Source organism: Streptomyces sp. NPDC051940 (genome assembly GCF_040680895.1).
GTDB lineage: Bacteria > Actinomycetota > Actinomycetes > Streptomycetales > Streptomycetaceae > Streptomyces.
The window spans coordinates 1-57,671 of sequence record NZ_JBFAXR010000023.1; the positions used below are offsets into that span (position 1 = coordinate 1).

Below are 57,671 nucleotides of genomic sequence, written 5' to 3' on the forward strand. Positions count from 1 at the left end.
GCCACGGGCAGCCGGCGCCCCTCGGCGTACCGGCACCCCTCGGCGTAACCGAGGAGTGGAGCGAGGAGGCACGGGGGACCGTCGGCGGGCGGCGGGCTCCCGCACTGCTACCGTTCTGCAAGGCCAGGCCGCGGATACCCGCGGCGCAGAACGAACACGACGAGGCGGCTGATGACCAGCTTGCAGGAGCTCTTGCTGAGCCGGATCAAGGACGTCCCGGACTATCCGAAGCCGGGCGTGATGTTCAAGGACATCACCCCGCTGCTGGCCGACGCCACCGCCTTCACGGCCCTCACGGACGCCCTCACCGAGATCACCCTGCGGCACGGGGCCACCAAGGTCGTCGGCCTCGAGGCCCGCGGCTTCATCCTCGCCGCCCCGGTGGCGGTACGGGCCGGCGTGGGCTTCGTGCCCGTCCGCAAGGCCGGCAAGCTGCCCGGGGCGACGCTCGGGCAGAGTTACGCACTGGAGTACGGCACCGCGGAGATCGAGATCCACGCGGACGCCCTGGAGAGCGACGACCGCGTCCTGGTCATCGACGACGTGCTGGCCACCGGCGGCACCGCCGAGGCCTCCCTGGAGCTGATCCGGCGGGCAGGAGCGCAGGTCACAGGCATCGCCGTGCTGATGGAGCTGGGCTTCCTGGGCGGCCGGGCGCGGCTGGAGCCGGCGTTGGCGGGGGCTCCGCTGGAGGCGCTCGTCACCATCTGACGCGGCGGGTGCGCGGAGCCTCGGGCGGGACCGACGGGTAGGGGGTCCCTCCGGCCGGATACCATGGCTGTCCGGCCCCTTTCTGCAGTGCTTGCCGAAGAACGGGCCGGGTGACTGGCAAGGGAGTGCACTTGCAGGACGAGCCCAAGGACCGCGCCGCCGCGCAGCAGGACGAGACCAAGAAGCAGGCCGGTCTCGCGGCGGCCCCCGGCACGCCCGAAACCGGGTCGGCCACCCCCACCGGGACGAACGGCTCCCGCCCGGAGCCGGCCACGGCCCCCGTGCGCCCCGGCCCCGCGCCCCGCCCCAATCCGGGCCCCGCGGCGCGCTCCGGCTCGCCCAACCGCGTACGCGCCCGTCTGGCCCGCCTCGGCGTCCAGCGCCAGAGCCCGTACAACCCGGTCCTGGAGCCCCTGCTGCGCATCGTCCGCAGCAACGACCCCAAGGCCGAGACGTCCACCCTGCGCCAGATCGAGCGCGCCTACCAGGTCGCCGAGCGCTGGCACCGCGGCCAGAAGCGCAAGAGCGGCGACCCGTACATCACGCACCCGCTCGCCGTCACGACGATCCTCGCCGAGCTGGGCATGGACCCGGCGACGCTGATGGCCGGACTGCTGCACGACACGGTCGAGGACACCGAGTACGGCCTGGAGACCCTGAAGCTGGACTTCGGCGACCAGGTGGCCCTGCTGGTCGACGGCGTGACCAAGCTGGACAAGGTCAAGTTCGGCGAGGCCGCGCAGGCCGAGACCGTCCGCAAGATGGTCGTCGCCATGGCCAAGGACCCGCGCGTCCTGGTCATCAAGCTCGCCGACCGGCTGCACAACATGCGCACCATGCGCTATCTGCGCCGCGAGAAGCAGGAGCAGAAGGCCCGCGAGACCCTCGAGATCTACGCGCCGCTGGCCCACCGCCTCGGCATGAACACCATCAAGTGGGAGCTGGAGGACCTCGCCTTCGCGATCCTCTATCCCAAGATGTACGACGAGATCGTCCGCCTCGTCGCCGAGCGCGCCCCCAAGCGCGACGAGTACCTCGCGGTCGTCACCGACGAGGTCCAGACGGACCTGCGCAGCGCCCGTATCAAGGCGACCGTCACGGGGCGCCCGAAGCACTACTACAGCGTCTACCAGAAGATGATCGTCCGCGGCCGCGACTTCGCGGAGATCTACGATCTGGTCGGCATCCGCGTCCTGGTCGACACGGTCCGCGACTGCTACGCCGCCCTCGGCACGATCCACGCGCGATGGAACCCGGTCCCCGGCCGGTTCAAGGACTACATCGCGATGCCGAAGTTCAACATGTACCAGTCGCTGCACACGACGGTCATCGGCCCCGGCGGCAAGCCCGTCGAGCTGCAGATCCGCACCTTCGACATGCACCGCCGCGCCGAGTACGGCATCGCCGCGCACTGGAAGTACAAGCAGCAGGCCGTCGCCGGCGAGTCCAAGGTGCGCACCGACACCCCGCGCCGCTCCGGCAAGGGCGAAGAGACCGTCAACGACATGGCGTGGCTGCGCCAGCTGCTGGACTGGCAGAAGGAGACCGAGGACCCGGGCGAGTTCCTCGACGCGCTGCGCTTCGACCTCTCCCGCAACGAGGTCTTCGTCTTCACCCCCAAGGGCGACGTGATAGCGCTGCCCGCCGGCGCCACCCCCGTGGACTTCGCGTACAACGTCCACACGGAGGTCGGCCACCGGACCATAGGAGCACGCGTCAACGGACGCCTCGTACCGCTGGAGTCGACCCTCGACAACGGCGACACGGTGGAGGTCTTCACCTCCAAGGCGCAGGGCGCGGGCCCCTCGCGGGACTGGCTGAACTTCGTCAAGTCGCCGCGCGCCCGGAACAAGATCCGTGCCTGGTTCTCCAAGGAGCGCCGCGACGAGGCGATCGAGCAGGGCAAGGACGCCATCGTCCGCGCCATGCGCAAGCAGAACCTGCCGATCCAGCGCATCCTCACCGGCGACTCGCTCGTCACGATCGCGCACGAGATGCGCTACCCCGACATCTCCTCCCTGTACGCGGCGATCGGCGAGGGACACGTCTCCGCGCAGAACGTCGTACAGAAGCTCGTCCAGGCGCTGGGCGGCGAGGAGGCGGCGACCGAGGACATCGAGGAGACGGCGCCCCCGCTGCGCGGCCGCGGCAAGAAGCGCCGCGCCGCCAACGACCCCGGCGTCATCGTCAAGGGCGTCGAGGACGTGTGGGTCAAGCTGTCGCGGTGCTGCACGCCGGTACCGGGCGACCCGATCATCGGCTTCGTCACCCGCGGCAACGGCGTCTCCGTGCACCGCGCGGACTGCGTCAACGTCGACTCGCTGTCGCAGCAGCCGGAGCGCATCCTCGAGGTCGAGTGGGCGCCCACCCAGTCCTCGGTCTTCCTGGTCGCCATCCAGGTCGAGGCCCTGGACCGGTCCCGGCTCCTCTCGGACGTCACGCGGGTCCTGTCGGACCAGCACGTCAACATCCTCTCGGCGGCGGTCCAGACCTCCCGCGACCGCGTCGCCACCTCCCGCTTCACGTTCGAGATGGGCGACCCGAAGCACCTCGGCCACGTCCTGAAGGCAGTCCGCAAGGTGGAGGGCGTCTACGACGTGTACCGGGTGACCTCCGCCCGTAACAACTAGGCGAGGCCCCGGGCCTCCTGATACGAAGAGACCCCCGCCGGGATGCCCCGGCGGGGGTCTCTCACGCTGTGCGCCGCGGCGCCTAGCCGCCGAACTCGTGCAGGCCCTTCAGCGCCTGGTCCAGCAGCGCCTGGCGGCCCTCCAGCTCCCGGGAGAGCTTCTCCGCCTTGGCGTCGTTCCCCGCGGCGCGGGCCGCGTCGATCTGCGTGCGCAGCTTGTCGACCGCGTCCTGCAGCTGACCGGTCAGGCCCGCCGCACGCGCCCGGGCCTCCGGGTTCGTACGACGCCACTCGGCGTCCTCCGCCTCCTGGATCGCCCGCTCCACGGCGTGCATCCGGCCCTCGATCTTCGGCCGGGCGTCACGCGGGACGTGGCCGATGGCCTCCCAGCGCTCGTTGATCGCCCGGAACGACGCGCGGGCGCCCTTCAGATCGCCGACCGGCAGGAGCTTCTCCGCCTCGGCGGCCAGCTCCTCCTTCAGCGTGAGGTTCTCCCGCTGCTCGGTGTCGCGCTCCGCGAAGACCTCGCCGCGGGCCTGGAAGAACACGTCCTGGGCACCGCGGAAACGGTTCCACAGATCGTCCTCGGCCTCGCGCTGCGCGCGCCCGGCGGCCTTCCACTCGGACATCAGCTCGCGGTAGCGGGCGGCCGTCGGACCCCACTCACGGGACGAGGAGAGCGCCTCGGCCTCCTGGACCAGCTTCTCCTTGCGGCGCCGGGCGTCCTCGCGCTGCGCGTCCAGCGAGGCGAAGTGGGCCTTGCGGCGCTTGGAGAACGCGGAGCGGGCGTGGCTGAAGCGGTGCCACAGCTCGTCGTCGCTCTTGCGGTCCAGACGCGGCAGACCCTTCCAGGTGTCCACCAGGGCCCGCAGCCGCTCACCGGCGGCACGCCACTGCTCGGAGGCCGCCAGCTCCTCGGCCTCGGCGACCAGCGCCTCCTTCTGGGAGCGGGCCTCCTCCGACTGCCGGGCCTTGGCCGCGCGGCGCTCCTCGCGGCGGGCGTCCACGGACGCCACCAGCTTGTCCAGCCGCTGGCCGAGGGAGTCCAGATCACCCACGGCGTGGGCGTCGGTCACCTGCTCGCGCAGGTGCTCGATCGCCGTCATCGCGTCCTTGGCGGACAGGTCCGTCGTCTGCACCCTGCGCTCGAGGAGGCCGATCTCCACGACCAGGCCGTCGTACTTGCGCTTGAAGTAGGCGAGGGCCTCGTCGGGAGAGCCGGCCTGCCACGAACCTACGGCGCGCTCGCCGTCGGCCGTACGCACATACACCGTTCCCGACTCATCGACACGGCCCCACGGGTCGCTGCTCACAGCGCCTCCTCATATGACACCGGAGCGGGGTCGCACCCCGCCGGCATCGTCCACAGTTGTCTTCGGCCGGACAGCGCCCTTGCGGCTTCCGGCCGGTCGGCACCCGCCGACGGCTGTCGGCGCAGGCACCCTACACAACGCCAACATAGGCGACCGGTGGCCCGGCTGTCCGCATCCCGCGCGAGACCAATCGCGCTCGGCCGCGCAGTAAGCGCGTACAGACAGCCGGGCCCGGCCGCGCTGTGTCACCCCTTGGTGACGGTGAGCTTGTCGATCACGACGGTGGCGTTGGGGGCGCCGTCGCCCGCGCCGCCCTGGATGCCCGCGTCGGCGATCTTCTGGAGCACCGCGAGGCCCTCCTTGTCGACCGTGCCGAACGGCGTGTAGCTCGCCGGGAGCTGGCTGTCCTTGAAGACGAAGAAGAACTGGCTGCCGCCCGTGTTGGGGCCGGCGTTGGCCATCGCGACCGTGCCCGTCGGGTAGACGCCGCCCTTGACCGTCTCGCTCTTCAGGTTCTCGTCCGGGATCGAGTAGCCCGGGCCGCCCGAACCGGTGCCGGTCGGGTCGCCGCACTGCAGCACGAAGATGCCGCCCTGCACCAGGCGGTGGCACTTGGTGTGGTCGAAGAAGCCCTCACCCGCGAGGAAGTTGAACGAGTTGACGGTCTTCGGCGCGCCCTTGGCGTCCAGCTTGACGGCGATGTCGCCGCAGGTCGTCTGCACGTTCATCGTGTAGGCGGCCTTGGCGTCGATCGTCGTCTTCGGGGCCTCCTTCCACTGCTTCGTGGAGGCGGCGCCCTCGGCGGGCTTGTCACACGGGTCCGGCGCCTTGGAGGTGGGCGCGGCGCTCGGCGTGGACCCGGCCTTCGCCTCCTTGCCGTCGTTCTCCCACGGCGCCGCCGCGAACACCGCGCCGCCGCCCGCGAGGACCACGGCCAGGGCGGCGGCGATCACGATGTTCCGCTGCCGTGCCCGCTGGCGCGCGTGCACGCGACGGTTCTGCTGCCGCTCGAACTTCTCCCGGGCGAGCTGCCGCCGCCGCTGGTCCTTGGTGACCACCGCGTACCTCTCCCTTGCGCTCGGATGCCTGCCTGGCATGCCGTAAAACCGGATGTGTGTGAGGCGTACCGTATATCGGTTCGCCGCCCCATGAGCAGCGCCGGTAGGCTCTTCACGTCACCCCGTGACCTATCCGTCACCGGGGGCAGTGCATCCACCGGACGACTGAAGGACGATCGTGCTCATTGCCGGGTTCCCCGCCGGGGCCTGGGGGACCAATTGTTATCTGGTCGCCCCCGCCGCCGGCGAGGAGTGCGTGATCATCGACCCGGGCCACCAGGCCGCCGACGGCGTCGCCGAGGCCGTCGCGAAGCACCGGCTGAAGCCGGTCGCGGTGATCCTCACGCACGGCCACATCGACCACGTCGCCTCCGTGGTCCCGGTCTGCGGCGCGCACGACGTACCCGCCTGGATCCACCCGTCGGACCGCTACATGATGAGCGACCCCGGGGCCGCCCTCGGCCGCTCCATCGGCACCCAGCTGATGGGTGAGCTGACCGTCGGCGAGCCGGACGACGTCAGGGAGCTGACCGACGGCGCGGAGCTGGAGCTCGCGGGCCTGTCGCTCACCGTCGCGCACGCGCCGGGCCATACCAAGGGGTCGGTGACCTTCCGGATGCCCGAGCAGGCGGACATCCCGCCCGTGTTCTTCTCGGGCGACCTGCTGTTCGCCGGCTCCATCGGACGCACCGACCTGCCGGGCGGGGACATGGACGAGATGTACGGGTCGCTGGCACGCGTGTGCCTGCCGCTCGACGACTCGACCGTGGTCCTCTCCGGACACGGCCCCCAGACGACCATCGGCCGCGAGCGCGCCACCAACCCCTTCCTGCGCGAGGTGGCTGCCGGCCAGGGCGGAACGACGACCGCCCCACGACGAGGAATGTGACGAGAGTTTCCGTGAGCACCTTTCAGGCCCCCAAGGGCACGTACGACCTGATCCCGCCGCAGTCCGCCGTGCACCTGAAGGTGCGCGAGGCGTTCGCCGCGCCGCTGAAGGCCGCCGGCTACGGCTACATCGAGACCCCGGCGTTCGAGGACGTGGCCCTCTTCTCGCGCGGTGTCGGTGAGTCCACGGACATCGTGACCAAGGAGATGTACGTCTTCGAGACCAAGGGCGGCACCCGCCTCGCCCTGCGCCCCGAGGGCACCGCCTCCACGGTCCGCGCCGTGCTGGAGGCCGGTCTGCACAAGGCCGGCAATCTGCCGGTGAAGGTCTGGTACTCGGGCTCCCAGTACCGCTACGAGCGTCCGCAGAAGGGCCGCTACCGCCACTTCTGGCAGGTCGGCGCAGAGGCGGTCGGCGCCGAGGACCCGGCGCTGGACGCCGAGATGATCATCATGGCCGACGACGCGTACAAGTCGCTGGGCCTGCGCCAGTACCGCATCCTGCTGAACTCCCTCGGCGACAAGGAGTGCCGCCCCGCCTACCGGACCGCGCTGCAGGAGTTCCTGCGCGGACTGGACCTGGACGAGGAGACCCGCCGCCGTATCGAGATCAACCCGCTGCGCGTCCTGGACGACAAGCGGGCCGAGGTGCAGAAGCAGCTCACCGGCGCCCCGCTGATGCGCGACCACCTGTGCGAGGCGTGCAAGGCGTACCACGAGCAGGTGCGCGAGCTGCTGACCGCGGCGGGCGTGGCTTTCGAGGACGACGACCGGCTGGTGCGCGGCCTGGACTACTACACCCGCACCACGTTCGAGTTCGTCCACGGCGGCCTCGGCTCGCAGTCCGCGGTCGGCGGCGGCGGCCGCTACGACGGCCTGTCGGAGATGATCGGCGGCCCCGCGCTGCCGTCCGTCGGCTGGGCGCTGGGCGTGGACCGCACGGTGCTGGCGCTGGAGGCGGAGGGCATCGAGCTGGACCTCCCGGCGGCCACCCAGGTGTACGCCGTGCCGCTGGGCGACGAGGCCCGCCGCAGGCTCTTCGGCCTGGTCACGGAGCTGCGCCGGGAGGGTGTGGCGACGGACTTCGCCTTCGGCGGCAAGGGCATGAAGAACGCCATGAAGTCCGCGAACCGCTCCGGGGCCCGCTTCGCGCTCATCGCGGGCGAGCGGGACCTGGCGGAGGGCGTGGTCCAGGTCAAGGACCTGGAGTCCGGCGAGCAGGGGCCGGTGGCCCTCGACGCGGTGGTCGCGGAGCTGCGCGCGCGGCTCGCCTGACCACCGCCGCGCGGGCGGCTTTACGCTGATCGAACGCGTTGCCGGGCAGGATGGCCTCGCCTCCTGCCCGGTTCGTGTTCCGGCGTGGCAACAGCCGGGCGTCACGGCACGGGGTGCGGCACAATGGGCGCTGCCGCGCCGGGCGGCAGCTCATACGATGGGATGGACAGACGTCATGACGACGACGGCAGCCGACCGCCGCTCCTCGGGCACGGACGAGGGCGGCTCCTCCGCCTCCGGTCTCATCGGGGCCGGGCGGGGCTTCGCGTGGCTGCTCATCATCTGCGGTTTCATCGGCGTCGGCGCCTCGGCTGCCATCACGCACGACAAGCTGAAGCTGCTGGAGGACCCGAACTACACCCCGCCGTGCAGCCTGAACCCGGTGTTCTCCTGCAAGAGCGTGATGGAGAGCTGGCAGAGCCACGTCTTCGGCTTCTCCAACCCGTACATCGGCTGGGTCGCCTTCTCGATGCTCGTCGTGATCGGCTTCTCGCTGCTCGCGGGCGGCGCGTTCCGCAAGTGGTGGTGGGTCGGGCTGTGGCTCGGCAGCCTCTTCGGCATCGGCTTCGTCTTCTTCCTGCAGTACTCGTCGCTGTACGACATCAGCCGGCTGTGCCTGTGGTGCATGGCCGCCTGGGCGGTCACGATCCTGGTCTTCTGGTACACGACCGTGCAGAACATCCGCACCGGCGTCTTCCGCGTACCGGAGGGTGTGCGCAGCGGCGTGCTGGAGTTCCACTGGGTGGTCCCGGTGCTGTGGTACGGCGTCATCGCGCTGCTCATCTATCTGAAGTGGGGCAACGCGCTCTTCGCGTGAGGACTGTCAGACCGGTGACATAGGGTTTCCGGTGTGGAGCCCGATCTCTTTACCGCCGCCGCCGAGGAACGCGCAGAGTCCAACCCGGCGGCGAGCCCGCTCGCCGTACGGATGCGGCCGCGCGTCCTCGACGAGGTCGTCGGCCAGCAGCACCTGCTGAAGCCCGGCTCCCCGCTGCGCCGACTCGTCGAGGAGGGGGAGCAGGGGCCCGCGGGGCCGTCGTCCGTGCTGCTGTGGGGCCCGCCCGGCACCGGCAAGACGACCCTGGCGTACGTCGTCAGCAAGGCGACCAACAAGCGGTTCGTGGAGCTGTCCGCCATCACCGCCGGGGTCAAGGAGGTCCGCGCCGTCATCGAGGGCGCCAAGCGGGCCTCCGGGGGGTACGGCAGGGAGACCGTCCTCTTCCTCGACGAGATCCACCGCTTCAGCAAGGCCCAGCAGGACTCCCTCCTCCCGGCCGTCGAGAACCGCTGGGTGACGCTGATCGCGGCGACGACGGAGAACCCGTACTTCTCGGTGATCTCCCCGCTGCTCTCCCGCTCCCTGCTGCTCACCCTGGAGCCCCTCACCGACGACGACATCCGCGGCCTGCTGCGCCGCGCGCTGGCCGACGAGCGGGGTCTCGGGGACGCGGTCACCCTGCCCGGCGAGTCCGAGGACCACCTCGTGCGCATCGCGGGCGGCGACGCGCGGCGCGCGCTCACCGCCCTGGAGGCGGGCGCCGGCTCGGCCATCGCCAAGGGCGAGCCGGAGATCTCGCTGCAGACGATGGAGGACGCCGTCGACCGGGCCGCGGTGAAGTACGACCGCGACGGCGACCAGCACTACGACGTGGCCAGCGCCCTGATCAAGTCGATCCGCGGCTCCGACGTGGACGCGGCGCTGCACTACCTCGCCCGCATGATCGAGGCGGGGGAGGACCCGCGCTTCATCGCCCGGCGCCTGATGATCTCCGCCAGCGAGGACATCGGCCTGGCCGACTCCACGGCCCTGCAGACCGCCGTGGCCGCGGCCCAGGCCGTCGCCATGATCGGCTTCCCGGAGGCGTCGCTGACCCTGGCGCACGCCACCATCGCCCTGGCCCTCGCGCCGAAGTCCAACGCCGTCACGACGGCGATCGGCGCCGCGCTGGACGATGTGAAGGCGGGCAAGGCCGGCCCCGTACCGATGCATCTGCGGGACTCGCACTACAAGGGCGCCAAGAAGCTCGGGCACGGGCAGAAGTACGTCTACCCGCACGAGGTGCCCGGCGGCATCGCCGCCCAGCAGTACGCGCCGGACGCCCTGCACGGCACGCGCTACTACCAGCCGACGCGCTACGGCGGTGAGGCGCGGTACGCCGACGTGGTGGAGTGGGCGCGGCAGCGGCTCGCGGGCCGCACGGACGGCGCAGCCGAAGAGGGCTCGTAGCGCCGGGCCGCCATACGCTGCCCGCATGGCGATGCCGCGGTCACGGATGCGCAGGTGGGCGGTGCTGATCCTGCTGGCGGCGGTCTTCGTGGTGCTGTGGCTGGCACGGGACGAGGCGCCGGAGAAGGCCGGGGCCCCGGTGCCGACCGCGTCGCCCGTGACGGGCGCCAGTGCGCTGCCGGGCGCGTCGCCCACCACCCCCGTCCCGCTCTCGCCGCCGGCCTCCGGCTCCTTCCCGCCCTCGGCCGCCCGGGCCGGTGAGCAGCTGGCCGGGCTGACGGTGGCGTGGGGGAAGAACTGGCAGACGTACAGGCGCGCGGAGTTCGGGCGCTTCTATACCGACGAGCACAACGGGGTCGGCGGCCGCAACGGCTGCGACACCCGCGACGACGTGCTCGCCCGCGACCTCGACGAGCTGCGCCGCGGGGACCGCAACCCCTGTGTGGTGCTCTCCGGCGTACTGCACGATCCGCTGACCGGGAAGACGCTGCCGTACCGCTACCGCGGGGCCACCGGGATCAACATCGACCACGTGGTGCCCCTGGGCGCCGCCTGGCGGGCGGGGGCGTACGCCTGGAGCCCGCAGCGCCGGATCGACTTCGCCAACGACCTCGACGAGCTGCTGGCCGTGGACCAGCAGGCCAACCAGGACAAGGGCAGCCAGACCCCGGACAAGTGGAAGCCGAGGCGCGCCTACTGGTGCGAGTACGCACGGCGCTGGACGGGCGTGAAGGCGAAGTACGGGCTGACCGTCACCGCGCCGGAGAAGCTGGCGCTGCAGGACATGCTCGCCACCTGTTCCTGACGGGACCCGGGTGGTGCCGGGAATGCACCGGGACGTGGCCTTGTTCACCCTGAGTAGCCCTGAGCGCGATGGATCGCGTAAGGTAAGGCATACCTAATCTTTCACCGAAGGAAACCGCACACCGTGAACCAGTCGCGCCCCAAGGTCCGCAAGTCGCGCGCGCTCGGCATCCCGCTGACGCCCAAGGCCGTGAAGTACTTCGAGGCTCGCCCCTACCCGCCGGGCGTGCACGGCCGTGGCCGCAAGAGCACCTCCGACTACAAGGTGCGGCTCATGGAGAAGCAGCGGCTGCGGGCGCAGTACGACATCAGCGAGCGCCAGCTGGTCCGCGCGTACGAGCGTGCGTCCAAGGTCCAGGGCAAGACCGGTGAGGCCCTGATCATCGAGCTGGAGCGGCGCCTCGACGCGCTCGTCCTGCGCTCGGGTCTCGCCCGCACCATCTACCAGGCGCGTCAGATGGTCGTCCACGGCCACATCGAGGTCAACGGCCGCAAGGTCGACAAGCCGTCGTACCGCGTCCGTCCCGACGACGTCGTGATGGTCCGCGAGCGCAGCCGCGCCAAGCACCCGTTCCAGGTCGCCCGTGAGGGCGGCTGGGCCGGCGAGGGCGAGACCCCGAAGTACCTCGAGGTCAACCTGCAGGCGCTGGCCTTCCGGCTGGACCGGGACCCCAACCGCAAGGAGATCCCGGTGATCTGCGACGAGCAGCTCGTCGTGGAGTTCTACGCCCGCTGATCCGGCTTCCGGGGCGCGGGGGGCCCGTGCGTGCCTCCCCGCCCCGGGCACGGCCCCGGCTCCCGCTGCTCGCAGCAGGGGGTGCGGGGCCGTCGCCGTGTCGCGCCCGGCTGGGCGAGGAGCTCGCCGACCACGGCCGCCAGACCCAGCTCCCGGCCCACCCGCAGCTCCGTCTCGTACCGGCAGTCGCCCAGCGCCTCGCGGGCCCGGCGCTCGCCGTGCCGCCGGGCCGTCGCGAAGTGCCAGGAGCCGAAACGCTCCCGGCCGAAGGTGCGCCAGGCCGCCGCCGCCCCGCCCTGCAACCGGGCGGTGAGCGCCGGATCCTCGTCCGCGACGAGCGCCGCCATCAGCTCCAGCGCGTGCGTCATCCCGAGGACGTCGTGGAACGACTCGTGGACGGCCAGCCCCTCCAGCACCAGCTCCCTCGCCGGTCCCGGCTCGCCGCGCTGCCAGCGTGCGTGCCCCAGCGCGCACAGCGCGTGTCCCAGCGCCCAGCGCTCTCCGGACTCCCGGGCGGTGTCCCGCACGCTCTCGTGCAACGCCACCGCCGTGTCGAGATCGCCGGCGAAGCCGCTCGCCATGCCCAGCTGCACCGTCGCCAGCAGGACCAGCGAGTCGGACTCGCCGAGCGCGCGGAATCGTTCCACCGACTGGCCCAGCAGCTCGACGGCCCGCGGCATGTCGTCGCTCAACGCCGCGGTCAGCCCGAGCATTTGGACCGCGTGCGCCGCCGCCTTGTCGTCGCCGATGTTCTCCGCGAGGCGCCGGCCCTCGTGCAGGGCCGTCAGCGCGGCCACCGGCTCCCCGCACAGGACGGCGAGATAGCCGGCCACCCACAGCGCCTTGGCGCGCGGCTCCAGCTGGGTGCTCTCCAGCTCCAGCGCGCGCTCCAGCCAGCGCCGGCCCTCGGAGATCCGGCCGCACCCCGTCCAGTAGAACCACAGCGTGGCCGCCAGATACTGGCCGACGTGCGCGTCCTCGGGGACCTCCAGGCAGTACTCCAGCGCGAGGCGGAGGTTCGGCAGTTCGGCCTCGACGCGGCTCGCCACCTCCTGCTGCCGGGGGCCGAACCAGTCCATCTCGCACCAGGTGGCCAGCCCCAGATACCAGTCGCGGTGCCGCAGCCGCAGCGCCTCGGTGGCCTCCAGGCCCTCCAGCCAGCGGGCCCCGTACTCGCGCATGGTCTCGAGCATCCGGTAGCGGACGCGGTCCCCGCCCTGCTCGCGGATGACCACGGACTGGGCCACCAGCTCCTCGATGACGCCGTGGACGTCGTCCGCCGCCAGTCCGTCACCCGCGCACAGGTACTCGGCCGCGTCGAGGTCGAAGTCCCCCGCGAAGACCGACAGCCGGGCCCACAGCAGCCGCTCCTGGGGCGTGCACAGCTCGTGGCTCCAGCCGATCGCGGTGCGGAGCGTCTGGTGGCGGGGCAGCGCGCTGCGGCTGGAGCCGGCCAGCAGCCGGAAGCGGTCGTCCAGGCGCTGCAGGATCTGCACCACGGAGAGCGCCCGCAGCCGCCCCGCGGCCAGCTCCAGCGCCAGCGGGATGCCGTCCAGGCGGCGGCACAGTTCGGCCACGGCCTCACGGTCCGCGCCCCCGGCGTCGAAGCCGGGCAGCACGGCTCCCGCACGGTCGGCGAACAGCGCCGCGGCGTCCGAGTCCGTCTCGCAGGCCGGCAGCGGCTGCAGGCGGAACGGCCGCTCGGCGCCGGTGCCCAGGGCGCGCCGGCTGGTGGCCAGCACGGTCAGCCCGGGGGCCCGGCCCAGCAGCGCGTCGGTCAGCCGGCCGCAGTCGGCGGTCAGATGCTCGCAGCCGTCCAGCACCAGCAGTACCTCGCGGTCCGCCAGATGCTCCGCCAGCCGGCTGGCCGGGGAGACCCCGGGGCCGTCCGTCAGGCCCAGCGCGTCCAGCACCGTGTGCTCCAGCAGGCCGCCGTCGCGCAGCGCGGACAGGTCCACCACCCACACCCCGCCGCTGAAGCGATCCTGCAGCCGCGCCGCGACGCGCAGTGCGATACGGGTCTTGCCCACGCCGCCGACGCCGGTGACGGTGACGAGCGGGGCCGACGACAGCAGCCGTTCCAGCTCCGCCAGTTCCTTCGCACGGCCGACGAACCGGTTCAGCTCGGCGGGGAGGTTACCGGGGGAGGGCCGGCGTACGGGAACGCTGCGGGGGAGCGGGGTGCGGCGCATAGAACACGGAGCGTACTCGCTGGTATGCGGAACGTACAATCTGTCCGGGCAAACCCTCCCCTGTCGAGGGGGGTGGAGCGCACGCCTTGTCAGTGCGGCGCGATAGGGTTCAGACCCGTCGCGGTTACCCAACGTAGCCATGAGCGACCGATGTCGAGGGAGGGGTGCGCCGTGTCCGGTGGTGAGGTGGCGGGCCTCCTCGTGGCCGTCTTCTGGGCGATCCTCGTCTCCTTCCTCGCCCTCGCGCTGGTCCGGCTCGCGCAGGTGCTGCGCGCCGCGAGCGCGCTGGTGGAGCAGATCACCGAGCAGGCGGTCCCGCTGCTGGCGGACGCCTCGGAGACGGTCCGCTCCGCCCACACGCAGCTCGCCCGGGTCGACGCCATCGCGGCCGACGTCCAGGAGGTCACGGCGAACGCGTCCGCCCTCTCCACGACCGTCTCCTCCGCCTTCGGCGGCCCCCTGGTGAAGGTCGCGGCGTTCGGGTACGGGGTGCGCCGGGCGCTCGGCCGCCCCCGGACCCCGGGTGTGCCCGATATGACTCCAGCGAGTCCCGTGATCCCCGCCCGGACCGTGCCGGCCGCCCGCCGCGGCGGGCTCGGCACACGACGCAGGAAGGGCTGAGTAGCATTGTTCCGCCGTACCTTCTGGTTCACGGCCGGAGCCGTCACCGGCGTCTGGGCCACCACCAAGGCGCAGCGCTTCGTGCGCGGCCTCACCCCCGAGAGCCTCGCGGCCACCGCCGCTAACAGGGCGATCGGCGCGGGCCGGCGTGCGAAGCTCTTCGCCGACGACGTGCGTGCCGCCATGGCGGAGCGCGAGGCCCAGCTGACCGACGCGCTCGGCCTCGACCAGCAGCCCCGGCACACTGAGCTTCCCGGGCAGCGCGCCAAGGCGCTGCCCGCCTCGAAGCACCCCCGCAGGCAGCACCCGCAGGACCCCGAGAGCGGGCTCCACCCGCGGGCCACGTACAACCGGAAAGAGGACCACTGATGGAGTCGGCTGAAATCCGCCGCCGCTGGTTGCGCTTCTTCGAAGAGCGCGGGCACACCGTCGTGCCGTCGGCGTCGCTGATCGCGGACGACCCGACGCTGCTGCTGGTCCCCGCCGGCATGGTGCCCTTCAAGCCGTACTTCCTCGGTGAGGTCAAGCCGCCGTTCCCGCGCGCCACCTCCGTACAGAAGTGCATCCGCACGCCCGACATCGAAGAGGTCGGCAAGACCACGCGGCACGGCACCTTCTTCCAGATGTGCGGCAACTTCTCCTTCGGCGACTACTTCAAGGAAGGCGCCATCAAGCTCGCCTGGGAGCTGCTGACGTCCTCCGTCGCCGACGGCGGCTACGGGCTGGACCCCGAGCGCCTGTGGATCACGGTCTACAAGGACGACGACGAGGCCGAGCGGATCTGGCGCGACGTCGTGGGCGTCCCCGCCGAGCGGATCCAGCGCCTGGGCATGAAGGACAACTACTGGTCCATGGGCGTGCCCGGCCCGTGCGGTCCCTGCTCCGAGATCAACTACGACCGGGGCCCGGAGTTCGGCGAGGAGGGCGGCCCCGCCGTCAACGACGAGCGCTACGTGGAGATCTGGAACCTGGTCTTCATGCAGTACGAGCGCGGCGCCGGCGAGGGCAAGGAGGACTTCCCGATCCTCGGCGAGCTGCCCTCCAAGAACATCGACACCGGCCTCGGCCTCGAGCGCCTCGCGATGATCCTGCAGGACGTGCGGAACATGTACGAGATCGACACCTCGCGTGTCGTGATCGACAAGGCCACCGAGCTGACCGGCGTCGCCTACGGCGCGGGCGCCCGCTCCGACGTGTCCCTGCGCGTGGTCTCCGACCACGTCCGCGCGTCCGTGATGATGATCGGCGACGGCGTCACCCCCGGCAACGAGGGCCGCGGCTACGTGCTGCGCCGCATCATGCGCCGCGCCATCCGCAACATGCGCCTGCTCGGTGCCACCGGCCCGGTCGTCGGTGAGCTGGTGGACGTGGTCATCACGACCATGGGCCGGCAGTACCCGGAGCTGGAGACGGACCGCAAGCGCATCGAGACCGTCGCGCTCGCCGAGGAGGCCGCCTTCCTCAAGACCCTGAAGGCCGGTACGAACATCCTCGACACGGCCGTCACCGAGGCCAAGTCCGCCGGCTCCGCCGTGCTGGCCGGCGACAAGGCGTTCCTGCTCCACGACACCTGGGGCTTCCCGATCGACCTCACCCTGGAGATGGCCTCCGAGCAGGGCCTCGCCGTGGACGAGGACGGCTTCCGCCGGCTCATGAAGGAGCAGCGGGAGCGCGCCAAGGCGGACGCCAAGGCCAAGAAGACCGGCCACGCCGACCTCTCCGCGTACCGCGAGCTGGCCGACACCGCCGGCAGCAGCGACTTCACCGGGTACACGCTGCAGGAGAACGAGGCCACCGTGCTGGGCCTCCTCGTCGACGGTGTGCCCTCGCCGGCCGCCACCGAGGGCGACGAGGTCGAGGTCGTCCTGGACCGCACCCCCTTCTACGCCGAGGGGGGCGGCCAGCTCGCCGACCAGGGCCGTATCCGGCTCGACTCCGGTGCCGTGGTCGAGGTCCGCGACGTGCAGCAGCCGGTCCCGGGTGTCAGCGTGCACAAGGGTGTCGTCCAGGTCGGCGAGGTGACCGTCGGCTCCTCCGCGTACGCCGCCATCGACACCCGCCGCCGCCGTGCCATCGCCCGCGCCCACAGCGCCACGCACCTCACGCACCAGGCGCTGCGCGACGCGCTCGGCCCGACGGCGGCCCAGGCCGGCTCGGAGAACTCCCCGGGCCGCTTCCGGTTCGACTTCGGCTCCCCGTCCGCCGTGCCCGGCACGGTGCTGACCGACGTCGAGCAGAAGATCAACGAGGTCCTCGCCCGCGAACTCGACGTGCACGCCGAGGTCATGTCGATGGACGAGGCCCGCAAGCAGGGCGCCATCGCCGAGTTCGGTGAGAAGTACGGCGAGCGGGTCCGCGTGGTGACCATCGGCGACTTCTCCAAGGAGCTGTGCGGCGGCACGCACGTGCACAACACCGCCCAGCTGGGCCTGGTGAAGCTGCTCGGCGAGTCCTCGATCGGCTCCGGCGTACGGCGTATCGAGGCGCTCGTCGGCGTCGACGCGTACAACTTCCTCGCCAAGGAGCACACGGTCGTCGCCCAGCTCACCGAGCTGCTCAAGGGCCGCCCGGAGGAGCTGCCGGACCGGATCTCCGGCATGCTGAGCAAGCTCAAGGAGGCCGAGAAGGAGATCGAGCGCTTCCGCGCCGAGAAGGTCCTGCAGGCCGCCGCCGGTCTGGTCGACTCCGCCAAGGACGTGCACGGCGTCGCGTTCGTCGCCGCCCAGGTGCCCGACGGCACGGGCGCCGACGACCTGCGCAAGCTGGTGCTCGACGTGCGCGGCCGGATCCAGGGCGGCCGCCCGGCCGTCGTGGCCCTGTTCACCGTGGCGGGCGGCCGTCCGCTGACGGTCATCGCCACCAACGACGCCGCCCGCGACCGCGGTCTGAAGGCCGGCGACCTGGTCCGTACCGCGGCCAAGACCCTCGGCGGCGGCGGCGGTGGCAAGCCGGACATCGCCCAGGGCGGCGGCCAGAACCCCGACGCGGTCGACACCGCCATCGCGGCCGTCGAGCGCCTCGTGGCCGAGACGGCCTGATGGTCCGCGGAAAGGCAGTTTGATGCGCCGAGGGCGACGTATCGCCATCGACGTCGGAGACGCCCGGATCGGGGTCGCCTCGTGCGACCCCGACGGGGTGCTCGCCACGCCCGTGGAGACCGTGCCCGGCCGGGATCTCCCGGCCGCGCACCGCAGACTCACGGCGATCGTGGCCGAGTACGAGCCGCTGGAGGTCGTCGTCGGCCTCCCGCGCTCGCTCAGCGGCCGGGAGGGCCCGGCGGCCGCCAAGGTCCGGGCCTTCGCGCAGCAGCTGGCCACCACCATCCACCCCGTGCCCGTCCGGCTCGTGGACGAGCGGATGTCGACTGTCACGGCCGCCCACGGGCTGCGCGCTTCGGGAGTCTCGTCGAAGAAGGGGCGGTCGGTCGTCGATCAGGCGGCCGCGGTTGTCATCCTTCAGAGTGCACTTGACTCCGAACGGGCGTCTGGGGAAGCTCCCGGAGAGAGCGTCGAAGCCGTTATCTGATCGCGATACGGTAACGTTCCGCGCGGACATGGCAGCTGTCATATAAACGCACCGACAGCCAATAGGCTCTAGGGGATCGATGACTGAGTATGGCCGGGGCCCAGGCTCCGAACCGTGGTACCAGGGGGACCCGCTCTCCGGTAACACCGGACAGCACGGCACCTATGGTGCGCAGGCCTCTTATGGAGGCGGCCAGCAGCCGTATCCCCAGCAGGGCGGCGGCCAGGGAGGCTGGCACACCGGCCAGCAGCCCCAGTACCCGGGCGGCGGCCACACCGGCCAGCAGCCGGCGTACGGAGGCGGCGGCTGGGACACGACCGGCGGGATGCCGGCCGTCGACCCGTACGGCCAGCCCCAGCAGCCCGGCGGCCCGGCACCGGACTACTACGGCACCCCCGAGGCGTACCCGCCGCCCGGGCCGCCGCGCCGCGGCCCCGGCGGTCCGCGCCGGGAGCGCCCGGGCAACTGGGACGAGGGGCTGCCGCCGGAGCGCGACCACGCCTTCTTCTCCGACGACGACGAGCAGGAGATCGTCCCCGGCCGGGGCGAGCGCCCGAGCCGCCGTGGCGGCGGGCGCGGCGGACGCCGCGACCGCGACCTGGAACGCCGCGAGGGCACGAAGAAGCGGAAGAACGGCTGCGCGTGCCTCGTCGTCGCGCTGGTGCTGCTCGGCGGCGGCGGCGCCGTCGCGTACTACGGCTATGACTACGTCAAGAGCAACTTCCTGGCCGACGCGCCCGACTACGAGGGCGACGGCATCACGGAGACGGTGACGTTCGAGATCCCGCAGGGCGCCTCCATCGGGCAGATGGGCAACATCCTGAAGGAGAAGGGCGTCGTCAAGAGTGTCGACGCGTTCACCTCGGCGGCCGCGGAGAACGACAAGTCCGGCAACATCCAGGCCGGTACGTACACGCTGAAGAAGCAGATGTCCGCGAAGAGCGCCATCGAGGCCCTGCTCGACCCGGCGATCCGCAACGCGCTGACGATCCCCGAGGGCACGCCCAACTACAAGATCTACGCGCTGATCGACGACAAACTGGGGCTCAAGGACGGCGACACCAAGGCCGCGGCGAAGGAGCACTACAAGGACCTCGGCCTGCCGGACTGGGCCAAGAGCGGCGGTGACATCAAGGACCCGCTGGAGGGCTTCCTCTTCCCCGCCCAGTACAACGCCGGCAAGGGCACCAAGCCCGAGGCGCTGCTCAAGCAGATGGTCTCGCGGGCCAAGGAGGAGTTCACCAAGGCGGGCGTCGCGGACAACGCGGCCAAACTGGGCCTGAAGGACCCGTGGCAGGTCCTCACCGTCGCCAGCCTCGTCCAGGCCGAGGGCAACAACCAGGCCGACTTCGAGAAGATCACCCGGGTCGTGCTGAACCGGATGAAGCCGGACAACCCGGAGACGATCGGCCGGCTGGACTTCGACTCCACCTACAACTACATCAAGAAGCAGAGCACCCTCGACCTGCCGCCGGCGTCCGAGATGCGCAACCTCAAGGACCCGTACAACACGTACTACGTGCAGGGCCTGCCCGCAGGTCCCATCGGCAACCCGGGCGCCATGGCGATCGAGGCCACCCACAACCCCGCCAAGGGCCCGTGGAACTACTTCGTGTCGCTGAAGGAGAAGACGCTCTTCGCGGTGACGAACGACGAGCACCAGAAGAACGTCGAGATCTACAACAAGGAGAGGGAAGCGGAGGGGTGACGCTCCGGCACCGTGCGGCGGTCCTCGGATCGCCGATCGCCCACTCCCTCTCCCCGGTGCTGCACCGCGCCGCCTACGCGGAGCTGGGGCTGGCCGGCTGGACGTACGACCGCCACGAGGTCGACGAGGCGGCCCTGCCGGGCTTCCTCGCCGGCCTCGACGCGGCCGAGTGGGCGGGCCTGTCCCTCACCATGCCGCTGAAGCGGGCCGTCATCCCGCTGCTCGACGGGATCAGCAGCACCGCCGCGTCGGTGGAGGCGGTCAACACGGTCGTCTTCACGGACGACGGCCGCCGCCTCGGCGACAACACCGACATCCCGGGCATGGTCGCGGCCCTGGCCGAGCGGGGCATCGAGCGGGTGCCCGAGGCCGCGATCCTCGGCGCCGGGGCCACCGCCTCCTCCGCCCTGGCGGCCCTGGCCCGGATCTGCGACGGCGAGGTCACGGCGTACGTCCGCAGCGAGGCCCGCGCGTCGGAGATGCGGCACTGGGGCGAGCGCCTCGGCGTCGCGGTCCGTACGGCGGACTGGTCCGAGGCCGCGAAGGCCCTGCGGGCGCCGCTGGTGATCGCGACGACGCCGGCGGGCGCGACGGACACGCTGGCCGCGGAGGTCCCCGACCACGCCGGCGCGCTCTTCGACGTGCTCTACCATCCCTGGCCGACGGCGCTGGCCGCCGCCTGGACCGGAGCGGTCGTGGGCGGCCTGGACCTGCTCGTGCACCAGGCGGTGCTGCAGGTCGAGCAGATGACGGGGGCCGAGAAGGCACCCCTGGCGGCCATGCGCGCGGCGGGGGAGGCGGCGCTCGCCGCTCGCTGAGCCCGCGCGCGTATCCACGGTGTGAGTACCCCGCGCTGAGCCGGCGCGCCCCACCGGTATCCACGGTGTGAGCACCCCGGCTCACATCCTGGACCTGGGTGAGGGGGCAGCCCTCCGTCGTGGGAGGATCACCCTAGGCAGAACTGGGGATGTGAGGTACCCCCCGGGACCGCTCACAAGCGCACACCGCACAAGGGAGCACCGTTGACCAGGCTGCGCTGGCTCACCGCCGGAGAATCGCACGGACCCGCGCTCGTCGCGACGCTCGAGGGTCTGCCGGCCGGTGTGCCGGTGACCACGGAACTCGTCGCCGACCACCTCGCCCGGCGGCGCCTGGGCTATGGGCGCGGCGCCCGGATGAAGTTCGAGCGCGACGAGGTCACCTTCCTCGGCGGCGTCCGGCACGGGCTGACCCTCGGCTCCCCGGTCGCGGTGATGGTCGGCAACACCGAGTGGCCCAAGTGGGAGAAGGTCATGTCGGCCGACCCCGTGGACCCCGCGGAACTCGCCGAGCTGGCCCGCAACACCCCGCTCACCCGCCCCCGCCCCGGCCACGCCGACCTCGCGGGGATGCAGAAGTACGGCTTCGACGAGGCCCGGCCCATCCTGGAGCGCGCCTCCGCCCGGGAGACCGCCGCCCGGGTGGCGCTCGGCGCCGTGGCCCGCTCCTTCCTGAAGGAGGCCGCCGGCATCGAGATCGTCTCCCACGTCGTGGAGCTGGGCGCCGCCAGGGCCCCGTACGGCGTCGTCCCGAAGCCCGAGGACGTCGAACGGCTCGACGCCGACCCCGTGCGCTGCCTCGACGCCGACGCGTCGAAGGCGATGGTCGCGGAGATCGACCAGGCCCACAAGGACGGCGACACGCTCGGCGGCGTCGTCGAGGTCCTCGCGTACGGCGTGCCCGTCGGCCTCGGCTCGCACGTGCACTGGGACCGGCGGCTCGACGCGCGTCTGGCCGGCGCGCTCATGGGCATCCAGGCGATCAAGGGCGTCGAGGTCGGCGACGGCTTCGAGCTGGCCCGCGTGCCCGGGTCCAAGGCGCACGACGAGATCGTGCCGACCGCCGACGGCATCCGCCGCTCCACCGGCCGCTCCGGCGGTACGGAGGGCGGTCTGACGACCGGCGAGCTGCTGCGCGTACGGGCCGCGATGAAGCCCATCGCCACCGTCCCGCGCGCCCTGGCCACCGTCGACGTCAGCACCGGCGAGGCCGCCGCCGCGCACCACCAGCGCTCCGACGTGTGCGCCGTGCCGGCCGCGGGCATCGTGGCCGAGGCCATGGTGGCCCTGGTCCTGGCCGACGCCGTGTGCGAGAAGTTCGGCGGCGACTCGGTGCCCGAGACGGCCCGCAACGTCGCGTCGTACCTCGACAACCTGGCGATCCGGTGACACCGGCCGTCGTCCTCGTCGGCCCGCCCGGCGCGGGCAAGTCGACCGTGGGCGCCCTGCTCGCCGCCCGGCTGGGCGTCTCCCTGCGCGACACCGACACGGATGTCGAGAAGACCGCCGGCAAGCCGATCCCGGACATCTTCTTCGAGGACGGCGAGCCGCACTTCCGCGCCCTGGAGCGCGACGCCGTACAGGCCGCCGTCACCGGCCACGACGGCGTCGTGTCCCTCGGCGGCGGTGCCGTGATGGACCCCGGCACCCGGGAGCTGCTCGCGGGCCTCCCCGTCGTCTTCCTCGACGTCGAACTCGCGGACGCCGTCAAGCGCGTCGGCCTCGACGCCCCGCGCCCGCTGCTCGCCGTCAACCCGCGGCAGCAGTGGCGCACCCTCATGGAACAGCGCCGCCCCGTCTACACCGAGGTCGCCCGCGTCACCGTCCCGACGGCGGGCCGCACCCCGGACGAGATCGCGCAGGCCGTCCTCGACGCATTGGAGCTCAAGTCCGCATGACCGCCGAAGTCACCCGGATCACCATCGGAGCCACCCCCGGCACGGAGGCGTACGACGTCCTGATCGGCCACCAGCTGCTCGGCGAACTGCCCGGCCTGATCGGGCGGAACGCCCAGCGCGTCGCCGTCATCCACCCCGAGGCGCTCGCCGAGACCGGCGAGGTGCTGCGCGAGGACCTCGCCGCGCAGGGGTACGAGGCCGTCGCCATCCAGGTGCCGAACGCCGAGGAGGCCAAGACCGCCGAGGTCGCGGCGTACTGCTGGAAGGCCCTCGGGCAGTCCGGCTTCACCCGCAGCGACGTGATCGTCGGCGTCGGCGGCGGGGCGACGACCGATGTGGCGGGCTTCGTCGCCGCGACCTGGCTGCGCGGCGTGCGGTGGATCGCCGTACCGACGACGGTGCTGGGCATGGTCGACGCCGCCGTCGGTGGCAAGACCGGCATCAACACCGCCGAGGGCAAGAACCTGGTGGGCGCCTTCCACCCGCCCGCCGGGGTGCTGTGCGATCTGGCCGCGCTGGCGTCGCTGCCGGTCAACGACTACGTGTCGGGCCTGGCGGAGATCATCAAGGCCGGTTTCATCGCCGACCCCGTGATCCTCGACCTGGTCGAGGAGGACCCGGCGGCGGCCCGTACGCCCGACGGCCCGCACACCGCGGAGCTGCTGGAGCGCTCGATCAGGGTCAAGGCGGACGTGGTCTCCTCCGACCTCAAGGAGTCGGGCCTGCGCGAGATCCTCAACTACGGCCACACCCTCGCCCACGCCATCGAGAAGAACGAGCGCTACAACTGGCGCCACGGCGCGGCCGTCTCGGTCGGCATGGTGTTCGCCGCCGAACTGGGCCGGATCGCGGGCCGGCTGGACGACGCCACGGCCGACCGGCACCGGGCGGTGCTGGAGTCGGTGGGGCTGCCCGTGACGTACCGCGGGGACCAGTGGCCCAAGCTGCTGGAGACGATGAAGGTCGACAAGAAGTCGCGCGGCGACCGGCTGCGGTTCATCGTCCTCGACGGCCTCGCCAAGCCGACCGTGCTGGAGGCCCCCGACCCGGCGATGCTGCTGGCGGCGCACGCGGAGATCGCGTCATGACGAAGGTCTACGTCCTCAACGGCCCCAATCTGGGCCGCCTCGGCTCCCGCGAGCCCGACGTGTACGGCGCCACGTCCTACGCCGGGCTGGTGGAGCAGTGCACCGCCCTCGGCAAGGAGCTGGGCTTCGACGTCGAGGTGCGGGAGACCAACGACGAGGGCGAGATGATCCGCTGGCTGCACGAGGCCGCGGACGGCCGGATCCCGGTGGTCGTCAACCCGGGGGCGTTCACGCACTACTCGTACGGCATGCGCGACGCGGCGGCGCAGCGCACGGCGCCGCTGATCGAGGTGCACATCTCCAACCCGTACGCCCGGGAGGCGTTCCGCCACACGTCCGTGATCGCCGCGATCGCCTCCGGCACGATCGCCGGCTTCGGGATCGGTTCGTACCTGCTGGCGCTGCGCGCGCTGGCGGAGGAGCTCGCGGCGGGCTGAGCGTCCGCCGCCGCCCCGGGCCGGGTGAGCGGTGCAACTCCGGGTACCCGGACGGTCCCTGACCGGCGGCCGGGCACGGCGGCCGCGGTGCGATCGTTCCCCAAAGGGGCACGACTGCGGGTACGGTGCCTGACGGGGAAGTCACCGGCCGTCCGGTGACCGGTGAGGTACGAGACGGAGTTACACCGGATGCAGCAAGCAGTGGGGGCTCCGACGCCGCCCCATGGGACGGGCCTTCCGGCGCGGGAGGCCGCCGCGGAGACGACGGGCGCGCTGCGGCTGCCCGCCGGCGGGCTGGTGCCGCTGCCCGCCCCGCCCCCGATGCCCGCGCCGCACGGGGCGCCGCCGCCCACGGTGGCGGTGCTCCTGATCGGCCCGGCCGGCGCCGGCAAGACCAGCGTGGCCCGCTACTGGGCCGACACCCGCCGGGCGCCCACCGCGCACATCTCCCTGGACGACGTACGCGAATGGGTGCGCGCCGGTTTCGCCGACCCGCGCGGGGGCTGGACGGACCAGTCCGAGGCGCAGTACCGGCTGGCCCGGCGCACCTGCGGCTTCGCCGCCCGCAACTATCTGGCGAACGGCATCTCCTGCGTGCTCGACGACGCCGTCTTCCCCGACCGCCCCGTCGTGGGGCTCGGCGGCTGGAAGCGGCACGTGGGCCCGGGCCTGCTGCCCGTCGTGCTGCTGCCCGGCCTGGAGGCCGTACTGGCCCGCAACGCGCTGCGTACGGGCACGCGCCGCCTCGCGGACGAGGAAGTGGCGCGCATCCACGGCCGGATGGCCGGCTGGTACGGCTCCGGCCTGCCGATCCTGGACAACACGCACCACGACGTGCCGTCGACGGCACGGATGCTGGACGAGGTGGTGTCGCGGGCGATCGCGAGCCCGCCGAGCTGGTAGCTGTACCTGTCACGTACCGGCAGCCGCCCCGGGCGGGACATTGCCGTAACCAGGCATACGGCCCCGTCCCGCGCGGTGCGACGATGCCCCGCGTGACGGATGCGACGAGGGTGGAGTGCCGGTCCCTGGTGAACAGGCCCGGCCGGTATTTCGCGTGGCTCGGCAGCTCGCTGGGGCTCTGGGGGATGCTGACCGCCCTGCTGCCCGTACGGAGCTGGGGCGAGCGGTACGCCGCGCTGTGGCTGACGCTCGGCGCCGGCCTGGCGCTGGTCGGGCTGATCACGCTCTCCCTGCTCACGGCGCGGGTGCGGGCCGACAGCTACGGCGTGCACTCCCGGCTGCTGCTGCGCAGCCGCGCCGTGCGGTGGAGCGAGATCGCCGACTTCCGCGTGCGCGTACGGCGGTACCGGGGGACGGACGTACGGCGCCTCACCCTCGTGCGGCGCGAGGGGCGCGCACTGCTGCTGCCCTTGCCGCAGACCTCGAAGGCCGCCGACCCCGGCTTCGACGCGGAGGTGGCGGCACTGCGGGCGCTGCATCTGCGGTACGGCAGGCCGGAGTCGGAGCATCTGCCCGTCGTTTCGTTCCGCACGGCCGGGCGCGGTCTGCGCTGGCCGGTGGCGCTGGGTGTGCTGATACTCGGATGCGCGGGCGTCTTCGCGGCGATCGTGCCGGACGCCTCGGCGCAGGAGCGGGCGTGGGAGGCGGCCGTACCGTGCCCGGCGGGAACGTCCGCCGACCGGCCGCGCGACTGCCTGACGGTGCTGCCCGCCGTGATCAGCCGTACGGAGGCGCACCGGCCCAAGCGCAACAGCTGGCTGTACTTCGAGGGCGGCCGGCCGCTGCGGCGCGTCGATGTGTCCTACGAGGCGGCCGAGGCGTTCCAAGCGGGTGACCGGGTCGACGTCACCCTCTGGCGGGGCGCCGTGTGGGAGGTCGACGGGGAACGCTACGACTGGCACGAGCACATGCCGGGTTCCGGCGACGCGGCGATGATCGCGGCCGGGCTGGCACTCGGCGCCGGCTATCCCGCCGCCCTGGTGCTGGTGCGTCGGCGCGGGCGGCGGCTGGCGGACGACGAGGTGCTGCCCTCGGCGCTGCCGTTCGCGTGGGCGCTGGCCGGAACGGCGGCGTGGCTGCTGCCGCTGTGCCACCGGCACCCCACGACGCTGCTCTCGTCCCGGGAGGCGTGGGTGTGGGCCGCGGCGGGCTGCCTGCTGTCGCTGGGCCTCTTCGCCTGGGCCTGGCGGGCCACGCGGGTGCGCGGGGTGACGGCGCCGGACGTGTCGCGGGTGCCGCCGGTCGGGGGCGAGGTGTTCCTGGCGGCGCGCTTCCTGGAGGACACGGCGTACAACCCGCACGGCTTCGGCACCCATATCGTCCTCGGCGGCGGGCCGCCCGCGGTGGTCCCGCACTCCGGTCCGGGCCGGTTCGCCGCGAAGCGGATACCGGGGGAGCGGCTGACGCTGCGGGAAGTGCGCCGCCCGCGCGGAGGCGACGGCGAGGCGGTCCGCCGGAGCTGGCACGTCGCCGACCTGGACGACGAGGGCCGGCCGGTGCGGCTGGCGGCGGCGCCGGGGGATCTGACGCGCATCCTGGTGGAACTGGACCTCGCGCCGGTGGCCGCGGGAGGTGGCGGGCGGCGGTGAGCCGGGGGCGTCGGGCGGGTCTGATCCGGCCGCGTGGGGACTCGTGGCGCCGACCCGCACGGACGCGTTCGCCGCGCGCGTGGCCGGGCGGAGTCATACGCTCCACATATGCCCGAGCCGCACGCCGACCGCCGATCGCGACTGCGCGCGCACTGCGCGGGGACCGGGAGCGACGCCGCTCTCATCACCCGACCGGCGAACATCCACTACCTCGCCGGCTGCGCCCCCGCCGGTGCCGTCCTGCTGGTGGGCCCCGCCGAGGACATCCTCGTACGACCCGGTGACCTGCCCGCCGACACCGCCGTCAAGCACCCCGAGGACCTGCGCCTGCACGCCCTCAGCGACACGGGCGGCGACCCGGCCGTCGCCGCCGCCGACCTCGCGGCGGCGGCAGGCGCCGAGGGGCTCGCCGTGGAGGAGCACCACCTCACCGTCGCCCGGCACCGGGAGGTCCACTCCGTCGCCCCCGGGCTGCGCCTGGCGGACCTCGGGCGGGCCGTGGAGCAGCAGCGGCTGGTCAAGGACGACGAGGAGATCGCCTGTCTGCGCATCGCCGCGGAGATCGCCGACCAGGCCCTGGGCGAACTGCTCGAATCGATCCTGGTCGGACGGACCGAACGGCATCTCGCCCTGGAGCTGGACCGCCGGCTCGTCGACCACGGCGCCGAGGGCCCCGCCTTCCCCACCTCCGTCGGCACCGGCCCGAACTCCGGACGCGCAGCGCACGTCCCCACCGACCGGCGCGTCGAGGAGGGTGATTTCCTGACCGTCGGCCTCGGCGCCCGCTACCGGGGCTACCGCTGCGAGATCGGCCGTACGTTCGTCATCGGTGCCGCGCCCGACGCCTGGCAGATCGAGCTGTACGACCTCGTCTTCGCCGCTCAGCGCGCCGGCCGCGAGGCGCTCGTACCCGGCGCCGGGTACCGCGACGTGGACCGCGCGGCGCGCCAGATCCTCGACTCGGCCGGCCATGGAGAGGGCCTCGCACCGTGGACGGGACACGGCGTCGGGCTCGAAATCGACGAGGACCCGAAGCTGACACCTGCGGCCATGGGTAAACTGGACGCTTGCGTGCCGGTCACCGTCGAACCGGGGGTCCATCTCCCGGGCCGGGGCGGAGTCCGGATCGATGACACGCTCGTCGTCCGCCCCGTGGTGGACGGCGGTCCAGAGCTACTCACCATCACGACCAAGGAGCTGCTCGCCCTCTGACGGGGGGCGGCCCGCCCTTTGGCCGTCCGAAGCAGCAGTCCAGGAGAATCCGCGACCGTGGCCACCACGAACGACCTCAAGAACGGCATGGTGCTCAAGCTCGACGGGGGCCAGCTCTGGTCCGTTGTCGAGTTCCAGCACGTCAAGCCCGGCAAGGGTCCCGCCTTCGTCCGTACGAAGCTGAAGAACGTGCTCTCCGGCAAGATCGTCGACAAGACGTTCAACGCCGGCACCAAGGTCGAGACGGCCAATGTCGACAAGCGCGGCATGCAGTTCTCGTACAAGGACGGCGAGTCCTTCGTGTTCATGGACATGGACACGTACGACCAGATCTACATCGAGCCGGCGACCGTCGGCGACGCCGCCAACTTCCTGCTCGAGGGCTTCGACGCCGTCGTCGCCATGCACGAGGGCGCGCCGCTGTACGTCGAGCTCCCGGCCGCCGTCGAGCTGGTCATCGCCGAGACCGAGCCCGGCCTGCAGGGTGACCGCTCCACGGGTGGCACCAAGCCCGCCACGCTGGAGACCGGCTACCAGATCCAGGTGCCGCTCTTCATCACCACCGGCGAGAAGATCAAGGTCGACACCCGTTCGGGTGACTATCTCGGCCGGGTGAACAGCTAACCGTGGCTGCCCGCAACAAGGCCCGTAAGCGCGCCTTCCAGATTCTCTTCGAGGCGGACCAGCGCGGTGCGTCCGTGGAGACGGTGCTTGCGGACTGGATCCGGCACGCGCGCTCGGACACCCGTCAGCCGCCGGTGGGCGAGTACACGATGCAGCTGGTCGAGGGCTACGGTCCGCGGGCCGGGCGGATCGACTCGCTCATCTCGCAGTACGCCGTGGGGTGGACGCTCGACCGGATGCCCGTCGTCGACCGGAACATCCTGCGGCTCGGGGTGTACGAGCTCCTCTTCGAGGAGGAGACGCCGGATGCGGTCGTCATCGACGAGGCGGTGCAGCTGGCGAAGGAGTTCTCCACGGATGACTCGCCGTCGTTCGTGAACGGCCTCCTCGGCCGGCTCAAGGACCTCAAGCCTCAGCTGACCAGGGACGGCGAGTAGCCTCGCCGCCTCCGACGGACGGTGTCCCCTCCGGGGGCACCGTCCGTTTCGCGTTCCCGGGCCCCCGGCCCACCTCGGCGCCCGCCTCCCGTCCCGCTGCGGGGGCTGCGCCCCCGGTCCCCGCTGCGGCCTGGCGGCCGCGTCGCGCCTGCGGCGCTCGTCCTCAAACGCCGGACGGGCTTTCAGGGGGTCCGCGCCGACGGGCGCGTATCCGGGCGTCGCGGGGGTGTCGTTACGCCGCGGGGGCTGCGCCCCCGTCCCCCTTGGCGCCCGGCTCCCGTCCCGCTGCGGGGGCTGCGCCCCCGGTCCCCCGCGCGGCCTGGCGGCCGCGTCGCGCCTGCGGCGCTCGTCCTCAAACGCCGGACGGGCTTGGAGGCGGTGCCGTTCGCCCGCATACCCCCCGGCATCGGCGCCCGCGCGGGCGCAAACCCAGCCCGTCCGGCGTCTGAGGACTTCGGCGAAGCCGAAGCGCGCCGGAGGCGCAGGCGGGACTGCAGCGGGGAGGGATGGGGCCGCCCCTGTCACGCCGGAGGGCGGCAAACCCAGCTTGAGGACTTCGGCGGAGCCGAAGCGCGCCGGAGGCGCCGGCGGGACTGCAGCGTGGAGGGGTGGCGCCGGCCCTGGCACCCGGGAGGGCGGCAGACCCAGCCCGTCCGGCGCTTGAGGACTTCGGCGGAGCCGAAGCGCGCCGCAGGCGCCGGCGGGACCGCACCGCGCAGCGAGCCGCGCCGCGCAAACGGCAGCCGCCCCGCGGCACGCCCCCCGCGGGGGGCCCGCTACGGGGCGGCGGTGTTACGTTTCTGCGGGGTGGGGAGCCGGAGGCGTTACGCCTCCTCCGTGTGGACCGCGCGACGCGCGTCCGCGTCGAGGACGCCCCAGCCGATCAGCTGCTCCGTCAGGACCGACGGCGACTGGTCGTAGATGACCGCCAGCGTCCGCAGATCGTCCTGGCGGATCGACAGCACCTTGCCGTTGTAGTCGCCGCGCTGCGACTGGATCGTGGCGGCGTACCGCTGCAGCGGGCCCGCCTTCTCCGCCGGGATGTGCGCGAGGCGCTCCAGGTCCAGCACCAGCTTCGGCGGCGGCTCCGCCGCACCGCCCGGCTGGGTGCCCGGAAGCAGCTCCTGCACCGGCACTCCGTAGAAGTCCGCCAGCTCAGCCAGCCGCTGCACCGTCACGGCACGGTCGCCGCGCTCGTACGAACCGACCACTACCGCCTTCCAGCGGCCCTGCGACTTCTCCTCCACACCGTGGAGAGACAGGCCCTGCTGGGTGCGGATCGCACGAAGCTTGGCCCCGAGCTGTTTAGCGTATTCGCTGGACATAAAACTCCCCGGACGCTGTTTCACCTGGCGGCACTGCCGCGCCGCGCGTGGCTCAGTAACTCACTGTGAGGTTACGCAGCGTAATGTCCCGCCGTCAAGCGGAAGATTCGCCCCCACGACCGCATCCGCGCCGCGCCCGACGCGCTGACCTGCGGGGCCTCGATTGGGAGAGCCGTCAGGGGCGCTGCTACCGTATGAGGGACCCAGACGTCCTTTAACACCAGTCCTGTGAGGCTGGGAAGGAGGTCCGTTCCGCATGGACTCGAACCACGGAAACGGTGAACAGACCCCCAGGCCCGTCCTGGAGGCCCCCGACATCCAGCGGGTGCTGACCCGCATCGCCCACGAGATCGTCGAGCGCGCCAAGGGCGCCGACGACGTGGTGCTCCTCGGCATCCCCACCCGCGGCGTCTTCCTCGCCCGGCGGCTGGCGGACAAGCTCCAGGAGATCACGGGCCGGAAGCAGCCCGTCGGCTCCCTCGACATCACGATGTACCGCGACGACCTGCGTATGGGCCCCGCCCGCGCGCTCGGGCACACGGACATCCCGGCGGACGGCATCGACGGCCGGCTCGTCGTCCTCGTCGACGACGTCCTCTTCTCCGGCCGCACCATCCGCGCCGCCCTCGACGCGCTGAACGACATCGGCCGGCCGCGCGCCGTCCAGCTCGCCGTTCTCGTCGACCGCGGCCACCGCGAGCTGCCGATCCGCGCCGACTACGTCGGCAAGAACCTCCCCACCTCGCTGCGCGAGACGGTCAAGGTCCAGCTCACCGAGGAGGACGGCCGGGACGCCGTGCTGCTCGGCGACAAGCCCGCCGACCCGGCCGGCGAGCAGTAGCCCCCGCGGAACCGGCGCTCCGCACCGCAGGAGCCCGGCCGCTCAGGCATGCCCGCCACCCCGCCAGACAAAAGCCGCGAAACCGCCGCGAAACTGGAGCACACACCCAGATGAAGCGCCATCTCATCTCGACCGCCGACCTCAGCCGGGACGACGCCATCCTCATCCTCGACACCGCCGAGGAGATGGCCCGGGTCGCCAACCGGCCCATCAAGAAGCTGCCGACGCTGCGCGGCCGCACCGTGGTGAACCTCTTCTTCGAGGACTCCACCCGCACCCGCATCTCCTTCGAGGCCGCCGCCAAGCGCCTCTCCGCGGACGTCATCAACTTCTCCGCGAAGGGCTCGTCCGTCTCCAAGGGCGAGTCGCTGAAGGACACCGCCCTCACCCTGCAGGCCATGGGCGCCGACGCCGTCGTCATCCGGCACAACGCCTCCGGCGCCCCGCACCGCCTGGCCACCTCCGGCTGGCTCAACGGCAGCGTCATCAACGCCGGCGACGGCACCCACGAGCACCCCACCCAGGCCCTGCTCGACGCGTTCACCATGCGCCGCCACCTGGCCGGCGCCAAGGACGGCGGCCCGACCTTCCACCAGGGCCCCGGCGACGGCACCGGCCGCGACCTCGACGGCCGCCGGATCACCATCGTCGGCGACGTCCTGCACAGCCGCGTGGCCCGCTCCAACGTCCATCTGCTGCACACCCTCGGCGCCCAGGTCACCCTGGTGGCCCCGCCGACCCTGCTGCCGATCGGCGTCGAGACCTGGCCGTGCGAGGTGTCGTACGACCTCGACGCCGTCATCCCGAAGTCCGACGCGGTGATGATGCTGCGCGTGCAGCGCGAGCGGATGAACGCCGCGTTCTTCCCGACCGAGCGCGAGTACGCCCGCCGCTACGGCCTGGACGTCGACCGGATGGCGCGGATGCCCGAGCACGCCCTGGTCATGCACCCCGGCCCGATGAACCGCGGGATGGAGATCTCCGCCGAGGTCGCCGACTCCCACCGCTCCACCATCGTCGAGCAGGTCGCCAACGGCGTGTCCGTCCGGATGGCCGTGATGTACCTGCTCCTGGGCGGCGCCGTGCTGCCCGCCACCGAGGCCGGACCAGTGCCCGCCGCTTCGATCCGTACCGCCACCGCCTCCGAGGAGAGCAAGTAACCATGAGCAAGATCCTGATCCGTGGCGCGAAGGTCCTCGGCGGCGACCCGCAGGACGTACTGATCGACGGCGAGCGCATCGAGGCGGTCGGCAGCGGCATCGAGGCGCCCGAGGGCGCGCGGGTCGTCGACGCCGAGGGGCAGATCCTCCTCCCCGGCCTCGTCGACCTGCACACCCATCTGCGCGAGCCCGGCCGCGAGGACTCCGAGACCGTCCTGACCGGCACCCGCGCCGCCGCCAAGGGCGGCTACACCGCCGTACACGCGATGGCCAACACCTTCCCGGTCGCCGACACCGCCGGCGTCGTCGAGCAGGTCTGGCGGCTCGGCCGCGAGTCCGGCTACTGCGACGTGCAGCCGGTCGGCGCCGTCACCGTGGGCCTGGAGGGCAAGAAGCTCGCCGAGCTGGGCGCCATGCACGACTCCGCCGCCGGCGTGATGGTCTTCTCCGACGACGGCATCTGCGTCGACGACGCGGTGATCATGCGCCGGGCGCTGGAGTACGTGAAGGCGTTCGACGGCGTCATCGCCCAGCACGCCCAGGAGCCGCGGCTGACCGAGGGCGCCCAGATGAACGAGGGCGTTGTCTCCGCCGAGCTGGGCCTGGGCGGCTGGCCGGCCGTCGCCGAGGAGTCGATCATCGCCCGCGACGTGCTGCTCGCCGCCCACGTCGGCTCCCGCGTGCACATCTGCCACCTGTCGACCGCCGGCTCGGTGGAGATCGTCCGCTGGGCGAAGTCCAAGGGCTGGAACGTGACCGCCGAGGTCACCCCGCACCACCTGCTCCTCACCGACGAGCTGGTCCGCTCGTACGACCCGGTCTACAAGGTCAACCCGCCGCTGCGCACCGAGCACGACGTGATGGCCCTGCGCGAGGCGCTGGCCGACGGCACCATCGACTGCGTCGCCACCGACCACGCCCCGCACCCGCACGAGGACAAGGACTGCGAGTGGGCCGCGGCCGCCATGGGCATGGTGGGCCTGGAGACCGCGCTGAGTGTCGTCCAGCACACCATGGTCGACACCGGACTGCTGGACTGGGCGGGCGTCGCCGACCGGATGTCCTTCCGCCCGGCGGTCATCGGCCGCCTCGCCGGCCACGGCCGCCCCCTCGCCGTCGGCGAGCCCGCGAACCTCACGCTGCTCGATCCGTCCTACCGTGGTGTGGTGGACCCCGCGGGCTTCGCGTCCCGCAGCCGCAACACCCCCTACCAGGGCCGTGAGCTGCCGGGCCGCGTCACCCACACCTTCCTGCGGGGCCGGGCGACGGTCGTGGACGGAGATCTGGCGTGACGTACTCGGACATCCTGCTGGCCGCTGAGCAGAAGTCTCAGCCGGTCACCCATCTCGGTGAGCGCATCGGCTGGGTCGTGGGGCTGCTGCTCTTCGTGGCCCTGTGCTACTGGCTGATGCGCCAGGGCTGGAAGTGGCGCGGCACCCTCCAGTCCGACGTCCCCCCGCTCGCGGAGATCCCGGCGCGCACCGGCGGGCCGCGGCTCACCCTGACCGGCCGCTACCACGGCTCCACCACCGCCGGGCAGTGGCTCGACCGGGTCGTCGCGCACGGCCTGGGCACCCGCTCGCGCGTCGACCTCACCCTCACCGACGAGGGACTGGCGGTCGTACGCCCCGGCGCGACGGACTTCTTCGTCCCGGCCGCCCGGCTGCGCGGGGCCCGCCTCGACAAGGGCATCGCGGGCAAGGTCCTCACCGAGGGCGGACTGCTGGTGATCACCTGGGAGCACGGCGGCAAGGAGTACGACTCCGGCTTCCGCTCCGACCGCGCGGCGGAGCACGGCGACTGGGTCGCCGCCCTGAACAACCCCGAGAACGTCAAGGAAGGCGCACGATGACCACCAGCAAGGCCCCGGCAGTCCTCGTACTGGAGGACGGCCGCACCTTCCGCGGCCGCGCCTACGGAGCGGTGGGGGAGACCTTCGGCGAGGCGGTCTTCAACACCGGCATGACCGGCTACCAGGAGACCCTGACCGACCCGTCGTACCACCGCCAGGTCGTCGTGATGACCGCCCCGCACGTCGGCAACACCGGCGTCAACGACGAGGACCCCGAGTCGAAGCGGATCTGGGTCGCCGGCTACGTCGTGCGCGACCCCGCCCGCGTGCCGTCCAACTGGCGCGCGAGGCGGACGCTGGACGAGGAGCTGCGCACCCAGGGCGTCGTCGGCATCTCCGGCATCGACACCCGCGCCCTCACCCGCCATCTGCGTGAGCGCGGCGCGATGCGCGTCGGCATCTTCTCCGGCGAGGCCGTCGCCGACGAGGGCACGCTGCTGACCCGCGTCCGCCAGGCCCCCGAGATGGCCGGATCCGACCTCGCGGGCGAGGTCGCCACCACGGAGCCGTACGTCGTTCCCGCGATCGGCCCCGACGGCGAAGCCGTCCCGATCGGCACCGCGCGCTTCACCGTCGCCGCGATCGACCTCGGCATCAAGGGCATGACCCCGCACCGCATGGCCGAGCGCGGCATCGAGGTGCACGTCCTGCCCGCCGACGCCACCCCCGAGCAGGTCTACGCCGTGAACCCCGACGGGGTGTTCCTCTCCAACGGCCCCGGCGACCCCGCCACCGCCGACCTGACCGTCGTCAAGGCGGTGCTGGACCGGAAGACGCCGCTGTTCGGCATCTGCTTCGGCAACCAGCTCTTCGGCCGGGCGCTGGGCTTCGGCACGTACAAGCTGAAGTACGGCCACCGCGGCATCAACCAGCCGGTGCAGGACCGCACCACCGGCAAGGTCGAGGTCACCGCCCACAACCACGGCTTCGCCGTGGACGCCCCGCTGGACGGCCCCGTCGACACCCCCTACGGCCGCGCCGAGGTCACCCACGTCTGCCTGAACGACGACGTGGTGGAGGGCCTCCAGCTGCTCGACCAGCCGGCCTTCAGCGTCCAGTACCACCCGGAAGCGGCCGCGGGTCCCCACGACGCCGCATACCTGTTCGACCGCTTCGTACAGCTCATGGAGGGCCAGCGTGCCTAAGCGCACCGATATCCAGTCCGTCCTGGTCATCGGCTCCGGCCCGATCGTCATCGGCCAGGCCGCCGAGTTCGACTACTCCGGCACCCAGGCCTGCCGCGTGCTGAAGGCCGAGGGCCTGCGCGTCATCCTGGTCAACTCCAACCCGGCCACGATCATGACCGACCCGGAGATCGCCGACGCCACCTACGTCGAGCCGATCACCCCGGAGTTCGTCGAGAAGATCATCGCCAAGGAGCGCCCCGACGCCCTGCTCCCGACGCTGGGCGGCCAGACGGCCCTCAACACGGCGATCTCGCTGCACGAGGCCGGCACGCTCGAGAAGTACGGCGTCGAGCTGATCGGCGCCAACGTCGAGGCCATCAACAAGGGCGAGGACCGCGACCTGTTCAAGGAGGTCGTCGAGGCCGTCCGCGGCAAGATCGGCCACGGCGAGTCCGCCCGCTCGGTGATCTGCCACTCGATGGACGACGTGCTGAAGGGCGTGGAGACCCTCGGCGGCTACCCGGTCGTCGTCCGCCCGTCCTTCACCATGGGCGGCGCCGGCTCCGGCTTCGCGCACGACGAGGAGGAGCTGCGCCGGATCGCCGGCCAGGGCCTCACCCTCTCGCCGACCACCGAGGTGCTCCTGGAGGAGTCCATCCTCGGCTGGAAGGAGTACGAGCTGGAGCTGATGCGCGACAAGCACGACAACGTCGTGGTCGTCTGCTCCATCGAGAACTTCGACCCGATGGGCGTGCACACCGGTGACTCGATCACCGTCGCCCCGGCGATGACGCTCACCGACCGCGAGTACCAGATCCTGCGCGACATCGGCATCGCCGTCATCCGCGAGGTCGGCGTGGACACCGGCGGCTGCAACATCCAGTTCGCGGTGAACCCCGAGGACGGCCGGGTCATCGTCATCGAGATGAACCCGCGCGTCTCGCGGTCCTCCGCGCTGGCGTCGAAGGCCACCGGCTTCCCGATCGCCAAGATCGCCGCCAAGCTGGCCGTCGGCTACACGCTGGACGAGATCCCGAACGACATCACCGAGGAGACCCCGGCCTCCTTCGAGCCGACCCTCGACTACGTAGTGGTGAAGGTCCCGCGGTTCGCCTTCGAGAAGTTCCCGTCGGCCGACGCCACCCTCACCACCACCATGAAGTCGGTCGGCGAGGCCATGGCGCTCGGCCGCAACTTCACCGAGGCGCTGCAGAAGGCGCTGCGCTCGCTGGAGAAGAAGGGTTCGCAGTTCTCCTTCACCGGCGAGCCGGGCGACAAGGCGGCGCTGCTCGCCAAGGCCGTACAGCCCACCGACGGCCGGATCAACACCGTCATGGACGCCATCCGCGCCGGCGCCACGCAGGAGGAGGTGTTCGAGGCCACGAAGATCGACCCGTGGTTCGTCGACCAGCTCTTCCTGATCCACGAGGTCGCCGAGGAGCTGGCGGGCGCCGACAAGCTCGGCCCCGAGCTGCTCGCCCACGCCAAGCGGCACGGCTTCTCCGACGCCCAGATCGCCGAGATCCGCGGCCTGCGCGAGGACGTCGTCCGCGAGGTGCGGCACGCGCTGGGCATCCGCCCGGTCTACAAGACGGTCGACACCTGCGCCGCCGAGTTCGCCGCGAAGACCCCGTACTTCTACTCCGCGTACGACGAGGAGAACGAGGTCGCCCCGCGCGAGAAGCCGGCCGTGATCATCCTGGGCTCCGGCCCGAACCGGATCGGCCAGGGCATCGAGTTCGATTACTCCTGTGTGCACGCCTCCTTCGCGCTCAGCGAGGCGGGCTACGAGACCGTGATGGTCAACTGCAACCCGGAGACCGTCTCCACCGACTACGACACCTCCGACCGGCTCTACTTCGAGCCGCTCACCCTGGAGGACGTGCTGGAGATCGTCCACGCCGAGCGGCAGGCGGGCCCGCTCGCGGGCGTCATCGTCCAGCTCGGCGGGCAGACGCCGCTCGGCCTCGCGCAGGCGCTGAAGGACAACGGCGTGCCCGTCGTCGGCACCTCGCCGGAGGCCATCCATGCCGCCGAGGACCGCGGCGCCTTCGGCCGCGTGCTCACCGAGGCCGGGCTGCCCGCGCCGAAGTACGGCACGGCGTTCTCCTTCGACGAGGCCGCCCGGATCGCCGGCGGCATCGGCTACCCGGTGATGGTGCGGCCCTCCTACGTCCTCGGCGGACGCGGCATGCAGATCGTGTACGACGAGCCGTCGCTGGGCGAGTACCTGACCAAGCACGCCGGTCTGATCTCCGACCACCCGGTGCTCATCGACCGCTTCCTCGACGACGCCATCGAGATCGACGTCGACGCCCTGTACGACGGCGAGGAGCTGTACCTCGGCGGCGTGATGGAGCACATCGAGGAGGCCGGCATCCACTCCGGCGACTCCGCCTGCGCGCTGCCGCCGATCACCCTCGGCGGGTACGACATCAAGCGGTTGCGCGCCTCGACGGAGGCCATCGCGCGCGGCGTCGGGGTGCGCGGACTGATCAACATCCAGTTCGCGCTGGCCGGGGACATCCTGTACGTCCTGGAGGCCAACCCGCGCGCCTCGCGGACCGTGCCGTTCACCTCCAAGGCGACGGCCGTCCCGCTGGCGAAGGCGGCCGCCCGGATCTCGCTCGGCGCCACCGTCGCCGAGCTGCGCGCCGAGGGCCTGCTGCCCGCGACGGGCGACGGCGGCACCCTGCCGATGGACGCGCCGATCTCCGTCAAGGAGGCCGTGATGCCCTGGAGCCGCTTCCGCGACATCCACGGCCGCGGCGTGGACACCGTCCTGGGCCCGGAGATGCGCTCCACCGGCGAGGTCATGGGCATCGACACGGTCTTCGGCACGGCGTACGCCAAGTCGCAGGCCGGCGCGTACGGCGCGCTGCCGCAGAAGGGCCGGGCCTTCGTGTCCGTCGCCAACCGCGACAAGCGCTCGATGATCTTCCCGGCCCGCGAGCTGGTCCAGCACGGCTTCGAGCTGCTGGCCACCTCGGGCACGGCGGAGGTCCTCAAGCGCAACGGCATCAACGCCACCGTCGTCCGCAAGCAGTCCGAGGGCGAGGGCCCGAACGGCGAGAAGACGATCGTCCAGCTGATCCACGACGGCCAGGTCGACCTGATCGTCAACACGCCCTACGGCACCGGCGGCCGGCTCGACGGCTACGAGATCCGCACCGCCGCCGTCGCCCGCGGCGTCCCCTGCCTGACGACGGTCCAGGCGCTCGCCGCGGCCGTCCAGGGCATCGAGGCCATGTCCCGCGGCGATGTGGGCGTCCGCTCCCTCCAGGAGCACGCGGAACACCTCACCGCCGGCCGCCACAGCCAGTAGCAGCGACCCGAGCCCCGCCGGTCCCCGACCGGCGGGGCTCACTACCGAAGGCCCCCTGCCAGGCACCTTCAGAGAAGGCCCGCATGTACCCCCTGTTCTTCAAGACCTTCTTCAAGCGGATGGACGCCGAGAAGGCCCACCACCTCGCCTTCAACACCATCCGTGCGGCCTCCGCCACCCCCGGCGCCCGCACGTCCGTACGCGCCGTCGCCGCACCCTCGTACCCCTCGCTGCGCGTCAAGGCGCTGGGCCTGGACCTGCCGGGCCCCTTCGGGCTGGCGGCCGGCTTCGACAAGAACGCCGTCGGCATCGACGGCCTGGCGATGCTGGGCTTCGACTTCGTCGAGATCGGCACGGTCACCGCGAAGCCCCAGCCCGGCAACGAGAAGACCCGCCTGTTCCGGCTGGTCGAGGACCGGGCGCTGATCAACCGCATGGGCTTCAACAACGACGGTTCCGCGGCCGTCGCGGCCCGCCTCGCCCGCCGTACCCACGGCCACCGCACCCCGTACCGCCCTAACACGGTCATCGGCGTCAACATCGGCAAGACGAAGGCCGTCCCCGAGTCGGAGGCGATCGCCGACTACGTGACGTCCACCGAGCGCCTCGCCGGACACGCCGACTACCTCGTCGTCAACGTCTCCTCGCCGAACACCCCCGGCCTGCGCAACCTGCAGGCCGTCGAGGTGCTGCGCCCGCTGCTGAAGGCCGTGCGCGAGGCGGCCGACCGTACGACCGACTCCCGTGTCCCGCTGCTCGTGAAGATCGCGCCGGACCTCGCGGACGAGGACGTCGACGCGGTCGCCGACCTCGCGCTGGAGCTGGAGCTGGACGGCATCATCGCCACGAACACCACGATCTCCCGCGAGGGCCTCGCCACGGACCCCGGGTACGTCCGCTCGCTCGGCGCGGGCGGTCTGTCCGGAGCGCCGCTCAAGCAGCGCGCCCTGGAGGTCCTGCGGCGCCTGTACGCCCGGGTGGGCGGCCGGATCGCCCTCGTCGGCGTCGGCGGCATCGAGACCGCCGAGGACGCCTGGGAGCGGATCCTGGCCGGTGCCACGCTCGTCCAGGGCTACAGCGCCTTCATCTACGAGGGCCCGCTGTGGCCCCGCAAGCTCCACCGCGGCCTGGCCCAGCTGCTGGCCGACAGCCCGTACGCCACGCTCGCCGACGCCGTCGGCGCCGACACCCGGAAGGCGGAGAACGCATGACTCCCTTCGGCACCCGACTGCGGGCCGCCATGGACACCCGTGGCCCGCTCTGTGTGGGCATCGACCCGCACTCCTCGCTGCTCGCGGGCTGGGGCCTGAACGACGACGTGCCCGGTCTGGAGAGGTTCGCCATGACGGTCGTCGAGGCCCTCGCCGGCGAGGTGGCCGTCCTCAAGCCGCAGTCGGCGTTCTTCGAGCGCTTCGGCTCGCGGGGTGTCGCCGTACTGGAGAAGGCCGTGACCGCCGCCCGGGAGGCGGGCGCCCTGGTGCTGATGGACGCCAAGCGCGGCGACATCGGCTCGACGATGGCGGGCTACGCCTCGGCGTTCCTCGACAAGGACTCGCCGCTGTTCTCCGACGCCCTGACGGTCACCCCGTACCTCGGCTACGAGTCCCTGCGGCCCGCGCTGGACGCGGCGCACGTCAGCGGCACCGGCATCTTCGTCGTCACCCTCACCTCCAACCCGGAGGGCGGCGAGGTGCAGCGCGCCACCGCGGCGGACGGTCAGACGGTGGGCCAGGTGATGCTGGGGCACATCGCCGCCGAGAACGGCGGCGCCGAGCCGCTGGGGTCCGTGGGCGCGGTCGTGGGCGCGACGCTCGCGGACGCGGGCGCGGACCTGATGATCAACGGTCCGCTGCTGGCGCCGGGCATCGGGGCGCAGGGGGCGACCCCGGCCGATCTCCCGGCCGTCTTCGGTCCGGCGCTGCGCAACGTCGTCCCGAGCGCGAGCCGGAGTGTACTTCAGGCGGGTCCGGACGCGGGCGCGCTGCGGAAAACCGCCGCACAGCTGGCCGACGAAGTACGCATCGCAGTCGGACAAAGTGGTTGATATACGTACGAATTCTCAGCGAAGTTCAGTCTGACCAGGACTTTTCGTCTGTTCTCGCTGACTCGGGGGAACTCGGCCGCTAGTCTCCGTTGGCATAGCGCGTGTACCTGCGCGTTATCGGTTCCCCCGCAGGTGCGGGGGGATTGGGAGCAAGTAGCAACAAACAGCCCATATCCGACAAGTTCGACATCCGAGGTGACGTAGGCGTGGCTCTTCCGCCCCTTACCCCTGAACAGCGCGCAGCCGCGCTCGAGAAGGCCGCAGCGGCTCGCCGGGAGCGCGCCGAGGTCAAGAATCGGCTCAAGCACTCCGGCGCCTCCCTGCACGAGGTCATCAAGTCGGGCCAGGAGAACGACGTCATCGGCAAGATGAAGGTCTCCGCCCTCCTTGAGTCCCTTCCCGGCGTGGGCAAGGTCCGCGCCAAGCAGATCATGGAGCGGCTCGGTATCTCCGAGAGCCGGCGCGTCCGAGGTCTCGGCTCCAACCAGATCGCATCCCTGGAGCGTGAGTTCGGCGGCGCCACGTCCTGACGTTCTCGGGCACCCCCGGGAACCTGGATAATCGCTGCATGACAGAACGTCCGCGGCTGACCGTGCTCTCCGGCCCCTCCGGGGTCGGCAAGAGCACGGTCGTCGCCCATATGCGCAAAGTCCACCCCGAGGTCTGGCTCTCCGTCTCGGCCACGACCCGGAAGCCGCGGCCCGGCGAACGCAACGGCGTCCACTACTTCTTCGTCTCCGACGAGGAGTTCGACAAGCTGATCGCCAACGGCGACCTGCTCGAGTGGGCCGAGTTCTCCGGCAACCGCTACGGCACGCCCCGCAAGGCCGTGCACGAGCGGCTGGAGGCCGGGGAGCCCGTCCTGCTGGAGATCGACCTGCAGGGCGCGCGGCTGGTCCGTGAGTCGATGCCGGACGCCCAGCTGATCTTCCTCGCCCCGCCGAGCTGGGACGAACTCGTCCGCCGGCTGACCGGCCGCGGCACCGAGGCGCCCGACGTGATCGAGCGCCGGCTGGCGGCCGCCAGGATCGAACTCGCCGCCGAGTCGGAGTTCGATACCACCCTTGTCAATACCTCCGTCGAGGATGTGGCGCGCGAGCTGCTAGCCTTGATGAAGGTTTCATAGATCGTTTTCTTCATTTAGCGGAAGGCCTGAGAGTTGTCCTCTCCCATGACCGCGCCCGAGGGCATCATCAACCCGCCGATCGATGAGCTGCTCGAGGCCACGGACTCGAAGTACAGCCTGGTGATCTACGCGGCCAAGCGCGCGCGGCAGATCAACGCGTACTACTCGCAGCTCGGCGAGGGCCTGCTGGAGTACGTCGGCCCGCTCGTCGACACGCACGTCCACGAGAAGCCGCTGTCGATCTCCCTGCGGGAGATCAACGCGGGTCTGCTGACCGCCGAGCCCACGGACGCGCCTGTCCAGTAGGAGCCCCCGGCTCCCCTGTGCGTCGGGCTGCATCTCCGGTTTACGCCGGGGTGTGGCCCGTTTCGCGTTCCCGGGGGTCTGTGAACCGGGCCCCCCGTCTGCATGGGGCCCGCGCATGATGTGTGATGGGACCGTACACGGCGGAGCGTGAAGGCGGGGTTGCAACGACATGGCGAAACCCAAGGTCGTGCTGGGTGTGAGCGGTGGCATCGCGGCGTACAAGGCGTGCGAGCTGCTGCGGCGTCTGACGGAGGGCGGCCACGAGGTCCGCGTCGTCCCGACGGCGTCGGCCCTGCACTTCGTCGGCGAGGCCACCTGGTCCGCCCTCTCCGGACAGCCCGCCGCGACCGAGGTGTGGGCGGACGTCCACGAGGTGCCGCACGTGCGCATCGGCCAGAGCGCGGACCTCGTCGTCGTGGCGCCCGCGACCGCCGACCTGCTGGCCAAGGCCGCGCACGGCCTCGCGGACGACCTGCTGACCAACACGCTGCTGACCGCTCGCTGCCCGGTCGTCTTCGCCCCGGCGATGCACACCGAGATGTGGGAGCACCCGGCCACCCAGGCCAACGTGGCCACCCTGCGCGGCCGCGGCGCGATCGTCATCGAGCCGGCCGTCGGCCGCCTCACCGGCGTGGACACCGGCAAGGGCCGGCTGCCCGAACCGGACGAGATCTTCGAGGTGTGCCGGCGTGTGCTCGCGCGTGGCCCGGAGCGCTCCGGGCCGGACCTCGCCGGCCGCCGTCTCGTGGTCAGCGCCGGCGGCACCCGCGAGCCCCTCGACCCCGTCCGCTACCTCGGCAACCGGTCCTCCGGCCTGCAGGGATACGCCCTCGCCCGGACCGCGGTCGCCCGCGGCGCCCAGGTCACGCTGATCGCGGCGAACACCGCGCTGCCCGACCCCGCCGGGGCCGACGTGGTGCGGGTGCAGACCGCCGTACAGCTGCGGGAGGCCGTGCTGAAGGCCGCCGCGGACGCGGACGCCGTGGTGATGGCCGCCGCGGTGGCCGATTTCCGCCCCGCGACGTACGCCTCCGGCAAGATCAAGAAGGAGGAGGGGAAGGAGCCGGAGCCCGTGGCCCTGGTCCGCAACCCCGACATCCTCGCCGAGATCTCCGCCGACCGGCCCCGGCCCGGACAGCTGGTCGTGGGGTTCGCCGCGGAGACCGACGACGTCCTCGCCAACGGCCGCAAGAAGCTCGCCCGCAAGGGCTGCGATCTGCTGGTGGTCAACGAGGTCGGGGAGCGCAAGGCGTTCGGCTCCGCCGAGAACGAGGCGGTGGTCCTGGGTGCCGACGGTTCCGAGCACCCCGTGCCGTACGGGCCGAAGGAGGCGCTCGCGGACACGGTGTGGGACCTCGTGGGCGAGCGGCTGGCCTGATCGCCTCCGGTGGGTGACGTGATCGTCTTCGGGCAGCCGTCACCGGATGTTCAGCGCGATGATCCGTCCTGTTCGTCACCCTGCGTTGTGATGTGCGACACTCCGTCACGTCATGTGTTCGTTCGGGCCGGGTACCGGGCCCACTGGGCGAGACGGGTTGTCCACCCGCCGAGCCCGCCTTATAAACTTCCATCCGGATACGAACCAGCCACGGCCCTACCGCGTCTGGCAGAGCATCCGAACTTGTTCAGCCAGCAGCCGCTGCAACCCAGGGAGCGATGTGTCCCGCCGTCTTTTCACCTCGGAGTCCGTGACCGAAGGTCACCCCGACAAGATCGCTGACCAGATCAGCGACGCCATCCTCGACGCCCTGCTCAAGGACGACCCGACCTCCCGCGTCGCCGTCGAGACCCTGATCACGACCGGCCAGGTCCATGTGGCCGGCGAGGTCACCACGTCGGGGTACGCGGACATCGCGACCCTCGTGCGCAACAAGATCCTCGAGATCGGCTACGACTCCTCGAAGAAGGGCTTCGACGGCGCCTCCTGCGGTGTCTCGGTGTCCATCGGCTCGCAGTCCCCGGATATCGCCCAGGGCGTCGACACGGCGTACGAGAGCCGGGTCGAGGGTGCCTCCCGAAGGGAAGACGGGGACGAGCTGGACCGGCAGGGCGCCGGTGACCAGGGCCTGATGTTCGGTTACGCCTGCGACGAGACGCCCGAGCTGATGCCGCTGCCGATCCACCTCGCGCACCGGCTCTCCAAGCGCCTCACCGAGGTGCGCAAGAACGGGACCATCCCCTACCTGCGGCCCGACGGCAAGACCCAGGTCACCATCGAGTACAACGGCGACAAGGCCGTCCGCCTGGACACCGTCGTCGTCTCCTCGCAGCACGCGTCCGACATCGACCTGGACTCGCTGCTGGCGCCCGACATCCGCGAGTTCGTGGTGGAGCCGGTGCTGGCGAGCCTGGTGGAGGACGGCATCAAGCTGGACACCGAGGGCTACCGGCTGCTGGTCAATCCGACCGGCCGCTTCGAGATCGGCGGCCCGATGGGCGACGCGGGTCTGACCGGCCGGAAGATCATCATCGACACCTACGGCGGCATGGCCCGGCACGGCGGCGGCGCCTTCTCCGGCAAGGACCCGTCGAAGGTCGACCGCTCGGCGGCGTACGCGATGCGCTGGGTCGCCAAGAACGTCGTGGCCGCGGGGCTGGCCTCGCGCTGCGAGGTGCAGGTCGCGTACGCGATCGGCAAGGCGGAGCCGGTGGGTCTGTTCGTCGAGACCTTCGGCACGGCGGCCGTCGACGTCGAGAAGATCGAGCTGGCCATCTCCGAGGTCTTCGACCTGCGGCCGGCCGCGATCATCCGCGATCTGGACCTGCTGCGGCCGATCTACTCCGAGACGGCGGCCTACGGGCACTTCGGGCGCGAGCTGCCCGACTTCACGTGGGAGCGCACCGACCGCGTGGACGCCCTGCGCAGGGCCGCGGGCCTGTAAACCAGCTGCGTACGGTACGCCCCGGCGCCTACCTTGGTGGGTGGCCGGGGCGTCCGGTGCGCAGGTTGCGGATACTTCCTTCCGGGCGGACACGCCCTCGCGGGTTCGAATCCCGCCGCCGGTCCCTGGCGGGCCGGTCGTGGCCGAGTGGCCGAAGGCAGAAGACAAACCCCGCCGCCGTCGGTTGATCTCGGACGCCCGGCCCCTCCCTCAGATCCGGTACGCGCCCGCCGGCACCCCGTACTCGACGCCGTAGGGCGTCAGGGCTATCAGTCCCGTGCCCCTGACCTGAGTGTGCGGACCCAGGGAGAGCGGATTCACGCTCAGGGCGGCCGCGACCGCCGGGGTGAGACCGAATGCGGCGGACAGCCATTCGTCGGCCTCGTCCTCGCTCTCCGCGCCGTCCGGAGGCAGCCCGAGCTCCGCCCGGAGCGCCTCCTCCTGCGGCAGCGGCTCCCCGAGCGCGAGAAGCGCGTCGCCGGCCTCGCCGGTGGCGCTGTACCGCCGCACGGCCGTGCCGCCCTCGGCGACCAGCCACGCCGAGCCGTCACCCTGGGCGCCGTAGTAGTACGCCTGGGCGTGCCCGTACCGCTCGCTCAGCCGGAGGCACAGGTCCAGCACCTCGTCGGCCCGCTCCTCGTCGCACGGATCGCACCAGGCGCCGAGCACCAGCGTCCAGCCGTCCACCTCGGGCGTCAGATAGACGCGTCCGAGGGCGCGCGGCCCCTCGTCGGTCCGGTCGTGGGTGTCGCAGTCCACGACGTCGGCGCCCAGGGCGAACGTCGCCGGACGGGGCGAGGTCAGCCCCAGGAGCGCGCTGATCCCCTGCTGGTCGCCTCCCGGAACGGCGATCCAGCAGGGCCAGCAACCGGCCAGCGGCTCCGGCACGTCGGACGACAGCTTGATGCGGATCAGCCGGTCGACCACGGCCCTGTCCGCGGGGGAGAGCGCCTCCTCCCCGCCCGCCTCGGCGAGAGCGGTGAGCGCCCGGGCACGTACGCGCCCCGGTCCCTCCAGCCGCGCGCGCCGCAGCGCCGGCACCGCATCCCGGCCGAGACGGGTCAGCGCGAACTGCGCGCCCTCCGCGACCTCGGCATCCGCGTCTCCCAGCAGGGGGAGCAGCGCGTCGACCGCCCGCCGGACGAGCGGGGAGCCGGCCTCCGCCGACGGCCCGGCGGCGGAACCCTCGGGGTCGAGGGAGCGGGCGACGCCCCGCACCGCCCACAGCCGCACCACCGGCGCCGGGTCGGACACCGCCGCGAGATACCGGTCCACGGGCCCGTACCCGCTGAACACCCTGCCCGCTCTCCGCCGTGCCTCCGTACCGGACGCGCCCGCGAGGGCGCCGCGTGCCTCGTCGAACCCCGCGGGCCCGATCCGGTGCAGCACGGCTTCGAGGTCCCACCAGGACACCGGTGACCGCTCGTCGAGCAGCTCGTGCAGGAGCGGTCCGACCGCGACCGGGCCCATGGCCACGAGCGCGTCCCGGGCGGCGGTCCGCCGGTCCGGGTCCGCGAGTTGCCGGATCTCGTCCATGTCCGCCTCCTGGTGCCCGCCGCCGTCGACGACCCATCATCGCGCCAGGGTCTGACAAGCGGGCTCGGCCCCGGGCGGATGCGTGGTCTGTCGGCGGTGTCCGGTAGAACGGATACGTGAGCAGCGAAGACCGTGAGCCCGAGACCTCCCCCGCGGGGGCCGAGCAGCTTGCGCTCATTCGCGAGGCCGTGCGGGAGGCCAAGAAGCCGCGGGCCAAGCCGAGGACCTGGCGGGGCGCGAAGCTGGCCGAGGCGAGGCCCGTGGCGCGGGTGCTCGTGGACAAGGGGCTCACCCACCTCGACCGGTACTTCGACTACGCCGTGCCCGCCGCCATGGACGAGGAGGCGCAGCCCGGCGTGCGGGTGCGCGTGCGGTTCGGGGCCCGCGTGGTGAAGGGGCGGCGCGAGGGCGGCGAACTGCACGACGGGTTCATCGTCGAGCGCGTCGACGCCAGCGACTTCGCGGGGCCGCTGGCGCCGCTCGCCCAGGTGCTGTCCACCGAGCCGGTCCTCAGCCCCGCGCTGCTCCACCTCTGCCGCGCGGTCGCCGACCGGTACGCCGGTTCCCTCGCGGACGTCGTCCAGCTCGCCGTACCGCCGCGCCGGGCACGGGTCGAGGCACAGCCCAGCCCGCCGCAGCTGGCGCCGCCGCCGGTGCCGCAGAGCCCCGGCCCCTGGGCGCGGTACGAGACGGGGCCCGGCTTCCTGCAGGCCCTGGCCCGCGGCGCCGGCCCCCGCGCGGTGTGGAGCGCCCTGCCCGGCCCCGCCTGGCCGCAGGAGCTGGCGTACGCCGCGGCGGCCACCCTCGCCGCCGGCCGGGGCGTGCTCCTCGTCGTCCCCGACGGGCGGGCGGCGGCACGCGTCGACGCCGCGCTCGGCGAACTCCTCGGCCCCGGACGGCACGTGCTGCTGGCCGCGGAGACCGGCCCCGAGGAGCGCTACCGTCGCTGGCTCGCCGTCAGCCGGGGGAGCGTGCGGGCGGTCGTGGGTACCCGGGCCGCCATGTTCGCGCCGGTGCGCGATCTCGGACTGGTCGCGATCTGGGACGACGGCGACAGCAGCCACAGCGAGCAGCACGCCCCGCAGCCGCACGCCCGCGAGGTGCTGCTGCTGCGCGCCGCGCACGAGAAGACGGCCTTCCTGCTTGGCGGGCACAGCATGACCGTGGACGCCGCCCAGCTGCTGCAGACCGGCTGGGCCCGGCCGCTGGCCCCCTCCCGCGCGCAGGTGCGCGAGGCGGCACCGCTGGTCCGTACGGTCGGGGAGAAGGAGGAGGCCCGCGATCCGGCGGCCCGGGCGGCGCGTCTTCCGTCGCTCGCCTGGCAGACGGTGCGTGAGGGGCTGGCGACCGGACCGGTGCTGGTCCAGGTGCCGCGCCGGGGCTACGCGCCCCGGCTGGCCTGTGAGCGGTGCCGGGCGCCCGCCCGCTGCCGGGAGTGCTCGGGCCCGCTGGAGAGCCGCGGCGCCCAGGAGGCGCTGCACTGCGGCTGGTGCGCCCGCGAGGAGGCCGGCTGGCACTGCCCGGAGTGCGGCGGGGCCCGGCTGCGCGCGCAGGTCGTCGGCGCCCGGCGTACCGCGGAGGAGCTGGGCCGGGCCTTCCCGGCCGTACCGGTGCGGACCTCCGGCCGCGACCACGTACTGGACCGGGTCCCGGACGTCCCGGCGCTCGTCGTCTGCACGCCCGGGGCCGAGCCGGTGGCCGACGCGGGCTACGCCGCCGCGCTGCTGCTCGACGGCTGGGCGCTGCTCGGCCGGCCGGATCTGCACGCGGGGGAGGAGGCGTTGCGCCGCTGGCTGGACGCGGCGGCGCTGGTGCGCCCGCAGGAGCAGGGCGGCACGGTCGCCGTCATCGCCGACGCGGGGCTGCGGCCGGTGCAGGCGCTGGTGCGCTGGGATCCGGCCGGGTTCGCGGCGCGGGAGCTGGCGGAGCGCGCCGAACTCGGCTTCCCGCCGGTGTCGCGGATGGCGTCGGTGTCGGGGCCGTCCCAGGCCGTGACGGAGTTCCTGCTGACCGCCGAACTGCCCGAAGGCACCGACGTACTCGGGCCCGTCCCGCTGCCCGCGGCCGAACGGGGCCGTCCGCGCCGCCCCGGCGATCCTCCGCCGCTCGCGGAGGGCGACGATCCGTGGGAGCGCGTCCTGCTCCGGGTCCGTCCCGGCACGGGCGCGGCGCTGGCCGCGGCCCTCAAGTCCGCCCAGGCGGCGCGGATGGCGCGGCGGGAGGCGGTGGGGGTTCGGGTGCGGGTGGATCCGGGGGACATCGGGTAACGGACAAGGGTCTGCTGGGTGGTGAGCCCCAGCGGGGGGTGTGGGGGCTGAGCCCCCACCACACCCGTACCGGCTGGGATCAGGAGTGCGCGGACAGGGCTTCCCCGCGGACCCCTGCCCCGGTCTCCCGTCCCGGCAGCAGCGGCTCCCGTCCCGGCATCACCGGCTCCCGTCCCGGCAGCACCGGCGGAACCGCCGGCATCCCGCTCGCGGGCGCGATCCCGGCACCCAGCGGACTGGGAGCCATCGAACCCGGCGCCATGGAACCCGGCGCCATCGGACCCGGCGCCGGCCGGGCCGCCGGCACCACCGGCAGCGTCCGCGCCGCGGCGCCCTCGGTGCCCGCCGCCTGCTGCGCGGCCGCCCGCCGCGCACCGTAACGGCGGTGCACCGCCTGCTTGGTCACCCCGAGCGCGGATCCCACCGCGTCCCAGGAGAAGCCCAGCGAGCGGTCGAAGTCCACGGCGGCCGTCACCAGGGTCTCCACGCTGTCGCGCAGTTCCTGGGCGAGCCGCACCGTGGGCGCGGGCGCGCGTCCGTAGACGACGAATCCCGCGGACGAGCCCGTCCGCCGCGGGCGGTAGACATTGCCGAGCTGGGCGGTCAGGGTGCGCAGCGCATCCACCTGCCGGCGGACCCGCTCGATATCCCGCACCAGGACCTGCAGGCTGGCCCGTGCCTGGGCGTCGTGGGTTGCGTGGTCGGCCATGAAGGAGCCTCTCGAACGGCGTCAAGTGTCCGGGCCGCCCGGGTCAACGATCTGCCGAATGAGGGGCCCGTTTCCGTCAATCTCACTTGAGCAACGCCACAGCCTTCACACAGTCACGCTACGGGGGCGTGCGGACGGGACGCCCCAGCGCGCTCCCCTCCGCGTACGCCCCTTCCCGCCCCCTAGACTGTTGCCCGTTCCAGCCCGCTGCACGAGAGGTCACCTGCCCGACATGAGGCTCGTCTTCGCCGGTACGCCCGAGGTCGCCGTTCCCTCCCTGGACGCCCTGATCGCCTCGCAGCGGCATGAGGTGGTGGCCGTCGTGACCAGGCCGGACGCGCCGGCCGGGCGCGGGCGGCACCTGGTGGCGAGCCCGGTCGCCGAGCGGGCGGAGGAGGCGGGCATCGAGGTCCTCAAACCCCGCCACCCGCGCGACGGGGACTTCCAGGCGCGGCTGCGCGAGATCGACCCGGACTGCTGCCCGGTGGTGGCGTACGGCGCACTGCTGCCGAAGTCGGCGCTCGACATCCCCCGCCACGGATGGGTGAACCTGCACTTCTCGCTCCTGCCGGCCTGGCGGGGCGCAGCGCCCGTGCAGCACGCCATCCTGGCGGGTGACGAGATGACCGGTGCGACGACGTTCCGTATCGACGAAGGGCTGGACTCCGGGCCGGTGTTCGGGGTCGTCACCGAGGCGGTGCGGCCGACGGACACCAGCGGTGACCTGCTCACCCGGCTGGCGTTCGCGGGCGCGGGCCTCCTCTCGGCGACGATGGACGGCATCGAGGACGAAGCCCTGTACCCGCAGCCCCAGCCGGCGGACGGGGTCTCCCTGGCGCCGAAGATCAACGTCGAGGACGCGGAGCTGGACTGGGCGGCGCCCGCGATGCGCGTCGACCGCGTGGTCCGCGGCTGCGCCCCGGCGCCGGGCGCGTGGACGGTCTTCCGCGGCGAGCGCCTGAAGGTCATGTCGGTCGCCCCGGCCGCGGACCGTACGGACCTGACGCCCGGGGAGCTGGCCGTCTCGAAGAACGCGGTGCACGCGGGCACGGGCTCGCACGCGGTGGAGCTGCTGTGGGTCCAGGCCCAGGGCAAGAAGCCGATGAAGGCCGCGGACTGGGCACGCGGGGTGCGGATCGCGGCGGCGGAGCGGCTGGGGGGCTGAGTCGGTGGGCCCGCGGACAGGTCCCCGCTCTCCGTACGACGTAGGCTGAACGCGTCGCGTCAATTCTTCCCCCGGAGCACCTTTCCTGTGAGTGACCGTCCCCGTCGCCCTGCCAAGCCCTACCGGCGGCCGAAGAAGGATCCCGTCCGAGTTCTCGCCTTCGACGCGCTGCGTGCGGTGGACGAGCGGGACGCCTACGCCAACCTCGTGCTGCCGCCGCTGCTGCGCAAGGCGCGCGAGAGTGAGTCGTTCGACGCGCGGGACGCGGCCCTGGCGACCGAGCTGGTGTACGGGACGCTGCGGCGGCAGGGGACGTACGACCGGATCATCGCGGAGTGCGTCGACCGGCCGCTGCGGGAGGTGGATCCGCCCGTGCTGGACGTGCTGAGCCTGGGCGCGCACCAGTTGCTCGGCACGCGGATCCCCAGCCACGCGGCCGTCTCCGCGACCGTGGAGCTGGCACGGGTCGTGCTGGGCGACGGGCGGGCGAAGTTCGTCAACGCCGTGCTGCGGAAGATCGCGGCGAAGGATCTCGACGAGTGGCTGGCGGCCGTCGCGCCGCCCTACGAGGACGATCCCGAGGACCATCTGGCCGTCGTGCACTCGCATCCCCGCTGGATCGTCTCGGCGCTCTGGGACGCGCTGGGCGGCGGCCGGGCCGGGATCGAGGACCTGCTGGAGGCCGACAACGAGCGGCCCGAGGTCACGCTCGTCGCCCGCCCCGGACGGTCCACGACGGAGGAGCTGACGACGCCCGACACGCTGCCGGGGCGCTGGTCGCCGTACGCCGTGCGGCTGGCCGAGGGCGGTGAGCCGGGGGCGGTCCCGGCGGTCGCCGAGGGCCGGGCCGGGGTGCAGGACGAGGGCAGCCAGCTCGTCGCCGTCGCGCTGGCGAACGCGCCCGTCGAGGGCCCCGACCGGCTGTGGCTGGACGGCTGCGCGGGACCGGGCGGCAAGGCGGCGCTGCTGGGCGCGCTGGCGGCGGAGCGGGGGGCGGCGCTGGTCGCCTCCGAGAAGCAGCCGCACCGGGCGCGGCTGGTCGCCCGTGCGCTGGCCGGCAACCCCGGCCCGTACCAGGTGATCACCGCCGACGGCACCCGGCCCGCGTGGCGGGAGGGCGTCTTCGACCGGGTGCTGGTCGACGTGCCGTGCACCGGGCTGGGCGCGCTGCGCCGTCGCCCCGAGGCGCGCTGGCGGCGCCGTCCGGAGGACCTGGACGGCTTCGCGCCGCTGCAGCGCGCGCTGCTGCGGGAGGCGCTGCGGGCGGTCCGGGTCGGGGGAGTCGTGGGGTACGCGACCTGCTCCCCGCATCTGGCGGAGACCCGCGCCGTGGTGGACGACGCGCTGAAGGACGCGTCCGGTGAACTCATCGACGCCCGGCCGCTGATGCCGGGCGTGCCCGGCCTCGGGGACGGCCCCGACGTCCAGCTGTGGCCGCACCTGCACGGCACGGACGCGATGTATCTGGCGCTGATCCGACGGGTGGGCTGAGCCGGAACTCCGACGGGTGGGCTGAGCCGGAACTCCGAGGGGTGCCCGAGCCGGAGGCCCGCCCCGTGGGCCGGGCCGGAGGCCGGCCGGGGCGGCGGCAGACCCGGTCGTCCGCGCCACCGCCGCCCCGGACCGCCCTCGTCAGTGCGTCTCCGCCCCTTCCGTCCGGCGGGCCTCGGCCGGCTCGGCCGGCGGCTCGTCGTCCTCCGGGCGCCGGGCCAGCGCGTTGGGCCACCAGACGCGCTGGCCGATGTCCAGGACCAGCGCCGTCACCAGCATCGACCGGACGATGAAGGTGTCGATGAGCACGCCCACCGCCACCGCGAAGCCGATCTCCGCGAACGCCACCATCGGCAGCGTGCCGAAGACCGCGAACGTGCCCGCCAGCACAAGACCCGCCGACGTGATCACACCGCCGGTGGCCGCCAGGGCCGTGAGCGCGCCCTGCCGGGTGCCGCGCCGCTGCGCCTCCTCCTTGATCCGGGTGGCCAGGAAGATGTTGTAGTCGATGCCCAGCGCCACCAGGAACACGAAGACCAGCAGCGGGAACGCCGTATCCTCCCCGGCGAAGTCGAACACGTGCCGGAAGAACAGCGCGCTGATGCCCAGCGCCGCCGCGAACGACAGGATGACCGTGCCCATCAGCAGCAGCGGCGCCAGCACGGCCCGCAGCAGGAGCACCAGGATGATGAACACGGCGATCAGCACCAGCGGGATGATGAGCTTGTCGTCCCGTTCCACGGCCGTGTCCATGTCGACGATGGCCGCCGTGGTGCCGCCGACGATCGCGTCCGCGTCCGGCGCCTGGTCCGCGAGCGCGTCACGCACCCGGTGGACGGTGTCCTTGGCGTCCGAACTGCTGGGGTTGTCGTCGAGGATCGCCTCGAGGTAGACGCGGCCGTCGCGTTCGGCGTCGACGCCGGGTGGCGTCGTGATCGGTACGTCGGCGATGCCCGGCGTGGCGGACACGGTCTCCTTGACCTGGTCGGCCTGGTCCGCGTTGGCCATGATCACCAGCGGGTCGCCGCCGCCCGCCGGGAAGTACCGCGCCTGCACCTCGCCGCCGACGATCGAGTCGGGGCGTCCGGTGAAGGAGTCCTCGTAGCTCAGCCCCGCCGCCTTCAGCTGCATCAGGCCCATGGAGAGCGCCGCCAGCGCCACGGCCCCGGCCACCCACACCGTCCGCGGGCGACGGGCGATCCGGCCGCCCGTACGCGCCCACACGCCGGTCTCCGTGGGCTCCGCGGAGCCGAAGTGCGGCCGCGCCGGCCAGAAGATCCACCGGCCGACGATCACCAGCAGCGCCGGGAACAGCGTGAGCAGCGCGAGCAGTGCCACACCGACGCCGATCGCCAGCACGGGCCCGAGGCCCGCGGTGGAGCTCAGCTCGGCGAACATCAGCACCAGCATCGCCGCGATCACCGTCGCTCCGCTGGCCAGTACGGCCGGACCGGCGCGGTGCAGCGCCAGGGCCATCGCCTCGTGCCGGTCCTCGTGCCGGCGCAGCTCCTCCCGGTACCGGGCGACGAGCAGCAGGGCGTAGTCGGTGCCCGCGCCGAAGACGAGCACGGTGAGGATGCCCGCACTCTGCCCGTTGACCGTGAGGCCGGCGTGCTCGGCCAGCAGATACACCAGTGCCTGTGCGGTGGTGAGCGCCGCGATCACGGAGATCAGCGGGACGAACAGCAGCGTCGGGCTGCGGTACGTCACCAGCAGCGCGATCACCACGACCGAGGCCGCGGCCATCAGCAGGGTGGAGTCGATGCCCTCGAAGCCCTCGGCGAAGTCGGCGTTCGCGCCGCCGGGACCCGTGATGTAGACGTCCAGCCCGTTCCCGCCGTCCCCGACCGCCTCGCGGATGTCGTCCACCGCGGGAACCACGCGCTCCCAGGCGTCCGACCCCACCGTCAGCGGGATGAGGACCTGTGCGGCGCGGGCCGGGGAGTTGCGCTCCTCGTACTGCGGGTCCGTCGTCTCGGCTCCGCGCAGGCCGTGGTCCGTCAGCGCGCGCAGCTGTGCCACGTCCTCGTCGATACGCGCGCGGTCCGCGTCCGTGAGGCCGGACGCGCGTTCGTAGACGATGACCGTCGGCATCTGCTCCGGGCGGAAGTCCTCGGACTCGCGGAGCACTTGAGTGGATTCCGCGGACTTGGGCAGCCAGTTCACCGTCTGGTTGTCCTGGGCGTCCGCGAGCTTCATCGAGAGCGGGCCCAGCGCGCCCAGCGCGACCACCCACAGCCCGAGGACGACCCATTTCGTCCAGCGGCCGCAGACCAGCCAGGCCACGCCCCTGCGTGTGCCTCCGCTCTGCGGTTGTGGCTTTTGTTGCACGTCCGACATGGCGCCCCCTCGGCCTGTCGCTGATTGACGAACGCCCGTCAGCATGGCACGGGCCACTGACAAAGCGCAGCACCTCGCTTAGCGGGTGGCGCATACATGTAAACCGTGCGGCGGCGGGCCGACCGGTGACCTGCGGCTTTCGAGTGCCTGCCCCGGTGAAGGCCGGGTGGGACAGGGGTGCGGACCCCGCACCGGCCAGGGGGCCGGGGCGCGGAAGCCGGGGGGCACCCGGGCGTCGGGGCGCTCATCTGAGCTGTAGGCTCGGACGCAGCCGTCCCCCTCAGCGATCAAGGTTGTCCGTACATGCCGCAGATCAATCCCAGCATTCTGTCCGCAGACTTCGCCAGGCTCGCCGACGAGGCGCGGGCGGTCGAGGGCGCCGACTGGCTCCACGTGGACGTGATGGACAACCACTTCGTCCCGAACCTGACCCTCGGCGTCCCCGTCGTGGAGGCGCTGGGCAGGGCCTCGGACATCCCGATGGACTGCCACCTCATGATCGACAACCCGGACCGCTGGGCCCCGGCCTACGTCGAGGCGGGCGCCGGCTCGGTCACCTTCCATGTGGAGGCCGCCGCCGCCCCCGTACGCCTGGCCCGCGAGATCCGCGCGAAGGGCGCCCGCGCGTCCATGGCGCTGAAGCCCGCGACTCCCATCGAGCCGTACGAGGACCTGCTCCCCGAGCTCGACATGGTCCTCATCATGACCGTGGAGCCCGGCTTCGGCGGCCAGGCGTTCCTGGACATCATGCTGCCCAAGATCCGCCGTACCCGGGAGATGATCTCCAAGCACGGCCTCGAGATGTGGCTGCAGGTGGACGGCGGCGTCTCGGAGTCCACCATCGAGCGCTGCGCGGACGCCGGGGCGGACGTCTTCGTCGCGGGTTCGGCCGTGTACGGCGCCGCGGACCCGGCGCACGCGGTGCGGGCCCTGCGGGACAAGGCGGCGGCCGCCACCCGGTCGGCGTCCTGGTCCTGCGGGCACTGAGGAGGGCGATGTGCGGTCCTGTGACCCACAGTTCGCCTGCCCTTCACGCAGGAGCCGAGGCCAGGGGCTGAACGAGACGCCCTGGTTCTGACAGGATGAACAGCACGTGCCGCGCGGCGACGCGCGACACCTGGCAAAGGTAAGGAGATCGCGGTGTCTACGGGCCGGACAACTGCGCGGATGGGGCCGGCGGAGCTGGTGCAGGCGGCGGCGATGGCACGCCGCTTCTACCTCGAGGGCAAGTCGAAGATCCAGATCGCCGAGGAGTTCGGCGTCAGCCGCTTCAAGGTGGCGCGGGTCCTGGAGACCGCACTCGAGCGTGATCTCGTGCGGATCGAGATCCGGGTGCCCGCCGAACTCGACGCGGAGCGCTCCGACGCGCTGCGCGCCCGCTACGGACTGCGGCACGCGGTCGTCGTCGAGTCCCCCGCGGACTCGCCGTCGGGCGGCGAGGACCACCCGGACCCGGAGAACCTCGGCGAGGTGGCCGCGGACCTGCTCGGCGAGCTCGTGGCGGAGGGCGACGTCCTCGGCCTGGCCTGGGGCCGGTCCACGATCAACATGGCGGCCGCGCTGCGCCACCTCCCGCCCTGTACGGTCGTCCAGCTCACCGGCGTGTACGACGCCGGCACCGCGGAGCGCGGCTCGGTCGAGGCGGTCCGCCGCGCCGCCGACGTCGCGGGCGGCGAGGCGCACCCGATCTACGCCCCGATGCTGCTGCCCGACGCCGCGACGGCCAACGCGCTGCGCAGCCAGACCGGGGTCGCGCGGGCCTTCGAGTACTTCGACAAGGTCACCGTCGCCGCGGTGTCCATCGGCTCCTGGGCGCCTGGCATCTCGACGGTCTACGACATGCTGAGTGAAGAGGAGCGCGAGCAGTACGCCTCGCTCGGCGCCGCCGCGGAGATGTCCGCGCACCTCTTCGACGACGCGGGCCGGCGCGTCGGCCGCGACCTGGGCGAGCGGTGCATCACGGTCGAGGCCGACCGGCTGCGGCGTATCCCGGAGGTCGTCGCCATCGCCGGCGGGCTGCGCAAGGCGGCGGCCATCGGCGCCGTGCTGCGGTCGGGGCTCGTCACGAGCCTCGTCACGGACACGGCGGTCGCGGACTACCTGCTCCACGAGTCGCGCCCGCCGCTGCGGCCGGCGCTCGAGCGGGCGGACCCCGACGACCTCTGATCCCCGCGCGTGACCGGCGCCGGCGGCGCGACAGCGCCGATGGCCGGGCCTACGCTGAGAACATGGCAACCGTGCAGGTCGACGGGCTGGAGATCGCCTACGACCGCGTGGGGGACGGGCCGCCCGTGGTCTTCCTGCACGGAGCGGCCCTGGACGCCCGCGAGTGGCAGCCGCAACTGGACGCACTGGCGGACGCGTTCACCGTCGTCGCCTGGGACGAGCCCGGAGCAGGCCGCTCCTCCGACATCCCCGAGTCCTTCTCCCTCGCGGACTACGCCCGTTGTCTGGCCGCGGTCGTGGAGTCGCTGGGGCTCGGTCCGGCGCACATCGCGGGCCTCTCCTGGGGCGGCACCGTCGCGCTGGAGTTCTACCGCCACCACCCGGACCTGGTGCGGACGCTGATCCTCGCCGACACCTACGCGGGCTGGAAGGGCTCGCTGCCGGCGGACGAGGTACGGGCCCGGGTCGAGGGGGTGCACCGCATGCTGGCCGCGCCGCCGGGTGCGTTCGACCCGACGCTGCCGGGACTCTTCGCCTGCGAGCCGCCCGCCGCGTACGTGCCGCTGCTGGAGGCGATGGAGGCCGTCGTACGTCCGCAGACCCTGCGGACGCAGCTGCTCATCATGGCCGACACCGACCAGCGGGACCTCCTGCCCACCGTGTCGGTGCCCGCCCTCCTGCTCTGGGGGGACCGCGACGTGCGCTCGCCGATGGCCGTGGCACGGCAGTTCCAGGACGAGATCCCGGACACCCGGCTGGTCGTGATCCCGGGTGCGGGGCACGTCAGCAACCTGGAACGGCCCGGGGAGTTCAACGAGGCGGTGCGCGACTTCTGCCACGCCCACTCCTGAAGGCCGGCCCGGATTTCGGCCAGTGCCGGAAATCTCCCGCCCGTCGGCCCCGACATCGATGATTGCGGTCAAGGCGCAGATCTCCACGCAGGGTTGACGGTCTCAAGGGCAGGGCGTATGACTTTCGGCTAGTGCCGTAACTCCGTTCCTGGAACCCGGAGGTACTGCTCCGTCATGCCGACGCGTCGTACGCAACGGCCCGGACCGGAAGTTGCCGGGCATCGCGGGCAATACGCCGCCTGCGGCCCCGCGTTCCGTGCTCGTGTGCACCGCGCTCCAAAGCCTCGCCCCTAGCCATTGACAGCCCAAATCCATCCTGACTACTTTCGGTCAAGGCCGAAATTAGCGGGCACCACCCCTCCTCAGGCCCTCCGGAGGCCCCGATGAAGACTGCGCTCCAGCGTG

Annotated in this window: 50 protein-coding genes (1 of these 50 running past the window's edge); 43 read left to right on the top strand and 7 right to left on the bottom strand. The window is 72.4% G+C overall.

Annotated elements, in window-relative coordinates:
- Nucleotides 1–171: 171 nt before the first annotated feature.
- Nucleotides 172–711 (top strand): adenine phosphoribosyltransferase, encoded by a 540-nt coding sequence (locus AB0M28_RS12160; RefSeq protein ID WP_365401897.1) that lies wholly within the window; start codon nt 172–174, stop codon nt 709–711.
- A gap of 131 nt (nt 712–842) precedes the next feature.
- Nucleotides 843–3,341 (top strand): RelA/SpoT family protein, encoded by a 2,499-nt coding sequence (locus AB0M28_RS12165; protein ID WP_365401900.1) that lies wholly within the window; start codon nt 843–845, stop codon nt 3,339–3,341.
- An 82-nt stretch (nt 3,342–3,423) separates the two neighbouring features.
- On the opposite strand, the gene AB0M28_RS12170 is transcribed toward AB0M28_RS12165, so the two are convergent.
- Nucleotides 3,424–4,653 (bottom strand): DUF349 domain-containing protein, encoded by a 1,230-nt coding sequence (locus tag AB0M28_RS12170; RefSeq protein ID WP_365401903.1) that lies wholly within the window; start codon nt 4,651–4,653, stop codon nt 3,424–3,426.
- A gap of 245 nt (nt 4,654–4,898) precedes the next feature.
- Nucleotides 4,899–5,711: a peptidylprolyl isomerase gene (locus AB0M28_RS12175; protein WP_365401906.1), complete on the bottom strand. Its 813-nt coding sequence runs from the start codon at nt 5,709–5,711 to the stop codon at nt 4,899–4,901.
- A 178-nt stretch (nt 5,712–5,889) separates the two neighbouring features.
- Here AB0M28_RS12175 and AB0M28_RS12180 point away from each other — a divergent pair, with 178 nt between their 5' ends.
- The 6 genes from AB0M28_RS12180 (at nt 5,890) to rpsD (ending at nt 11,641) form a co-directional block, all read left to right on the top strand.
- The gene (locus AB0M28_RS12180; RefSeq protein ID WP_365401909.1) at nt 5,890–6,600 is read left to right on the top strand and encodes an MBL fold metallo-hydrolase; all 711 of its coding nucleotides are present in this window, start codon (nt 5,890–5,892) and stop codon (nt 6,598–6,600) included.
- 11 nt (nt 6,601–6,611) lie between these two features.
- On the top strand, nt 6,612–7,874 hold the full coding sequence (hisS, locus tag AB0M28_RS12185; protein WP_365401912.1) for a histidine--tRNA ligase: 1,263 nt from the start codon (nt 6,612–6,614) through the stop codon (nt 7,872–7,874).
- A 175-nt stretch (nt 7,875–8,049) separates the two neighbouring features.
- A complete protein-coding gene (locus AB0M28_RS12190) occupies nt 8,050–8,691 on the top strand; it encodes a vitamin K epoxide reductase family protein (RefSeq protein WP_365401915.1) in 642 nt (213 codons plus the stop codon).
- Nucleotides 8,692–8,724: 33 nt separating this feature from the next.
- Nucleotides 8,725–10,101, top strand: coding sequence for a replication-associated recombination protein A (locus AB0M28_RS12195; protein ID WP_365401918.1), 1,377 nt, complete (start codon nt 8,725–8,727; stop codon nt 10,099–10,101).
- Nucleotides 10,102–10,126: 25 nt separating this feature from the next.
- Nucleotides 10,127–10,906, top strand: coding sequence for a DUF1524 domain-containing protein (locus AB0M28_RS12200; protein ID WP_365401921.1), 780 nt, complete (start codon nt 10,127–10,129; stop codon nt 10,904–10,906).
- Between the two features lie 123 nt (nt 10,907–11,029).
- Nucleotides 11,030–11,641, top strand: coding sequence for a 30S ribosomal protein S4 (gene rpsD, locus AB0M28_RS12205; protein ID WP_365401924.1), 612 nt, complete (start codon nt 11,030–11,032; stop codon nt 11,639–11,641).
- Here rpsD and AB0M28_RS12210 read toward each other — a convergent pair.
- Complete coding sequence (locus AB0M28_RS12210) at nt 11,629–13,833, bottom strand: NB-ARC domain-containing protein (RefSeq protein WP_365401927.1); 2,205 nt, start codon at nt 13,831–13,833, stop codon at nt 11,629–11,631. The two genes, rpsD and AB0M28_RS12210, sit on opposite strands and share 13 nt — an antisense overlap.
- A 150-nt stretch (nt 13,834–13,983) precedes the next feature.
- Here AB0M28_RS12210 and AB0M28_RS12215 point away from each other — a divergent pair, with 150 nt between their 5' ends.
- From AB0M28_RS12215 to nusB, 15 genes are all read left to right on the top strand, one after another.
- On the top strand, nt 13,984–14,454 hold the full coding sequence (locus AB0M28_RS12215; RefSeq protein WP_365401930.1) for a DUF948 domain-containing protein: 471 nt from the start codon (nt 13,984–13,986) through the stop codon (nt 14,452–14,454).
- A 6-nt stretch (nt 14,455–14,460) separates the two neighbouring features.
- Nucleotides 14,461–14,823, top strand: coding sequence for a DUF6167 family protein (locus tag AB0M28_RS12220; RefSeq protein WP_365401933.1), 363 nt, complete (start codon nt 14,461–14,463; stop codon nt 14,821–14,823).
- Nucleotides 14,823–17,492, top strand: a complete 2,670-nt coding sequence (gene alaS / locus AB0M28_RS12225; RefSeq protein ID WP_365401936.1) for an alanine--tRNA ligase — start codon at nt 14,823–14,825, stop codon at nt 17,490–17,492. The genes AB0M28_RS12220 and alaS overlap by 1 nt, the downstream gene beginning before the upstream one ends.
- A 22-nt stretch (nt 17,493–17,514) precedes the next feature.
- Complete coding sequence (ruvX, locus tag AB0M28_RS12230) at nt 17,515–17,979, top strand: Holliday junction resolvase RuvX (RefSeq protein ID WP_365401939.1); 465 nt, start codon at nt 17,515–17,517, stop codon at nt 17,977–17,979.
- A 79-nt stretch (nt 17,980–18,058) separates the two neighbouring features.
- Nucleotides 18,059–19,687 (top strand): endolytic transglycosylase MltG, encoded by a 1,629-nt coding sequence (mltG, locus tag AB0M28_RS12235; protein ID WP_365401942.1) that lies wholly within the window; start codon nt 18,059–18,061, stop codon nt 19,685–19,687.
- Entirely contained in the window at nt 19,684–20,505 is an 822-nt protein-coding gene (locus AB0M28_RS12240) for a shikimate dehydrogenase (protein ID WP_365401945.1), read from the top strand. Before mltG ends, AB0M28_RS12240 begins: the two co-directional genes overlap by 4 nt.
- Before the next feature lie 204 nt (nt 20,506–20,709).
- A complete protein-coding gene (aroC, locus tag AB0M28_RS12245) occupies nt 20,710–21,894 on the top strand; it encodes a chorismate synthase (RefSeq protein ID WP_365401948.1) in 1,185 nt (394 codons plus the stop codon).
- Complete coding sequence (locus tag AB0M28_RS12250; protein WP_365401951.1) at nt 21,891–22,403, top strand: shikimate kinase; 513 nt, start codon at nt 21,891–21,893, stop codon at nt 22,401–22,403. The genes aroC and AB0M28_RS12250 overlap by 4 nt, the downstream gene beginning before the upstream one ends.
- The gene (gene aroB, locus AB0M28_RS12255; RefSeq protein ID WP_365401953.1) at nt 22,400–23,491 is read left to right on the top strand and encodes a 3-dehydroquinate synthase; all 1,092 of its coding nucleotides are present in this window, start codon (nt 22,400–22,402) and stop codon (nt 23,489–23,491) included. Before AB0M28_RS12250 ends, aroB begins: the two co-directional genes overlap by 4 nt.
- A complete protein-coding gene (locus AB0M28_RS12260; protein WP_365401956.1) occupies nt 23,488–23,928 on the top strand; it encodes a type II 3-dehydroquinate dehydratase in 441 nt (146 codons plus the stop codon). The genes aroB and AB0M28_RS12260 overlap by 4 nt, the downstream gene beginning before the upstream one ends.
- 189 nt (nt 23,929–24,117) lie before the next feature.
- Entirely contained in the window at nt 24,118–24,831 is a 714-nt protein-coding gene (locus tag AB0M28_RS12265; protein WP_365401959.1) for an AAA family ATPase, read from the top strand.
- Between the two features lie 92 nt (nt 24,832–24,923).
- Nucleotides 24,924–26,480, top strand: coding sequence for a PH domain-containing protein (locus AB0M28_RS12270; RefSeq protein ID WP_365401962.1), 1,557 nt, complete (start codon nt 24,924–24,926; stop codon nt 26,478–26,480).
- 108 nt (nt 26,481–26,588) lie between these two features.
- Nucleotides 26,589–27,692 carry a M24 family metallopeptidase gene (locus tag AB0M28_RS12275; RefSeq protein ID WP_365401965.1) on the top strand — a complete coding sequence of 368 codons (1,104 nt, stop codon included), beginning with the start codon at nt 26,589–26,591 and terminating at the stop codon, nt 27,690–27,692.
- A gap of 57 nt (nt 27,693–27,749) precedes the next feature.
- Nucleotides 27,750–28,316 carry an elongation factor P gene (gene efp / locus AB0M28_RS12280; RefSeq protein WP_365401968.1) on the top strand — a complete coding sequence of 189 codons (567 nt, stop codon included), beginning with the start codon at nt 27,750–27,752 and terminating at the stop codon, nt 28,314–28,316.
- Nucleotides 28,317–28,318: 2 nt separating this feature from the next.
- Complete coding sequence (gene nusB / locus AB0M28_RS12285; RefSeq protein WP_365401971.1) at nt 28,319–28,753, top strand: transcription antitermination factor NusB; 435 nt, start codon at nt 28,319–28,321, stop codon at nt 28,751–28,753.
- 824 nt (nt 28,754–29,577) lie between these two features.
- Here the strand turns inward: nusB and bldD are convergent.
- Complete coding sequence (bldD, locus tag AB0M28_RS12290) at nt 29,578–30,078, bottom strand: transcriptional regulator BldD (RefSeq protein ID WP_365401974.1); 501 nt, start codon at nt 30,076–30,078, stop codon at nt 29,578–29,580.
- A 256-nt stretch (nt 30,079–30,334) separates the two neighbouring features.
- Between bldD and pyrR the strand changes: the two genes are divergently transcribed.
- The 13 genes from pyrR to metK all read left to right on the top strand — a co-directional run bounded on the left by pyrR (nt 30,335) and on the right by metK (nt 44,741).
- A complete protein-coding gene (gene pyrR, locus AB0M28_RS12295) occupies nt 30,335–30,919 on the top strand; it encodes a bifunctional pyr operon transcriptional regulator/uracil phosphoribosyltransferase PyrR (RefSeq protein WP_365401977.1) in 585 nt (194 codons plus the stop codon).
- Nucleotides 30,920–31,029: 110 nt separating this feature from the next.
- Nucleotides 31,030–32,079: an aspartate carbamoyltransferase catalytic subunit gene (locus AB0M28_RS12300; protein ID WP_365401980.1), complete on the top strand. Its 1,050-nt coding sequence runs from the start codon at nt 31,030–31,032 to the stop codon at nt 32,077–32,079.
- Nucleotides 32,080–32,081: 2 nt separating this feature from the next.
- Nucleotides 32,082–33,371, top strand: a complete 1,290-nt coding sequence (locus AB0M28_RS12305) for a dihydroorotase (protein ID WP_365401983.1) — start codon at nt 32,082–32,084, stop codon at nt 33,369–33,371.
- Nucleotides 33,368–33,931 (top strand): hypothetical protein, encoded by a 564-nt coding sequence (locus AB0M28_RS12310; RefSeq protein WP_365401986.1) that lies wholly within the window; start codon nt 33,368–33,370, stop codon nt 33,929–33,931. The genes AB0M28_RS12305 and AB0M28_RS12310 overlap by 4 nt, the downstream gene beginning before the upstream one ends.
- The gene (gene carA, locus AB0M28_RS12315) at nt 33,928–35,076 is read left to right on the top strand and encodes a glutamine-hydrolyzing carbamoyl-phosphate synthase small subunit (RefSeq protein ID WP_365401989.1); all 1,149 of its coding nucleotides are present in this window, start codon (nt 33,928–33,930) and stop codon (nt 35,074–35,076) included. Before AB0M28_RS12310 ends, carA begins: the two co-directional genes overlap by 4 nt.
- On the top strand, nt 35,069–38,383 hold the full coding sequence (gene carB / locus AB0M28_RS12320) for a carbamoyl-phosphate synthase large subunit (protein WP_365401992.1): 3,315 nt from the start codon (nt 35,069–35,071) through the stop codon (nt 38,381–38,383). Before carA ends, carB begins: the two co-directional genes overlap by 8 nt.
- Nucleotides 38,384–38,466: 83 nt before the next feature.
- Entirely contained in the window at nt 38,467–39,594 is a 1,128-nt protein-coding gene (locus AB0M28_RS12325; RefSeq protein ID WP_365401995.1) for a quinone-dependent dihydroorotate dehydrogenase, read from the top strand.
- Entirely contained in the window at nt 39,591–40,427 is an 837-nt protein-coding gene (gene pyrF, locus AB0M28_RS12330) for an orotidine-5'-phosphate decarboxylase (protein ID WP_365401997.1), read from the top strand. The genes AB0M28_RS12325 and pyrF overlap by 4 nt, the downstream gene beginning before the upstream one ends.
- 206 nt (nt 40,428–40,633) lie before the next feature.
- Nucleotides 40,634–40,957 carry an integration host factor gene (locus AB0M28_RS12335; RefSeq protein WP_365402000.1) on the top strand — a complete coding sequence of 108 codons (324 nt, stop codon included), beginning with the start codon at nt 40,634–40,636 and terminating at the stop codon, nt 40,955–40,957.
- A 38-nt stretch (nt 40,958–40,995) separates the two neighbouring features.
- Nucleotides 40,996–41,553, top strand: coding sequence for a guanylate kinase (gene gmk / locus AB0M28_RS12340; RefSeq protein ID WP_365402003.1), 558 nt, complete (start codon nt 40,996–40,998; stop codon nt 41,551–41,553).
- Nucleotides 41,554–41,586: 33 nt separating this feature from the next.
- A complete protein-coding gene (rpoZ, locus tag AB0M28_RS12345) occupies nt 41,587–41,859 on the top strand; it encodes a DNA-directed RNA polymerase subunit omega (protein WP_365402006.1) in 273 nt (90 codons plus the stop codon).
- Between the two features lie 169 nt (nt 41,860–42,028).
- Nucleotides 42,029–43,237, top strand: coding sequence for a bifunctional phosphopantothenoylcysteine decarboxylase/phosphopantothenate--cysteine ligase CoaBC (gene coaBC, locus AB0M28_RS12350; RefSeq protein WP_365402009.1), 1,209 nt, complete (start codon nt 42,029–42,031; stop codon nt 43,235–43,237).
- A 280-nt stretch (nt 43,238–43,517) separates the two neighbouring features.
- Nucleotides 43,518–44,741, top strand: a complete 1,224-nt coding sequence (gene metK, locus AB0M28_RS12355; protein WP_365402012.1) for a methionine adenosyltransferase — start codon at nt 43,518–43,520, stop codon at nt 44,739–44,741.
- 210 nt (nt 44,742–44,951) lie between these two features.
- On the opposite strand, the gene AB0M28_RS12360 is transcribed toward metK, so the two are convergent.
- Nucleotides 44,952–46,277: a hypothetical protein gene (locus AB0M28_RS12360; RefSeq protein WP_365402015.1), complete on the bottom strand. Its 1,326-nt coding sequence runs from the start codon at nt 46,275–46,277 to the stop codon at nt 44,952–44,954.
- A gap of 116 nt (nt 46,278–46,393) precedes the next feature.
- Here AB0M28_RS12360 and AB0M28_RS12365 point away from each other — a divergent pair, with 116 nt between their 5' ends.
- Nucleotides 46,394–48,544: a primosomal protein N' gene (locus tag AB0M28_RS12365; protein ID WP_365402018.1), complete on the top strand. Its 2,151-nt coding sequence runs from the start codon at nt 46,394–46,396 to the stop codon at nt 48,542–48,544.
- A gap of 79 nt (nt 48,545–48,623) precedes the next feature.
- On the opposite strand, the gene AB0M28_RS12370 is transcribed toward AB0M28_RS12365, so the two are convergent.
- On the bottom strand, nt 48,624–49,253 hold the full coding sequence (locus AB0M28_RS12370) for a hypothetical protein (RefSeq protein WP_365402021.1): 630 nt from the start codon (nt 49,251–49,253) through the stop codon (nt 48,624–48,626).
- 232 nt (nt 49,254–49,485) lie between these two features.
- On the opposite strand from AB0M28_RS12370, the gene fmt reads away from it, so the two are divergent.
- Both fmt and AB0M28_RS12380 read left to right on the top strand, forming a co-directional pair.
- Nucleotides 49,486–50,418, top strand: a complete 933-nt coding sequence (gene fmt / locus AB0M28_RS12375; RefSeq protein WP_365402024.1) for a methionyl-tRNA formyltransferase — start codon at nt 49,486–49,488, stop codon at nt 50,416–50,418.
- Nucleotides 50,419–50,505: 87 nt separating this feature from the next.
- Nucleotides 50,506–51,909, top strand: coding sequence for a transcription antitermination factor NusB (locus AB0M28_RS12380; protein ID WP_365402027.1), 1,404 nt, complete (start codon nt 50,506–50,508; stop codon nt 51,907–51,909).
- Between the two features lie 141 nt (nt 51,910–52,050).
- Here AB0M28_RS12380 and AB0M28_RS12385 read toward each other — a convergent pair whose 3' ends face one another.
- Nucleotides 52,051–54,249: an MMPL family transporter gene (locus AB0M28_RS12385; protein ID WP_365402030.1), complete on the bottom strand. Its 2,199-nt coding sequence runs from the start codon at nt 54,247–54,249 to the stop codon at nt 52,051–52,053.
- A gap of 303 nt (nt 54,250–54,552) precedes the next feature.
- Between AB0M28_RS12385 and rpe the strand changes: the two genes are divergently transcribed.
- The 4 genes from rpe to AB0M28_RS12405 form a co-directional block, all read left to right on the top strand.
- Nucleotides 54,553–55,236, top strand: a complete 684-nt coding sequence (gene rpe / locus AB0M28_RS12390) for a ribulose-phosphate 3-epimerase (RefSeq protein WP_365402033.1) — start codon at nt 54,553–54,555, stop codon at nt 55,234–55,236.
- A gap of 153 nt (nt 55,237–55,389) precedes the next feature.
- Nucleotides 55,390–56,415: a sugar-binding domain-containing protein gene (locus AB0M28_RS12395; RefSeq protein ID WP_365402036.1), complete on the top strand. Its 1,026-nt coding sequence runs from the start codon at nt 55,390–55,392 to the stop codon at nt 56,413–56,415.
- A 62-nt stretch (nt 56,416–56,477) separates the two neighbouring features.
- Nucleotides 56,478–57,266, top strand: coding sequence for an alpha/beta hydrolase (locus tag AB0M28_RS12400; protein ID WP_365402038.1), 789 nt, complete (start codon nt 56,478–56,480; stop codon nt 57,264–57,266).
- 383 nt (nt 57,267–57,649) lie between these two features.
- On the top strand, nt 57,650–57,671 hold the start of the coding sequence (locus AB0M28_RS12405) for an extracellular solute-binding protein (protein ID WP_365402041.1). 1,235 nt of this gene lie beyond the right edge of the window; 22 of the gene's 1,257 nt are visible here — the first part of the coding sequence; the start codon lies at nt 57,650–57,652; its stop codon lies beyond the right edge, outside the window.

Excerpts from the sequence above, each read along its gene's own strand:
- fmt (WP_365402024.1), top strand. The coding sequence starts at position 49,486 with ATGAGGCTCGTCTTCGCCGGTACGCCCGAGGTCGCCGTTCCCTCCCTG.
- gmk (WP_365402003.1), top strand. The coding sequence starts at position 40,996 with ATGACAGAACGTCCGCGGCTGACCGTGCTCTCCGGCCCCTCCGGGGTC.
- AB0M28_RS12265 (WP_365401959.1), top strand. The coding sequence starts at position 24,118 with ATGCAGCAAGCAGTGGGGGCTCCGACGCCGCCCCATGGGACGGGCCTT.
- aroB (WP_365401953.1), top strand. The coding sequence starts at position 22,400 with ATGACCGCCGAAGTCACCCGGATCACCATCGGAGCCACCCCCGGCACG.
- AB0M28_RS12160 (WP_365401897.1), top strand. The coding sequence starts at position 172 with ATGACCAGCTTGCAGGAGCTCTTGCTGAGCCGGATCAAGGACGTCCCG.
- AB0M28_RS12360 (WP_365402015.1), bottom strand. The coding sequence starts at position 46,277 with ATGGACGAGATCCGGCAACTCGCGGACCCGGACCGGCGGACCGCCGCC.
- AB0M28_RS12325 (WP_365401995.1), top strand. The coding sequence starts at position 38,467 with ATGTACCCCCTGTTCTTCAAGACCTTCTTCAAGCGGATGGACGCCGAG.
- AB0M28_RS12400 (WP_365402038.1), top strand. The coding sequence starts at position 56,478 with ATGGCAACCGTGCAGGTCGACGGGCTGGAGATCGCCTACGACCGCGTG.
- AB0M28_RS12305 (WP_365401983.1), top strand. The coding sequence starts at position 32,082 with ATGAGCAAGATCCTGATCCGTGGCGCGAAGGTCCTCGGCGGCGACCCG.
- coaBC (WP_365402009.1), top strand. The coding sequence starts at position 42,029 with ATGGCGAAACCCAAGGTCGTGCTGGGTGTGAGCGGTGGCATCGCGGCG.
- AB0M28_RS12200 (WP_365401921.1), top strand. The coding sequence starts at position 10,127 with ATGGCGATGCCGCGGTCACGGATGCGCAGGTGGGCGGTGCTGATCCTG.
- AB0M28_RS12210 (WP_365401927.1), bottom strand. The coding sequence starts at position 13,833 with ATGCGCCGCACCCCGCTCCCCCGCAGCGTTCCCGTACGCCGGCCCTCC.
- mltG (WP_365401942.1), top strand. The coding sequence starts at position 18,059 with ATGACTGAGTATGGCCGGGGCCCAGGCTCCGAACCGTGGTACCAGGGG.
- AB0M28_RS12300 (WP_365401980.1), top strand. The coding sequence starts at position 31,030 with ATGAAGCGCCATCTCATCTCGACCGCCGACCTCAGCCGGGACGACGCC.
- AB0M28_RS12190 (WP_365401915.1), top strand. The coding sequence starts at position 8,050 with ATGACGACGACGGCAGCCGACCGCCGCTCCTCGGGCACGGACGAGGGC.
- rpe (WP_365402033.1), top strand. The coding sequence starts at position 54,553 with ATGCCGCAGATCAATCCCAGCATTCTGTCCGCAGACTTCGCCAGGCTC.
- AB0M28_RS12275 (WP_365401965.1), top strand. The coding sequence starts at position 26,589 with ATGCCCGAGCCGCACGCCGACCGCCGATCGCGACTGCGCGCGCACTGC.
- alaS (WP_365401936.1), top strand. The coding sequence starts at position 14,823 with ATGGAGTCGGCTGAAATCCGCCGCCGCTGGTTGCGCTTCTTCGAAGAG.
- AB0M28_RS12385 (WP_365402030.1), bottom strand. The coding sequence starts at position 54,249 with ATGTCGGACGTGCAACAAAAGCCACAACCGCAGAGCGGAGGCACACGC.
- pyrF (WP_365401997.1), top strand. The coding sequence starts at position 39,591 with ATGACTCCCTTCGGCACCCGACTGCGGGCCGCCATGGACACCCGTGGC.
- bldD (WP_365401974.1), bottom strand. The coding sequence starts at position 30,078 with ATGTCCAGCGAATACGCTAAACAGCTCGGGGCCAAGCTTCGTGCGATC.
- AB0M28_RS12260 (WP_365401956.1), top strand. The coding sequence starts at position 23,488 with ATGACGAAGGTCTACGTCCTCAACGGCCCCAATCTGGGCCGCCTCGGC.
- ruvX (WP_365401939.1), top strand. The coding sequence starts at position 17,515 with ATGCGCCGAGGGCGACGTATCGCCATCGACGTCGGAGACGCCCGGATC.
- AB0M28_RS12215 (WP_365401930.1), top strand. The coding sequence starts at position 13,984 with ATGTCGAGGGAGGGGTGCGCCGTGTCCGGTGGTGAGGTGGCGGGCCTC.
- carA (WP_365401989.1), top strand. The coding sequence starts at position 33,928 with ATGACCACCAGCAAGGCCCCGGCAGTCCTCGTACTGGAGGACGGCCGC.
- AB0M28_RS12370 (WP_365402021.1), bottom strand. The coding sequence starts at position 49,253 with ATGGCCGACCACGCAACCCACGACGCCCAGGCACGGGCCAGCCTGCAG.
- pyrR (WP_365401977.1), top strand. The coding sequence starts at position 30,335 with ATGGACTCGAACCACGGAAACGGTGAACAGACCCCCAGGCCCGTCCTG.